Origin of the sequence: Actinophytocola xanthii, assembly GCF_001921205.1 — a bacterium.
GTDB classification, from domain to species: domain Bacteria; phylum Actinomycetota; class Actinomycetes; order Mycobacteriales; family Pseudonocardiaceae; genus Actinophytocola; species Actinophytocola xanthii.
The window spans coordinates 1-54,748 of sequence record NZ_MSIE01000063.1 but is presented as its reverse complement, the minus strand read 5'-3'; the positions used below and the strand labels follow the sequence as shown (position 1 = coordinate 54,748).

Genomic DNA, 54,748 nt, shown 5'->3' with positions numbered 1-54,748 from the left:
CCGGCGGTCAGGCCGGCGAGGATCTGACGTTGGAAGACCAGGAACGCCGCGACCATCGGGATGCTGGCCAGCACCAGGCCTGCCAGCATCAGGTTGATCGGGGTGTCCTGCTCGAAGCGCTGGAGCGCCACGCTCAGCGTCTGCACCGCCGGGTCCTGCAGGACCAGCAGCGGCCAGATGAAGTCCTTCCAGGCCGCGACGATCGCGAAGATCGACACCACGGCGAGGATGGGCCGCGACAGCGGCAGCACGATCCGGACCATCGTCGTGACGTTGCCGGCCCCGTCGATCCTGGCCGCGTCGAGCAGCTCGGTGGGGATCTGGTCGAAGAACCGCTTCAGCAGGTAGATGTTGAAGGCGTTCGCGGCGGCCGGCAACCAGATCGCCGCCGGCGAGTTGACCAGGTTGACCTCGACCAGCGGGACGTCGGTGATCGTCAGATAGGTGGGCACCAGCAGCGCGGAGGCCGGCAGCATGAGCGTGGCGAGCATCAGCGCGAGGATCCACCTGCCGAGGATCGGCCGGAGCTTGGACAGCGCGTACGCGGCCGGGACGCACACCGCCAGCTGGAGCAGCCAGGCCCCGGCGGCCACGACGACCGTGTTGCGGAAGTAGCCGGCCAGCTCCATGAAGTCCCAGGCCTCGCCGTAGGTCCCGAGGTCGAACCGCTCGGGCAGTACGGCCTGGGGGAGCTGGGCGAGCTCGGGCGCGGTCTTCATCGCGCCGAGCACCATCCAGATCAGCGGCGTCACGAACGCCGCCGTGAACAGCACGAAGACCAGCGTGAACACTGCCCAGTAGGCGAGCCTGCCCCGGGTGCGCTCGAGCGTCCACGGCGACAGCAGTGTCCGGACCGGACGGTCCGCTGTGGACCTGCGGATGCGGCCGGCGGTGGGGGCCGGTGGTGGCTGGACGGCCATGTCAGCTCCTGGTCCTGGTGAGGCGCAGGTAGAGCGCGGAGAACGCGCCGAGCACCACGAACAGCAGCAGGCTCATCGCGCTGGCGGTGCCGAAGTCGTTGTAGACGAACGCGTACCGGTAGAGCAGCAGCAGGACGGTGACCGTGGAGTCCTCCGGCCCGCCACCGGTCATGATGTAGGGCTCGGTGAACACCTGCATCGTGGCCACGATCTGCATGAGCATCATCACCAGCAGTACGAACCTCGTCTGCGGCACCGTGACGTGCCGCAGCCGCTGCCAGAGGTTCGCCCCGTCCAGCTCGGCCGCCTCGTACAGCTCGCCGGGGATGGTCTGCAGCGCCGCCAGGTAGATCAGGGTGGCCGAGCCCATAGACGCCCAGGTGGCCACGATGACCAGCGACAGCATCGAGGTGCTGGTGTCGTTGAGCCAGGAGGGTCCAGAGATGCCCACCGCGCGCAGGGCGCTGTTGAACAGCCCCGGTCCCGGGTCGTAGAACCACTTCCAGAGGATCGCGACGACCACCGGCGGGAGCATGACCGGGAGGTAGACGACCATCCGGAAGTACGCCTTCACGTGCCGCAGTTCGTTGAGCACGACCGCGACGGCGAACGGAACGGCGAACCCGATCACCAGCGCGAGCCCGGTGAACAGCAGCGTGTTGCGCCAGGCGACACCGAACAGCGGGTCGGCGAAGAGGGTCTCGAAGTTCTGCCAGCCCACCCAGACCGGGTCGGTGACGAAGTTGACCTGCTGGAAGCTCAGCAGCACGCCGCGGATGACCGGATACCAGGAGAACAGCGCGAAGACCACGAGCGCCGCGCAGAGGAACCCGTAGGCGGTGAGGTTGTCGAGGACGCGGCGGCGCAGGCGTCCGGTGGACCGGGCCGGGACGTGGCGCGGCGCCGCCGCGGAGGTGTCCGGCCCGGCCGCGACCGGAGCGGCTGTCGTGGACCTGGTTGTCGTCGACCGTGCGGTGGGTGACATGGTGCTCCGTGTCCTCGGCGGCGCTGGGTGTGGCGGGCGGGCCGGAGTGTTCTCCCGGCCCGCCCGGCCCCGGATTCGTCGGCGCCGTCGCTACCGCACCTGTGCGAGCGCCGTGTTGACCTTCGTCTCCGCATCGGCGAGCAGGGCGTCGATGTCGGCGTTCCGGTTGGTCAGCACGCCCTGCATCACGTTGTCCAGCGCCGCGTAGACCTGCTGGGCGTTGGGCGGCTCGATGTTCTTCTCCAGCTCGCTCAGCCCGTCCACGAAGGACTGGTAGTTCTCCACGGGCACCGTGGCGTACTTCTCCCGCAGCTGTTGCTGCTTCTCCCGCAGGTCACCGACCCAGACGTCGGCGGCCGCGTTGGGCGGAGCGGTGGGCAGCCCGATGGGCTGGTCCTGCTCGGAGTAGGTCTTGAGCGTCTGCTCCATGCGGTCGGGGTTGAGGTACTTCCACTGGACCCAGGTCAGGCCGGCCCTGATCTTCTCCGGCGAGGCCTTGGGGTTGAGCATGTAGCCCTCGCCGCCGATGAGCGTGCCCTCCCCACCGGGCAGCGGCGCCAGGCCGAAGTCGGCGTAGTCGCCCTTGAACTGGTTGACCAGCGGCGGGATGTTGTCCGGTGCGCCGACGAACATGCCCAGCTTGCCCGCGCCGAACATCCGCTGGGCGTCCTCGAACACGAGCAGCTGGCGCTCGCCGAGCGTGTTGTCCTCCCAGCGCATGGCGTGCAGGGTCTCGGCGACCTCGCGGCCCTTGTCGTTGTTGAAGTCCGCGACCCATCGGTCGCCGTCCTTCTTGGCGATCTGGCCGCCGACCGAGTACATCCAGGTGGTGAAGTGCCAGCCACCCTGGTTGTTGCGGGACAGCTCGGCGAGGCCCTGCGTCCCGTCGCCCAGCGCGGTGATCTTCCTGGCCGCCTCCCGGACCTCGGTCCAGGTGGCCGGCGGATCGTCGGGGTCGAGTCCGGCCCTGGTGAACAGCGCGCGGTTGTAGAGCAGGCCCATCGAGTAGTTCGCGGTGGGCAGCCCGTAGACGCGGTCGTTGTCGTCGGTGAAGATCTCGCGCAGCTCGGGCTGGATCTCCTCGTAGTGCGGCACGTCCTTGACGTAGTCGGTGATGTCGGCGGCCTGGCGCCGGGCGATGAGGTTGGCCGGGTCGGTCAGGTAGACGTAGAAGACGTCCTCGAGCTGGCCGCCGGCGAGCTTCGCGGCGAAGGTCTTCGGGTCCATGAAGCCCTCGCGGGGCTGGATGTCGATGTCCGGGTGGGCCCGCTCGAAGTCGGCCACGTCCTGGTCGAACATCTTCCGCTCGAACGGCTGGGTCTTCGCCGGCTGGCCGTTCACGGTGATCGCGACCTTGCCGCCGGACCCGCCGTCACCCTCCTCGTCGCTGCCGCAGGCGGTGCCGGTGACGGCGAGACCGACGGCCAGCACCAGGGCGAGAGAGCTGCGCTGGATCTGTGTGCTCATGTGGGGACACCCTTGCGTGGGGGACCTGGGTGAAAATCTGTGAGCCACACCATAGAACCGATGATCTCCAAACGCAATCCTTTGACAGAGTATTGCAAGATTTCGACTTCAACCGATGCCTGTCTGATGCCTGGGCGAGTCCCAGGCCGAACGCACGAGTCCCCCGTTCGCGCCGCGAACGGGGGACTCGGTGGATACGTGGGTGGGCCGGCTCCCTCAGGCGGTGACCCGGCTCCTGGCCGGCGCGGCGGAGGCGCGGACCACCAGCTCGGGCTCGAACAGGAGCTCCTCCATCGACACCTCGATCCCGGCGATCTGGTTCACCAGGAGCTCGACCGCCGCCCGGCCCATGGCCTCGATGGGCTGACGGACGGTGGTGAGCGGCGGGTCGGTGCAGGTCATGAACGCCGAGTCGTCGTAGCCGATCACCGACACGTCGTCCGGGGTGCGCAGGCCGAGCCGGCGGACAGCGCGGATGACGCCCAGCGCGAGCGGGTCGCTCGCGCAGATCAACCCGGTGATGCCGTTCTGCACGAGACGGGTGCCGACCGCCTGTCCACCCTCCACGGAGAACATCGTGTGCCCGACCGTGTGCTCGTCCACGGTCAGCCCGGCCCGCGCGGCGCACCGGCGGAACGCGGTGAGCTTGCGCTGGGAGGGGATGTGGTCGCGGGGGCCCAGCACGAGCCCGATGCGGTGGTGGCCGAGCGCGACCAGGTGCGCGAACGCCTGCTCGACGGCGACCGCGTCGTCGCAGGACACCACGGGGTAGTCGAGGTCGATGGAGGCGTTGACCAGGACGACCGGCAGCTTGCGCTGGGCCAGCTGGTAGTGGTGGTCGTGCGGCGCGTCCGCCTCGGCGTGGCTGCCGCCGGCGAAGACCACCCCGGACACCTGCTGGGCGAGCAGCAGCTCGACGTAGTCGGGCTCGGACACGCCCCCGGTGCAGGTGCACAGCACCGGCGTGAACCCCTGCTGGGCCAGCGCGCTGCCCACCACGTCGGCCAACGCCGGGAAGATAGGGTTCTGCAGCTCGGGCAGCACGAGACCGACGAGCCTGGCCCGCTCGCCGCGCAGCTGGGTCGGCCGTTCGTAACCGAGCACGTCGAGCGCGGTCAGCACGGCCTGGCGGGTCGCCTCCGAGACGCCCGGCTTGCCGTTGAGGACGCGGCTCACCGTCGCCTCGCTGACACCGACCTTCTGGGCCACCTCGGACAGCCGTCTTTGCGCCATGGTCGCAACTCTACGACAAACCCTGCAAGTTCTTGCGCTGACTTGCGGTACGCCACTCCTCGCGGTCGATCGCGTACCGCACCTCGCCGTGCTCGAACCCGGGGATCGGCGCGAACGGCGGGAAGTAGCTGACTTCGAAGCGCATGCCGACCTTCTCCATCACCCGGCGGGAGGGGGTGTTCACGGCCATCGTCTCGGCGAAGACGCGGCGCAGGCCCAGCTCCTCGAACCCGTAGCGGAGCAGCTCGCGGGAGCCCTCGGTGCCCAAGCCCCGGCCCCAGGCCGCCCGTCTCAGCCGGTAGCCCAACTCGGCCTCGTCCGGCGGCGAGTCGACGTCCGGCAACAGCATGAACCAGCCGACGAACTCGCCGTCGTCCCTGGTGTGCGCGGCGAACGCGCCGAAGCCGGGATGGCGGGTGTAGTCCCGGATGATCGCCGGGGCCACCGCGGTCTCGACCCGGATGCGCGGTGTGATGCGGCCGCCGGTCAGGTAGCGCATGACCTCGGGGTCGCTGTCGAGCTCGACGAGGAGCTCGGAGTCGTCCCTGGTGAACTGACGCAGGGTGAGGCGTTCGGTCTCCAGCCGGAAGTCCATGGCCGGTGATGCTGCCAGCCCGTGCGCGCGCGGGGAGGCGAATATCGTCCGGTGTGTCGGCACGGTCCGAACGCGGGCTGATGGCAGCATGACCGCGTGGCGGTGATCCTTCCGGCGTCCGTGCTGACGGCCCACCTGGAGTCGTGCGCCGCGGAGCTGGCCTCGTCGATGCCGCCCGACGACCTGGAGCGGGTGGTCGCGCAGCTGGTGTCCGGACAGCGGCATATCGCGGCGACCCTCGAGCGTCTCGCCGGCTTCCAGACGGGTCCGCTGGCGGAGGTTCTGAGCGCCGCCGCGCGGGCCGCGGGACACGCCGCGGCGGCTCTCGCCGAGGGTGAACATTTGTTCGAATAGATCACCCGAATGGGCCTGTGACCAGGGTATCTATCGGGATAACCTGCACTTGTTGCCCATCGGGGAGGATCATCCATGCGAAGTGTCTGGAACGGCACGATCAGGATCGGCGCGGCGAGCATCCCGGTCCGCGCGTACGGCGCCACCGAGGAGCAGGCGACTGGTCTGCACCAGCTGCACCTGGCTGATGGGGGTCGCATCCGGCATCGCAAGGTCTGTGAGGTCGACGGTAGGACGGTGGACGGGGCCGAGGTCGCGCGCGGCTACGTCATGCCAAGTGGGGAGACCGTCGTACTCACCGACGAGGACATCGCGAAGTTACCCCTGTCCACCTCCAAGTCGATCGAGGTCCAGGCGTTCGCGCCGCTGTCGGAGATCGACCCGATCTACTTCGCCCGCAGCTACCACCTCGAGCCCGAACCGGTCGGCACCAAGCCGTACGTGCTGTTCAGCGAGGCGCTCCAGCAGTCCGGTCGGGTCGCGGTGGTGAAGGTGGCGCTGCGGCAGCGCGAGTCGCTGGGGGTGCTGCGCATCCGCGACCAGGTCATCGTGCTCGAGACGATGTTGTGGCCGGACGAGATCCGGTCGCCGGAGTTCCCGTTCCTGCACCAGGACGTGGAGATCGCGGAGACGGAGCTGGCCGAGGCCGTGGGCCTGATCGACGCCCTGAGCGAGAAGTTCACCCCGTCCCGCTACACCGACCGCTACCGTGAGGCGCTCCAGGCGCTGGTGCAGGCCAAGATCGAGGGGAACGAGGTCGTCCAGCCGACCGCCGCCAAGCAGGAGGCCGGGGCCGCGGACCTGCTGACCGCCCTGCGCACCAGCCTCGCCGAGAAGGCCGACCGCGAGTCGGGCGGCGCGGTGGCCAAGGCGCAGGCCGCGGAGGTCGAGGCCGCCAGGGCGAGGACCGAGGCGGAGCGGGCCGCGTCCCGCACTCGCACGCCCAGCGGTCGTTGATCTCCGACCGGTGCCGGTCGCGCGGGAGCGGCCGGCACCGGTCGGCTGGTTGGGTCTAAGCGGGCCCGGCCGTGCTCTGGTCGAACAGGTGGACGGCGTTGCCGGTCGGGTCCAGGAAGGTCGCGCCCTTGCCACCCGGCATCTCGATCTCGCCCTGCCAGTCGAGGTCCGGGTGTGACTCCCGGAAGGCGTCCACGCTGTCGACGGCGTAGAAGGCGCCAGCTCCCCAGCGCGGCCCGGTGTCCGGTGGTACGTCGAGCATCAGCTCGACCTCGGTGCCCGGGAGCGTGAACGCGGCGGTCGTCTCGCCCTCCCGCCAGGACTCCTCGAACCCGAGCGTGTCGCGGTAGAAGGAGACCGACTCCTTCAGGTCCTTCACCGGTTGGTACACGAACGTCAGCTTCATGGCCGGGGAGCGTAAACGGGTTACGGTCCTCCGTCAACGCGTTATGATCACGCCATGCGCGAATGGGTACCGGTCCCGGGCTCGGCCAAGGCCCGGCTCGTCGAGGCGGCCATCCACCAGTTCGAGCTCGCCGGCTACGAGGCCGTCAACGTCGTGGAGCTGGCCGGAAAGGCGAGCGTCACCACCGGTTCGCTGTACCACCACTTCGGCTCGAAGCTCGGCCTGTACCTGATCGTCCGCGAGGAGATGGAGAAGCGCGTCGTCGAGCGCATGGAGGGTGCCGCCGCGGCGGTCGAGGGCCGGGGGCACGCCGCGGTGCGGGCCGCGCTGCTGGTGGCCTTCGACGCCGCGGTCCGGTTCACCGTGTGCCGGATCCTCGGTGAGCAGCCGCCGGTGGAGCGCGACGACCCGGTCGCCGCGGCCCTGCGACCGTTGCTGGCCAAGCACAAGGCGCCCACCGCCGACGTGCTGGCCGCGGCCTGGCGAGCGGCGCTGCTGACCGTGGCCGCGGGCACACCCGCGTCGGCGGCCAGAGCGGCCCTGGGTTACGTCCTTGGCCCGGACCGGTGAGCACGCCACTGGCTTTACGGGGCGGGCGCCGCGTCGGGCCTGTGCGAGGTGCACGGCACCCGCGACGCGGTCGACCAGTGCGAGCGGGACGCCGTCTGGGCGCTCGTGCGCGGGGCGCTCTCCGCCTCGTTCGCCGTCTGCGCGATCCTCGTCGCGGTCAAGGCCGAGACGGCGGAGATGGCGTGGAAGGGCGGCGTCGCACTGCTGATCGGCGCCGCAGTCGCCTCGCCGGCCCTGGACCTGCTCGGGAGCTGGAAACTCAGTCGGGCTCGTCGCCGAGCATGCCCTGGCGCAGGGTCTCCAGCGTCCGGGCCAGCAGGCGGGACACGTGCATCTGCGAGATGCCGATCCGCTCCGCGATCTGCGTCTGGGTCATGTGGCGGAAGAACCGCAGGGTCAGGATCTGCCGCTCCCGCTCCGGCAGCCGCTCGATCAGCGGGCGCAGCGACTCGTAGTCCTCGACGCCGGCCAGTGCCTGGTCCGGCTCGCCCAGCGTCTCACCGAGGGAGTCCGAGTCGGCGCTGGGGGACAGTGCCTCGTCCAGCGACATGGAGTGGTAGGCGTTGCCGGCCTCCAGGCCCTCGTACACCTGCTCCTGGCTCAGGTTCAGGTGCTTGGCCAGCTCCGAGGGGGTCGGGGCGCGGCCGAGGCGCTGGGACAGTTCCGCGCTGGCCGAGTTGATCGCGAGGTTGAGCTCCTTGAGCCGTCTGGGTACGTGCATCGACCAGCTGGCGTCGCGGAAGTGCCGCCGAACCTCGCCCATCACCGTCGGTACGGCGAAGGACAGGAAGTCGGTCCCGCGGTCGGGCTGGAAACGGTCGACCGCGTTGATCAGCCCCAGCGTCGCGACCTGCACGAGGTCCTCGCGCGGTACGCCGCGGTTGCTGAAGCGCGCCGCGATGTGCTCGGCCAGCGGCAGGTGTCCGGTCACCAGCTCGTTGCGGATCTCACCGCGACGGGGGTCGTCCTGCTGCAGCTTCGCCATCTCGGCGAACATCGGAGCCAGATGTTCGTAACCGGTGTCGGAGTTGCGGTTCCCGGTCTGCGAACTCTGTGTGTTCGTCACGCCGGTCCTTCCGCACGCCGCTTGGCAAGCTCGATGTGGACCAGGTGCTCGGGCTGTCCGCCCTGCCCGTTGCGCTCCACCCAGCTGTTGGCGTGGTCGGTGAGCGTGGTGAGGACCCGCCACCCGAAGCTGTCGCTGCTGGGCACCACGTCGCTCGTGGACCTGATCTTCACCAGGAACCGGATCTCGTCCTTGCTGACCGTGAACGAGCAGTGCAGCGTGGCGTTCACGTCGGCTCTGGTGATGAGGGTCGAGCACGCCTCGTCGACCGCCAGCTTGAGGTCGGCGATCGAGTCCAGGTCGTAGTCCGCGCGCATCGCGATGCTCGAGGCCAGGGACCGGATGATGGGTAGGTTGGTGAGTTCGGCTCCGATCTTGAGCTCGACCTCTTCAGGACGCCCGTCCCCGCTTCCCACGCTCATGAAGTTCTTCTACCCACAATCTTGAGTCAGGAAACCTGCCGTGACCGGCGAAGTCGCCGGTCACGGCACACCGTAGCCGTCCAACGCGGCGGCGTCGCGCTGACCCGCCAGCAGCACGGGTCAGGCGGGTACGGCCTCCCGCTCCGGCTCGCGCTCCGGCTCCGCCGTCGCGCCCGGCTCGGTGAGGATGCCGGTCGAACCGGCCACCAGCACGGGGACCGCGATCTGGCCGCCGACGTTGGTCGCCGTCCGCATCATGTCGAGGATCGGGTTGATCGCGAACACGATCGCCACGCCGGTCGCGATCACCTCGGCCGGCAGGTTCACCGCGGCCAGGGTGAGCGTCAGCATCGTGAACCAGCCGGTCGTGCCGGCCGTGGCCAGCGAGCCGAACACCGCGACCAGCACGATCAGCACGTAGTCGCCGAAGCCGAGCGAGATGCCGAACATGTTCGCGATGAAGATCGTCGTGATGGCCGGGAAGACCGCGGCGCACCCGTCCATCTTGGTGGTGGTGCCCAGCGGCACCGCGAAGTTCGCGTAGCCCTCCGGCACGCCGAGGTTCACCGCGGCCTGGCGCGAGAGCGGCAGGGTGGCGCCCGAGGACTGCGAGACGAACGCGAACTGCAGCGCCGCCCAGGACTCCCGGAAGAACCGCAGCGGGCTGGTGTGCCCGACCAGCCGCAGCAGGACCGGGTAGACCACGAACAGCACCAGCGCGCAGCCGAGGTAGACGGCGACCACGAGCGAGACCAGCGGGGCGAAGAACTCGTTGCCGTAGCTGGCGAAGGCGTTCCCCAGCAGGCCGAGCACGCCCAGCGGAGCGAGCAGGACGATCCAGCCGAGCACCTTCTGGATGATGTCGAACGCGGCCCGGTTGAACACCACGAAGGGCTCCGCGCGCTCCCCGAGCGCGTAGGCACCCGCGCCGACGAGCAGCGCGACGAACACGACCTGGAGGATCTCGCCCTCGGCGAAGGCGCTGAACAGGTTGGTGGGCACGATGTTCTGCACGAAGGCCCACCAGTCGCCCTGGGACCGTTCGGCGATGTTGGCGACGGCCTCCTCCGACGGTGTGACGGTCACGCCGCTGCCCAGGTTGCCGACCGCGGCGATGACGATGCCGATCACCACGGCGATCAGCGAGGTGATGGCGAACCACAGCAGGGTCCGCCCGCCGAGCCGGGCGGCGGTGCGGGCGCCGCCGAGGGCGCGGAGGCTGGTGATGCCGACCACGATCGCGGTGAACACCAGCGGGACGACGGTGAACTGCACCAGGGCGACGAAGGTCTCACCGATCCTGGCCAGGGTGGTCGCGAGCCATGACACCTCGCCCTGCTTGGCGATGAAGCCGAGCAGGGCGCCGAGCAGCAGCCCGGCCAGCACGGCGATGCCGAAGATCGCGGTGCGCCTGCTCCGCCGTGGCGCGGGCGCTGTCTGCGTTGTGGTCATTCCCCTACTCCTGCGACGAGTCGACGACTGTCACGACCCCGGGGTGGGGCCGCCAGCGTCGACAACGACGGCGGTCAGGAGCTTCTTCCGTGTCCCAGGATGTGGAAGACGGAACGAAACCGGGACGCCGCGGTGGGGGGAACCGCGGCGTCCCGGCGGGTCAGCGGGGTCGGCCGTTGCTGGCGGTGCGGACCTTGCGCAGGGCGTTGTCGATCTGGTGGTGGTACTTGCCCTTGGTGCGCTTGTCCACGAAGCTCGCCGCCTTGGTGGCCATCCGGTTGACCTTGTCCGGGTTCTTCCGCATGTAGCTGCGAGCGGCCGCGGCGGTCCCGGCCAGCGCGGTCAACTTCTTGATCAGAGGCATGGGCCCGTCCTTTCGTCGTGTCCTGCTTGCCCAACGTTGTACCCACCCATCGCGGTTCCTAAGCAAACATGTCGGAGATCCTTGACATGTCGGAAATCTCCGACATATCTTTGCGTCCATGTCCGACGACCTCCTGTTCGCCGCGGTCGCCAACCCGGTCCGCCGCCGGCTCCTGGAGCTGCTGCGCGGCGGGGCGATGACCGCCGGTGCCCTGGCGGCCCGGTTCGACCTCAGCCGGCCGGCGGTGTCCGAGCACCTGCGGATCCTGCGTCAGGCCGAACTGGTCCGCGAGGAGGTCCGCGGGCGGGAGCGGCACTACCACCTCACCGCGGAGCCGTTGGCCGCGGTGAGCGACTGGCTCCATCCCTTCGAGCGCTACTGGCGTGACCGGTTGCGCACTTTGGCCGACGTTCTCGAGGAGGACCCCGAATGACCGAAAACAACCAGCTCAGGACCATCAACGTGGACCAGTTCGTGGCGAGGCCGCCGGAGGTCGTGTGGCGCTCGCTGACCGAGCCGGAACTGCTCGCCCGCTGGTGGGCCAGCGGGGACATCGCGCCCGTCGTCGGCCACCGCTTCACGCTCGACATGGGCCGCCGCTGGGGCCACGTGCCGTGCACGGTGACCGAGGTCGAGCCCACCCGACGCCTGAGCTACACCTTCGCCGACTGGACGCTCACCTGGCGGCTGGTCGCCGAGGGGGCCGGGACCCGCCTGTTCCTCGAGCACAGCGGGTTCGACCTGGACGACCAGCAGCACGCGTTCGCGTTCCGCAACATGTCCTCGGGGTGGACCGACGTCCTGGGCAAGCTGGAGCGTGACCTGGAGCCGGTCGGCGGGCGCTGAGCCGGCCGGCTGCCGTCAGGGCCGCCCCTGCAGGTAGGTGAGGACGGCGAGCACCCGGCGGTGGCCGGTGTCGCCGGGCGGCAGGCCGAGCTTGGCGAAGATGTTGCGGATGTGCTTGCTCACGGCGGTCTCGGTGACCACGAGCAGCTCGGCGATCGCCGTGTTCGCGTGGCCCTCCGCCATCAGCGCGAGCACCTCCCGCTCCCGCGGGGTGAGGGTGCTCATCGGGTCGTCGGAGCGGCGGCGGACCATCAGCTGCGAGACCACCTCGGGGTCGAGCACGGTCCCGCCGTCGACCACGCGGTGCAGCGCGTCGAGGAACGTGGCGACCTTGCCCACCCGTTCCTTGAGCAGGTAGCCGATCCCCTGGGCGCCCCCGGCCAGCAGGTCGCCGGCGTAGCTGTCCTCGACGTAGGCCGACAGCACCAGGATCGGCAGCCCCGGAAGCCGGCGGCGCGCCTCCACCGCGGCACGCAGGCCCTCGTCGGTGAACGTCGGTGGCAGCCGCACGTCGAGCACCGCGGCGTCCGGCCGCTCCGCGTCCACCGCGGCGAGCAGGTCGTCGGGGTTGTCCACGGCCGCGGCGACCTCGATTCCCTCGCCGCCGAGCAGCAGCACGAGGCCCTCGCGCAGCAGGGCGTCGTCCTCGGCGATCACGACCCGCATGGCAGCTCCACGCGCAGCAGCGTAGGGCCGCCCGGCGGGCTCGTGATCGTCGCGGTGCCGTCCAGGGCGGCGACTCGCCGGCGGATGCCGGCGAGGCCGGTACCCGACTCCTCGTCGGCTCCGCCGTGGCCGTCGTCGTGGACCTCGATGACCAGGTCGTCCTCCCGGCTCAGCACCACCGAGGCGCGGGTGGCGCCGCTGTGCTTGGCGATGTTCGTCAGCGCCTCGGCCACGACGAAGTAGGCCGCGGACTCGACGGCGGCCGGCGCTCGCAGCGGGCCGACCGCGGTCAGCGAGCAGGGCACCGGGCAGCGCGCGATCAGCCCGGCCACCGCGCCGTCGAGGCCGCGTTCGGCCAGCACCGGCGGGTAGATGCTGCGCACCACGTCGCGCAGGCCGGCGAGCGCGTCGGCCGCCGCGTCCTGGGCCCGCAGCACCATCGGCAGCGCCTCCGCCGGGTCCCGGCGCAACGCCCGCTCGACCAGGCCGAGGTGCATGGCGACCGCGACGAGCCGGTTCTGCGTGCCGTCGTGCAGGTCCCGTTCGATCCGGCGCAGCTCGGCGCCGTGCGCCTCCAGGGCGGCCGCGCGGCTGGCCGTCAGCTCGGCGACCCGCTGCGCGAGCCGGTTGTCCGCCGGCATGATCAGCACCCGCCGGGACAGCGCCCGGTACCAGCGGGCCAGCGGGGGTAGCGCGTACAGCGACAGCGCCGCGTAGATCAGCCCCACCAGGGGGTTGAGCAGCGCCAGGCCCCAGGAGGTGACCGGGTAGGTCGCGACGACCGGGTCGTTCTCGGGCACGACCCACCAGTACGTCGGCACCATGGCGGCGTTGACCGCGGACAGCGGCAGCACCACGGCGAGCAGCCCGACGGCCATGCCGAGCGTGGCGTGCATGCCGAACCAGGCCAGGTCGCGGCGGACGACCGGGTCGCGCAGCGAGGTGTCGGGCGAGACGGGGACCGGCCCGTCGAGCCGGTCGCGTTCGGTGTCCGCCCACGCCCGCAGCGCTGTCGCGCCCGGCAGCCGGCGCCCCGGGGCCACCAGCGCGAGCACGACGGTGAGCACGACGAGCGGCGACACCAGCAGCGACGCGAACCCGGTCAGCGCCGTCGGCGCGAGCAGGCGGAGCGCCTGCCACATGTCCCGCCACTTGCTCTCGAGTCGCCGCCGCATGCTGCCCAGCATGCCGGAGGTGGTGCTGGCTGTACCCCCAACCCGGTACTCAGCGGGATCGTGCGCGGCCGGCGCCGGTCATAGCGTCGATCTCGTGACTGGAGCAACTCTTTCGGCGGGGACAGCCGCCATCACGATGTCGTCGGTGTCCAAGGTGTACGGGTCCGGACCAGGCGCGGTGACCGCGTTGGACGGGGTCTCGATCTCGCTGTCGCCGGGCACGTTCACCGCGGTCATGGGACCGTCGGGCTCGGGGAAGAGCACCTTCCTCCAGTGCGCCGCCGGCCTGGACCGGCCGACCTCGGGGAGCGTCCGGCTGGGCGAGACCGAGCTGTCCTCGCTGCGCGAGCGCGAGCTGACCGAGGTGCGCCGCTCGCGGGTCGGCTTCGTCTTCCAGGCCTACAACCTGGTCCCGTCGCTGACCGTGCGGCAGAACATCGAGCTGCCGCTGCTGCTCGGCGCGGGGGCGACCGACCCGGGGTGGCTCGAGCACGTGGTGGCGACGGTCGGCCTCGCCGACCGCCTGGACAGCAGGCCGAGTGAGCTGTCCGGTGGCCAGCAGCAGCGGGTGGCGATCGCCCGGGCGCTGATCACGCGGCCGGACGCGGTGTTCGCCGACGAGCCGACCGGTGCGCTCGACACCCGCACCGCCCGCCAGGTGCTCGGGCTGCTGCGATCGGTGGTCGACTCGACGCGGCAGACCGTGCTCATGGTGACCCACGACCCGCTGGCCGCGTCCTTCGCCGACCGGGTCGTCTTCCTCGCCGACGGCCGGCTCGCCGGCGCGCTGGAGGCACCGTCGCCGGCGGTCGTCGCCGAGCGGATGACCCGGCTGGGGGAGTGGTGAGCATGCGGCAGCTGGCACTGGCGTCCATCCGCCACCGGCGGGGGAGCTACGTCGCGGTGTTCGTCGCGGTGCTCTGCGCGGCGGCCCTGCTCACCGCGCTCGGGGTGCTGTTCGAGTCCGGACTTCGGGCGGGGGTGGAGCCGCAGCGCTACGCGGGTGCGTCGGTCGTGGTCGGCGGCCAGCAGACGATGGACGTCCCGGAGGACCTCGACCCGTCGTTCGCCGAGCGGGTCCCGCTCCCGGCCGAGGTGGTCGAGCAGGTCGCGGCGGTGGACGGCGTCGCCCGGGTCGTCGGGGAGAGCTCGGTGCCGATCTCGGTGGAGGGGGTGAGCGGGGCGAGGGGGTTCGGCTGGAGCTCCGCCTCGCTCACGCCGCTGTCGCTGCGGGACGGTGTCGAGCCCCGGGGTGCGGGGGAGGTCGTGCTCGACGCGGAGCTCGCGAACCGGGCCGGGCTCTCGGTCGGCGACCAGGTGCCGCTGGCGATCGGTGGGGTGCCGGGGAGCTACCGGGTCACCGGGGTCGCCGCGCCCGAGGGGGGCGCGGCGACCGGGCGGGTGCCCGCGGTGTTCTTCACCGACGAGTTGGCTCGAGAGCTGTCCGGCCGCCCGGACCAGGTCGACGTGGTGGGCGTGGTCGCGCGGGACGGGGTGGCACCGGAGGTGCTGGCCGAGCGGATCTCTGCCCAGGTGGACGGGGTGGTGACCTACACCGGGAGCGCCAGGGGGGACGTGGAGTTCCTCGACGTCGGCGCGGTGCGGGCGCAGCTGGTCGTGCTCTCGCTGGCGTTCGCCGGCTCGGCGATGATGATCGCGATGCTGGTGGTGGCCGGCACGCTGGGGCTCGCGGTCCAGCAGCGACGGCGGGAGATGGCACTGCTGCGGGCGGTGGCGGCGACGCCCCGCCAGATCCACCGGCTGGTGGGGACCGAGATCCTCTGGGTCGCGGCCGCCGCGGCGGTGCCCGGCGCCGCCGCGGGCATCGGTGTGGCGTTCCTGCTGCGTGCGGTGTTCGTGCGGACCGGGTTGCTGCCCGAGGACTTCGGCCTCGCCGTCGGGCCGGTCCCGCCGGTGGCCGCGCTGCTGCTCGTGGTCGGGACCGCACGGCTGGCCGGCTGGGTCGCCGCCCGGCGGGCCGCGCGGATCGACCCGGTCTCGGCACTGCGCGAGGCCGCGGTGGAGCCGCGGGGCCTGGGCCGGTGGCGGGTTCGCGCGGGCGTGCTCGCGGCGGTCGGCTGGCTCGCGACGTCCGCGCTGCCGGCGTTCCTGCCCGGGGAGGGGGCCGTCGCGGGCGCCGCGTCCTCGGCGATGCTCGGGGTGGTCAGCGTCGCCCTGCTCGGCCCGCTGGTCGTCGCCGCGGCGGCCCGGTTCGCCGGGCGGTGGGTCCGCTCGCTGGCGCCGGTCGCCGGTTCCCTCGCCGTGGCCGGGGTGGCGGCGAGCACCCGGCGGCTGGCGGCGGTGGTCACACCGCTGGTGCTCGCCGTGGCCATGGCCTCGGTGCAGATCTTCACCCAGACGACCATTGCCGCCGCGGCCGCCGAGCAGGCCGACGACGGGGTCGTGGCCGACTACGTGGTGATCGGCGAGGCCGGTCTCGCACCGGCCGTCGCCGACGTCGTCCGCGGGCTCCGGGGCGTCGAGACGGTCACGCCGGTGTCCCGCAGCCAGGTGTTCGTGGCCCACCAGCAGCTGGGGGCGCCGGCCGTCACCTCGTTCGCCGCGCAGGGGGTTCCGGCCGACGGGCTGGAGCGGACCCTCGACCTCGACCCCCGTGCCGGGGACCTCTCCCGGCTGCGCGGCGAGACCGTCGCCCTGGGGGCGTCGGCCGCCGAGACGCTGGGGGTGGGCGTCGGCGACCGGATCGACCTGCGACTGGGCGACGGGACCCGCCTCGACGCCGAGGTGGTGGCGACGTACGGGCGCGGTCTCGGCTTCGGCGAGGTGACGCTGCCGCACGACCTGCTCGCCGCGCACACCACCAACCGCCTCGACGAGTCGCTGCTGGTTCGGGCGGAGGGGCCGGTCGAGATCACGGGTTTTCCCGGGGTCACGGTGCTGGACCGCGCCGCGCTCGCCGCGGCCGGGCAGGAGCAACGGGACACCGAGTCGTGGACGAGCCTTGTGGCGCTGGTGGTGATCCTGGCGTACCTGGCGATCGCGGTGGTGAACACGCTGGTGATGGCGACCGCCGCGCGGTCGCGGGAGTTCGCGCTGCTGCGGATGGTCGGTGCGCGCCGGCGGCAGGTGCTGTCGATGACCCGGATCGAGGCACTGCTCGTGGTGGCGATCGCGGCGGTGGTCGGCACGCTGGCGGCGGCACCGGCGCTGCTGGGGGTGAGCTTCGCGCTCACCGGGTCGGTGGTGCCGGCGGTGCCACCACTGGTCTACCTGGCCATCGTCGGGGTGACGGCGCTGCTCGGGCTGGTGGCGATCGGGATCCCGACCCGGGTGGCCCTCCGAACCCGGCCGATGGAGGCGATGGGTCTGCGGGAGTGAGCCGGGCTTGGACGTGGTCTCGGGGCTGGTAGGGGGCTGGGTCGGGTGGTGCCTCGGGCGCCACCCGGTCCGCGGGCCGGTGGGGATCAGTCCGCGGGTGGGTCCTTCTCGGGCTGGGGTGGGGTGGGGGGTTCCGCTCCGATCGCCCGGCGGAGGTGGGTCAGGGCGCGGTGCTGGGCCAGGCGCACGGCGGCCGGTGCCATGCCCAGGCGGTCCGCGGTCTCCTCGGTCGACAGGCCGACGACGAGGCGTAGGCGGATGATCTCCCGTTGCCGCGGCGGTAGGTCGTCGATCAGCGCCGCGCGTCGGTCCCGTCCGCATCCGCTGGTCGTCCTGTCCGCGTTCATCACCCGACGCTCCTCCCGCTCAGCCCGCCGGCTCGTGGCGCCCGGCCTGTGATCCTTGCTGGAGGAACTCCGCAACCGGCCTGCGATGACGACGCGGAGCGAGGCTTTTCCGTTGTGAGACAAGAAAAGTACGGTCCGTATCGGTTCGGGTGTGACGCGTTACACGTAACCGCAGGTCATTCCTCCGAACGGCTGACCGGTACGTTGGTCGAGGTGGACAGCGGCGAGCGGACGACCTCGTTGCGACTGTTGCAGGCGACGGCGTTCACCAGTTCCTTCGACCGGTTGATGATCGCGCCGATGCTGGTGGTGATCTCCGCCGAACTCGGCGGCTCGGTCGAGGCGGTCAGCCAGGCCGCCGCGGCGTACTTCCTCTGCTACGGCATCGCCCAGATCTGCTGGGCGGCGGTCTCCGACCGCCTCGGTCGGGTTCGGACGATGCGGCTGGCCCTCGCGTGCGCCGCGGTGTTCGGGTTGGTCTCCGCGCTCGCCCAGGGTGTCGGGTGGCTGGTGGTCGCCCGCGGGCTGACCGGCGCCTGCTTCGCCGCGGCCATCCCGAGCGCACTGGTCTACATCGGGGACACGGTCCCGGTGCGGGTGCGCCAGGCACCGCTGACCGACCTGATGACCAGCACGGCCGTCGGCATGTCGCTGGCCACCGCCGGTGCGGGTGCCCTCGCCGACTTCACCAGCTGGCGGGTGGCGTTCGCGGTCACCGCCGTGGCCGCGGCCGTGCTGGCGGTGGTCATGCGGCGGCTGCCCGAACCGGACGGAAACCGCGATGCGGCGCCGATCTGGTCCTCGTTGCGCACCGTGCTGGTCAACCGGCCGGCGCTGCTGGTGCTCGTGCTCGCGCTCACCGAGGGCCTGGTGCTGCTCGGGCCGCTGACCTTCTTTCCCGTGGTGCTGCACGCGAGCGGGCTCTCGGTGACCGTGGCCGGGCTGCTCACCACCGCCTACGGCGCCGCGGTGCTGGTGTTCGCGCGGGTGGTCAAGGCGTTCACCCGCCGGCTCACCCCGGCGCGGCTGATTCTGGTCGGCGGTTCGCTCGCGGTCCTCGCCTACGTCCTGCTCACGCTGTCCCATGCCGCGGTGCCGGTAGTCGTGGGCACCGTGCTGCTCGGCGCTGGGTGGGCGTTCATGCACTCGACGATGCAGACCTGGGCCACCGACGTCGCCCCGGAGTCCCGGGCGACCGCGGTCTCGTTGTTCGCGACGATGCTGTTCACCGGCAGCGCGGTCGGCGCGGCGATCTTCGGACCGATGGTCGACGTGGGGGACTTCCGCCAGGTCTTCCTGATCACCCTCGCGGCGGCGGTTCCGCTCGCGGTCGTCGCGACGGTCGGCCGCGGCCGGTACGCGACCAAGGGGCACTGAGCCCCCGGTGCCGGGCGGCGCCGCTGGCGTCCGGGGCAGAATCGGCGCGTGATTATCGCCCTGGCGGCCAACCGCCTCTCCGGCAGCGGCCGAACCGATGCCGACCACATCCAGCGGCTGCTGACCGGTCACGGCGCCGAGGTGACCCCGGTCGAGCTGGAGGAGCTCGACAAGCCCCTGCCCGAGGGCGTGGAGCGGGTGGTGGTCGCCGGCGGGGACGGGTCGATCGGTGTCGCCGCCCGGGCGGCCAACGCCGCGGGGGTGCCGCTCGCGGTCCTGCCGACCGGAACCGCGAACGACTTCGCCAACGCCGCCGACCTGCCGGTGGCGCTGGAAGCCGCGTGCCGCCTGGCCGCGGATCCGGACGCGCGCCTGCGCCACCACGAGGTCGGCCTGGTCGGCGACCGCCCGTTCGTCAACGCGGCCGCCGCCGGCCTCTCCGCGGTGGCGAGCCGGGTGGCCAAGCCGCACAAGGCGCGCCTGGGCGCGCTCGCCTACGCGGTGGGGGCGATCCGGGCGGGGGTGAGCGCGCCCCACATCGCCTGCACCGTGCGCTGCGACGGCGAACCCGTGTTCGCCGGGGATGCCTGGCAGGTCGTGGTCGCGGTCACCGGCGCGTTCGGCGGCGGCTCCAACATCGGTGGCACCCGCCGCGACGACAACCGGTTGGACGTCGCGGTGGTGCCCGCGGGGTCGCGGCTCAAGCTCGTCCGGACCGGTTACCACATGCGCCGGGGGAAGCTGAGCCACCAGGAGGACGTGCCCCACCACCGGGGCCAGGTGATCGAGATCGACCTGACCGCCGGCACCGAGTTCAACGTGGACGGCGACCTCCGCGTGCTCGACCCCGCCCGGTTCACCCTGCTCGAGGGTGGAGTCGACGTGGTGGTGCCCTGAGGCCTCGCCTGACGGCCGTGGGCGCGGCGGTGCGATCAGGCGCCGGTCAGGTGCGCGCGGATGGCGGCGGCACCGGATTCGGTGAGCCAGTCGCTGAGCGTGCGCAGGCCGGGGTGGACCACCCGTAGCGTTTCGATGTCGGCGTGCCAGCGGTGGCCGGCCAGCCAGCGGGTCCTGGTCCTGGCGGTCTCCGGGCTGATCGCGCGTGCCTCGACGTCGCTGAGCTGCTCATAGCGAACCCGGACGCCGACGGCGTCGCTGATCAGGGCCGCGGCCTCGGTAGGGGTCGGTTCGTCGCCGGCCAGTTCCAGTGTCCGTCCGGCGAACCGGGCTGGATCGGCAAAGGCGAGCGCGGCGAACTCGGCGATGTCCTCCAGCGCGATGACCTGCATGGGCTCGTGTGGCGGGAACAGGTGCCGGTGTAGGCCGTTGCTGATGCCGTCGATGCCGGTCACTCCGGCGCCCAGATAGTTGGTCATGAACCTGACCGGACGCAGCACGGTGGGCAGCGCGACGTGGTCGTGCAGGTACTGCTCGATGAGCGCCTTTCCCGTCGCACCCCGCGAGGCCCCCGACGTCGTGGCGACGGTGCTGAACACGACCTGGTCGATTCCCGCCGCGACCGCCGCGTCGATCAGCGTCCTGCCGCGGCTCGCTTCGAGTTCGGTGTCGGGTCCGCTGGGCCCGAAGGCCACGGGGGGTACGGCGAAGATGGCGCCGGCGCCGTCGAGGGCGGGTGGCAGGCTCGCTGGATCGTCGAAGTCGCCGGGCACGAGTTGGGCGCCGGCGGCCGCCAGCGCGGAGGCGGCGGGGGTGGTCGTGTCGCGGACCAGGGCCCGCACCGGCCGTCCCGCGGCCAGCAGTCGCCGCGCGGTGGCCCCGCCCTGTTTGCCGGTGGCGCCGGTGACGACGATCGGGGAGTAGGGGGCGACGGGGGTCGGAGTGGTCATGGGGTCCGTTCCGGAGAGGGGGATACTGGCACGATGCGGGATGATCACCCCGGTTGTCCCTCGCGGACAAGAATTGCGTGACAGTGACGGCTCCAGGCGCCGGTGTGGGGCGCGCCGATGCCCGCCAGAACCGGGAAGCCGTGCTGCGCGCGGCGGCGAAGCTGTTCGCCGAGGACGGGCCGGAGGTGTCGCTGGCGCGGATCGCACAGCGCGCCGGGGTCGGTGCGGGGACCGTCTACCGGCACTTTCCCAGCAAGGAGATCCTGATCGAGGCGTTGCTGGCCAGGCACCTGGATGGCCTGGTGGACCTGTCCGACCAGTGGGCGGCCCGCGCCGCACCCGGAGACGCGCTGTTCGGGTTCCTGCTCGAGGTGATCGAGAAGTGGGTCGGCCGCCGCCACGTCTGCGATGCGCTCACAGCGGACCGGAGCTGGCCGCACGCGATGCTCGCCGCCGCTGCGGAGCGGTTCGGCGAAGCGCTGGAACGCTTGCTGCGCAATGCCGAGCAGGCGGGTGCGGTACGTCCCGACGTCCGACCCGAGGACCTGACCGCGTTGGCCGTCGGTGCCGCCGCGCTGTCCTCGGCGCATCCGAACCGCGCCCGTGGCATGCGGCTGACGCGGCTCCTGCTGGACGGTCTCCGCGCCCCGAGTGTCACGGAAGTGGCTCCGTTTCGTGACGTGTCCCGACCGGTTGGTCACGAATCCGCCGGCCGGGGCAGGCAGCACTGTCGGGAGTGCGGTGCCGCGCTGCGTGTTCGAGGCACAGGACGGCCGGCCCGCTACTGCGGGCCAACCTGCCGCCAGCGCGCTCGCCGCCGCCGAATCGCCGACTGACGCCGTTCCCCGACCACGCGGGTCCCGCGGCACGACCAGCGGTAGAGACCGCGCGCGGGCGGTTCGAGCACCGGGCCGAGAACCGCGCACCGGACGGCGATCCCGAGCGTCGACTCGGGGAGCGTCACTGCGATCCCGCGGCCACCAGCGTCGCGGTGATGGGTTCGAGCTCGGCGACCTCGGGCGGGATCGTCTCCCACGCGCTCGGGATGTGCCGTGCGACCTCCCCGTCGGCGAAGCTGTAGAAGGCAGCGTGCACGACCTGCGCCGGCACCCGCCCCAGCGGCGCGGCGCGGCTGGCGAAGTAGCCGTCCCAGTAGTTGCGGTGACCGAGTGCGGCCAGCTCCTGGTTGCACTCGTCGGCGAGGAAGGTGACCAGGCAGATCGGCTCCAGGAGCTCGAACATGCGACGCGCGGTGCCAATCATGGCCCACATCGTGCCAGCGGTCGCCTGGCCGAACGTCCGACGCCCGGCAATCCGGCTCAGGTCCGCGGGCGGCGGCGGGCCTGGACCTCCTCTCGGAGTGCCTGGGCGTTGGCCAGCGGGCCCAGGTGCTCGAGCTTGTCGGGGTTGATGACCGAGCGGATGGTCTGGATCCGGCCGTCCAGGACGTCGAGGGCGAGGATGGCGAGGACCTTGCCGTGCTGGTCCTGGAGGACGGCGCCCGGCTGGCCGTTCACCTCGCGTGGTTCGACCAGGACGATCCCGCGCAGCATTTCGGCGGTCGCGGCCAGCAGGCGGGCGACGTTCTTCGCGCCGACGACCGGCCGCAGGAGGCCCAGGCCCTTGTCGCCGCCGTCGGTGACCGTGTGGACGTCGGCGGCGAGCAGTTCCGTGAGGCCGTCGAGGTCGCCCTCGCGGAAGGCGTCGAAGAAGCGGGCGGCCAGCTCCTCGCGCTCCCGGCGGTCGGCGGCGAACCGCGGCCGGCCCTTCTCCATGTGCCGGCGGGAGCGCACCGCGAGCTGCCGGCACGCCGACTCCGAGCGCCCCACCGCGGCCGCGATCTCCGGGAAGCCGAAGCCGAACACCTCCCGCAGGACGAAGACCGCGCGTTCCAGTGGGCTCAGGCGCTCCAGCAGGAGCAGCGCCGCCATCGACACCGAGTCCGCCAGCTCCGCCGACCGCGCCGGGTCCTGGTACGGGTCGGTCAGCAGCGGCTCGGGGAACCACGGCCCGACATAGGTCTCCCGTCTGACCCGCGCCGAGCGCAGGACGTCGATCGAGATACGGGTGACCACGGCCGACAGGAACGACCGCGCGGACGTCGGTTCGGCCGTAGAGGACTCGTAGCGCAACCAGGTCTCCTGGACGGCGTCCTCCGCCTCGCTCACGCTGCCCAGGATCCGGTAGGCGATGGCGAACAGCAGCGGCCTCAGCTCGGTGAACTCCTTGGTGCGGTTCATGGTGGGTCCATGTCATCAGATGGTGGGGTCGGTCGGAGTGGGTGGGCGGCGTCGCGCCAAGCCGGCCCGCGCCGGCGGGTTTCCTACTGGCGCGGGTCGGGGCCGGACCGCTGTTCGTCGGTTGTGGACAGTGGAGGACCGTCAGCCCGGGAGGGGTTGGGCGGCGGGGCGGGTGGCCGGGTCGGCGTGGGGCCAGCCGATGACACCGGGGATGCGGCGTTCGACGGCGATGTTGGTTACCACGCCTCGGACCTGGATCGCCTTGACGAGGCGGGCTGTTCTGCCCGTCCATGCTCTTCCCGTTGCCACATCGTCGTGGTCGGTCTTCTGGAGTACGGCGTTGTGGCCGCCCAGGCTCACGCAGCGGGCGGTGAAGCTGAGGTTGAAGGCGCTGCGCCCTGGGCGGGGCTCGAGGTCCAGTGCCTCGGCGCGGAGCAGGTTGGCCGCGTGCATGGCCGACGGGAACGCGAACTGGCACGACATGCTGTACCGGTCACCACCCGGACCGGGGGTGTGGCCGGAGTCGCCGACCGCGAGCACCGTCGGGTGGGAGAGCGAGCGGAGGGTGGCGTCGGTGATCACCGCACCCTGGGCGTCCACGGCGATTCCGGACTCGCGGGCCAGGGGCGGGGCGGCGAAGCCGCCACACCACACGGTCAGCGCCGAGGGCAGCTCCGCGCCGTCGGCGAGGAGCAGGCGGTCCGGCTCGACGGCCAGGACGTGGGTGTCGCCCAGGGTCTCCACGTTCAGGCCGGCGAGCGTTCGACGCACGTAGTCGGCGGCGCGGGGGGTGAACCAGGCGGCGACCTCCCCGGCCGTCACCAACCGGACCCGCACGTCCGGGCGGGTCTCGGCCAGCTCACCGACGGTCTCCAGGCCGGTGAGGCCACCGCCCACGACGGCCGCGTCCGCGCCCTCGGGCAGCGCGGCGAACGCGGCCCGCAGGCGGTGGGCGGACTCCAGGTCGCCCACGGCGTGGACGTGGTCGCCGCCGGGCACCGGGACGGGTTCGGTGGTGCTTCCGGTGGCCAGGACGACCCGGTCGAACGACACCTCGCGCATGCCGTCGGGGCCGGAGATCCTGGCCCGGCCCGCGTCGGGGTCGAGGTCGGTCACGTACCCCTCGACGAACGTGACGCCCCTGCCCAACAGCTCGGCCAGGTCGGGGGCGGGGACCCGGCGACCGACCGCGAGGTGGTGCAGGCGTAACCGGTTGACGAAGGTGGGCCGTGGGTTCACCACGGTCACCTCGACACGTCCTCGGGACCGACCGGCCAGCCGGACCGCCGCCGTGGCGCCGGCGTATCCGGCGCCCACGACCAGAACCCGCATTCTGTTCTTCGGTGATGTGCTCATGCCCCTATGACGAAGCGGGTGCCGCCCGCTGTGACATGGGGGGGCGTCAGTGGTCGGACAGGTCGCTCGGGCGCAGGCGGAAGACCTGCAGGCGCAGGTTGTAGTACTTGTCGGTCTCGCCGACCCAGGCCATGCCGAGCCGCTTGGCGGTGGCGATCGCCCTGGTGTTGGAGGGGCGGGCGACGGCGAACAGCTCGTCGATCTCCTGGGTGAAGGCCCAGCGCACCAGCGCCTCGCCGGCCTCGACCGCGTACCCGTGCCCCCACGCCTCGGGCCGCAGCTGCCAGCTCAGCTCCAGGTCCTCCTCGTAGGGCGGGAGCAGTCGGATCCCCAACCCTCCGATGACCTCGCCGGTGTCGCGCCGCTCGATCGCCCACCGGCCCCGCGGAGGCAGCATGTTCGGCTGGTCCTCCACCCACGCCTGCAGGACCAGGCGCATCGACGCCTCGTCGGCGACCTCGCCCATGGCCGGGGTCAGCCATCGGGCGACCTTCTCGACGCCGTAGATCGCCAGCGCGGCCGCCGCGTCGTCGACCTCCCATTCACGCACCAGGAGACGGGCGGTGATCAGCTGCTTCATGCCATCGAGCGTACCTACGCCGAAAGAGTGGTATCGTCGATAACGAGAAATCGATAACAACGGAAACGAGGAGTGGGTATGGAGACGCGCCAGCTGGGGAGCACCGGGCCGACCGTGTCGGCGATCGGGCTCGGCCTGATGGGCATGTCCGACCTGTACGGGCCGGCCGACGAGAAGGAGTCGCTGGCCACCATCCACGCCGCGGTCGACGCGGGGATCACCCTGTTGGACACCGGCGACTTCTACGGCATGGGACACAACGAGCTGCTGCTGCGCGACGCCCTGCGTGAGCTCGACCGCGAGCGCGTGGCGATCAGCGTCAAGTTCGGCGCCCTGCGCGGCCCGGACGGGAGCTGGCTCGGCTACGACGCCCGGCCGGCCGCGGTGAAGAACTTCGTCACCTACAGCCTGCGCCGCCTGGGCACCGACCACATCGACGTCTACCGCCCGGCCCGCCTCGACCCGGACGTCCCGATCGAGGAGACCGTCGGCGCGATCGGGGAGCTCATCGAGGCCGGGTACGTCCGCCACGTCGGGCTCTCCGAGGTCGGCGCGCAGACCCTGCGCCGGGCCGCCGCCGTCCACCCGGTGGTCGACCTGCAGATCGAGTACTCCCTGCTCTCCCGCGGAATCGAGGACGAGATCCTGCCGGCCGCACGGGAGCTGGGAATCGGGATCACCGCCTACGGCGTGCTCTCCCGCGGTCTGCTCGGCGGGCACTGGCGGCCCGACCGTCAGCTGGCCGAGCGCGACTTCCGCGGCGTCAGCCCCCGGTTCCAGGGCGAGAACCTCGAGCGCAACCTCGCGCTGGTCGAGTCGCTGCGGACGGTGGCCGAGGCCAAGGGTGTGACCGTGGCGCAGGTCGCCGTGGCCTGGGTGGCCCAGCAGGGCGAGGACATCGTGCCGCTGGTCGGGGCGCGCCGCCGGGAGCGGTTGGCCGAGTCCCTGGGCGCCACCGAGGTCCGGCTCACCGACGAGGAGCTGGCCGCGATCGAGCGAGTGATCCCGGCGGGGGCGGCGGCCGGCGACCGGTACGCGGCCGCGCAGCTCGCCCACCTCGACAGCGAGCGGTCTTGACTCGACCCTACGTCCCCTGTATACAACCGCTAGGTTATTCAACTAATTGGTTATGGAGGCGTGGGTGGACTGGACGCTCGAGGTCGTCGTGGTGCCGGTGTCCGATCTGGACAAGGCGAAGGAGTTCTACGCGGAACGCATGGGATTCGGGGTGGACTTCGACGTCACCCCGGGCCCGGGGAACCGGATCGTGCAGCTGACGCCCCCGGGCTCCGGCTGTTCGATCGTCATCGGGACCGCCGTCGGCACCATGGAGCCGGGCACGCTGAGCGGGGTGCAGCTGGTGGTCCGCGACGTCCGGGCGGCGCGGGAGGAGCTCCTCGGGCGCGGTGTCGAGGTCGGTGAGGTCCAGGTGGCCGGCCCGGACGGCTTCCGGCCGGCCACCGAGGACGACGACCTGAACAACCAGGGCTTCCTGTTCCTGCAGGACCCGGACGGCAACCGGTGGACGGTCCAGCAGATCACCGACCGTCGCTGAGCGGGCACCCCGGGGGTCGGACAGCTGCGTCAACGGGCGCCGGAAACCGTGTGAACTGGTATTTTCGGACCACCGAAACCCGTGCGTGGATGAGGATCATGGACCCCTACCGAAGTACCGGCAGCGTCCCACCCCACGCGGGTGGGCGCTGTGCCCCAGATCCGGATGTGCCCTGCCCCGCCGCCCCCGAGCCCACCTGCCGCCGTGACCGCGAGGTGGGGCGCACGTGATCACCGCTCTGATCGGTGTGCTGGTCGGAGTCGTCGTCATCGTCGCGTTGTCCGCGCTGACGGGGTACTTCGTCGCGCAGGAGTTCGGCTACATGGCGGTGGACCGGTCGCGGCTGCGCGCGAGGGCCGCGGCCGGTGACCCCGCGGCCGCCCGGGCGCTGACCATCACCCGGCGCACCTCGTTCATGCTCTCCGGAGCCCAGCTCGGCATCACGGTCACCGGGCTGCTGGTCGGCTACGTGGCCGAGCCCCTGGTCGGCGCCGGCATCGGCGGCATCTTCGGGGCGGCCGGCATGCCAGCCGGTCTCGGCGTGGCCGTCGGCACGCTGTTCGCGCTGCTGCTCTCGACCGTGGTGCAGATGGTCTTCGGCGAGCTGTTCCCGAAGAACCTCGCGCTGGCCCGGCCCGAGCCGGTGGCGCTGCGGCTGGCCTGGTCGACCGGCCTGTACCTGAGCCTGTTCGGTTGGCTGGTCCGGCTGTTCGACCGGACCGCCGAGCTGCTGCTGCGCCTGGTGCGGATCCAGCCGGTGCACGACGTCGAGCACGCCGCCACCCCCCGCGACCTCGAGCACATCGTCGCCCGCTCACGGGCCCGCGGCGACCTGCCGCCGGAGCTGTCGGCCCTGCTGGACCGAGTGCTGGACTTCGAGGAGAGCACCGCCGAGCACGCGATGATCCCGCGCCCGCGGGTCACCACGATCGCCGCCGACGACCCGGTGCGGCGGGCTGTCGCCCTGATGGCCTCCGGTCACTCGCGGCTGCCGGTCCTCGGCGGCGATGTCGACGACGTCGTCGGCGTGGTCTGCCTGCGCGAGGTGCTCGCACTGGGCGAGGACCGCTGGGACACGGCGATGGTCCGCGAGATCGCCCGGCGTCCGGTGATGGTGCCCGCGTCGCTCCCGCTCGGCGCCGTGCTGGAGCAGCTGCGTGCCAACGGCGACGAGTTCGCCTGCGTCGTCGACGAGTACGGCGGCCTCGCCGGCGTCGTCACCGCCGAGGACATCGCCGAGGAACTGGTCGGCGAGATCACCGACGAGCACGACCCGCTGGGCACCGACCGCGCGAGCCCCGGGGAGGGCGGCGGCTGGCTCGTGCCCGGCACCATGCACATCGACGAGGCCGAGCGCCTGCTCGGCCACGACCTGCCCAGCGGGGACTACCAGACCCTCGCCGGCCTCGTGCTCACCGAGCTCCAGCGACTGCCCCACCCCGGCGACACGGTCACCGTCGAGCTGCCCACCCAACCCGGCGCGCCCAGACCGGCCGCCCGGCTCACCGTCGAGGTCCGCACGGTCGTCCGCCGCGTCCCCGACACCGTCCGCCTCCTCCACCACGAGACGGGCGTGACCACATGAGCGGCTTGAGCCCCCTGTGGGCACTGGCGGTCACGGTGCTCGTGGTCGCGCTCAGCGCGTTCTTCGTGGCCATCGAGTTCGCCCTGGTCGCCGCGCGTGGCCACCGGCTGGCCGAGGCCGCCGACCGCAGTGCCGCCGCGCGCGCCGCGCTGCGCAGCTCCCGGGACATGTCGATGCTGCTCGCCGGCTCGCAGCTGGGCATCACCCTGTGCACGCTCGTGCTCGGCGCGGTGACCAAGCCGAGCGTGCACCTCGCGATGATGCCGCTGCTCAAGGCGTGGGGCCTGCCCGAGGCGACGGCCGACGTCATCGCGTTCGTGCTCTCGCTGGTCGTGGTGACGTTCCTCCACCTCGTCGTCGGCGAGATGGCGCCCAAGTCCTGGGCGCTGGCCCACCCCGAGCGCTCGGCGACGCTGCTCGCGCTGCCGATGCGTGCCTTCATGTGGCTCACCCGTCCCGCGCTGGTCGCGCTCAACGGGCTGGCGAACAAGTGCCTGCGGGCGGTCGGCGTGCGGCCGGTGGACGAGCTCGACAGCGGACACACCCCCGAGGACCTGCGCCAGCTCGTGGACCACTCGACGGAGGTGGGTGCGCTCGACGCGCGCCGGCACGATCGGCTCGCGACCGCGCTCGACCTGCACACCAGGCCGGTCGGGGAGGTCATGCGGCCGCGGGCGGAGCTGGTGACCGTCGCCCCGAGCGCTGCCGCCGCCGCTGTCCGCGACGCGGCCAGGACCAGCGGGCACCTGCGGTTCGTGGTCTGGGACGGGGAGCGGCCGCTGGGCGTGGTGCACGTGCGCGACGCGCTGACCGACACCGGCACCGCGGTGGAGCTGATGCACTCGGTGCTGACCCTGCCCGACGAGACGCCCGCCCACACGGCGCTGACGACCATGCGCGACAGCAGTACCCACCTCGCGCTGGTGTACCGGGACGGTGAGCTGGCCGGCCTGGTCACCCTGCACGACCTGCTCGACCAGCTGCTGCCCGCCGCCCGCTGAGCCCCTCAGGCCTCCCGCAGCGGCACGGCCTCCGGGCGCGGGCAGCTGCTCGCGATCTCCTCGGCCCGCCCGGAGCCGGCGGTGCGCAGCAGCGACTCCATCACGTCCAGCACGTGGTAGCCCAGCTCGCCGGAGGCCCGGTGCGGGGTGCCGGCGGCGAGTGCCTCGGCGAGGTCGCCGACGCCGATGCCCCGCCCACCCCCGCGGTGGCCGCCGGACTCCGGCACCGGTGTCCACTCGGGGCTGTCGCGGTGGAACAGGCGGACCTCGCCGCCGAACCCGTTGGGGTCGGGTACCGACACCGAGCCCTCGGTTCCGTACACCTCGATCCGCGGCAGGTGCGCCGCCCACACGTCGAAGCTCATCACCAGCGTGGACAGGGCGCCGTCGGCGTGCTCGAGCAGCCCGGTCACGTGGGTGGCGACCTCGACCGGGACCTCGCTGCCCTGCGCCGGACCGCTGCCGACGGTGCGGGTCGCCCGGGGGGTCGCGGTCATGCCGCTCACCCGGCGAACCGGCCCGAGCATGCTGACCAGCGCGGTGAGGTAGTAGGGCCCCATGTCCATCAGCGGCCCGCCGCCGGTTCGGTAGAAGAAGCTCGGCGAGGGGTGCCAGCGCTCCGGGCCCGGCGAGGTCATGAAGGCGGTGGCGGCGACCGGGGTGCCGATCGAGCCTTCGTCGACACAGCGGCGTGCGGTCTGGGTCCCGGTGCCGAGCACGGTGTCCGGCGCGCACCCGACGCGCACGCCCGCCTCCCGCGCGGCGTCGAGGACCCGCCGACCGTCCGCGGTGGTCAGCGCCAGGGGCTTCTCGGTGTACACGTGCTTGCCGCCGGCGATCGCGGCGAGCGACACGTCCACGTGCGCGGCCGGCACGGTCAGGTTGAGCACCAGGTCGACGTCCTCGGCGCGGCACAGCTCGGCCGGGTCGAGCGCCCGCACACCCTCGTGCTCGGCGGCCACGGCCTCGGCCCGGGCCGACTCGAGGTCGGCGACCGCGCTGACCCGCACCCCCGGCAGCCGGGGGAGCGTGGCCAGGTACTGGACGATGATGTTGCCCGCGCCGACGATGCCAACGTTGACGGCGCGGTTCAGCGGGTCGCCCACGCCATCCCCCGGGTGATCATGCTGTCGACCTCGGGGACCTCGAGGTCGGCCAGGCGGTGTCCGATCGTGGTGACGAAGACGCGGCCGGCGCCGTGCCGGCGGACCCAGGTCACCGGCATCACCGGGTTGCCGACCCAGGGCAGGTCGGGGTCGTCGAGGTAGTTCGTGACGGCGAGCACCTGGTTGCCCGGGTCGGCGTGCACGTAGTACTGCTCGGTGAAGACCTCGAACGCCCCGAGCCCGGCCACCGCCGGGTGGTCGGCGACGACCCGGACCTCGTAGCGCACGAACTCCTTGGGGTGGTGGACGAACTGGCCACCGGTGAGCAGGTGGTAGGCGGGCCGGTCGCGGAAGGAGTCGACGACCCCGCCGTGCCACCCGGCGAACCCGGTGCCCGCGCGCACCGCCGCGCTGAGGCCGGCCACCTGCTCCTCGGTGGCCTGGCCCATCGTCCAGCACTGCACGATCAGGTCGACCTCGGAGAGGTCGTCGAGGTAGGCGTCCAGGGTCTGCGACGTGGTCACCGAGTACCCGGAGCCGCGCAGGAACGCGGCGTACCGGTCGGTGGCCGCGACGGGCTCGTGGCCCGCCCACCCGCCGCGCACGAACAGCGCGCGTTTGGACAATCCGTTCACCGCCAACCGTGCGCTCGTCGAGCAGGTCCACGTTCGATCATGGACGCCGGCCCGTGGGCGCGCAACACGTTTGGCAGGTGTTTCGGAAGAACCTCGCGCTACCCGAGCGGGGCGAACAGCTCGACGTGGTTGCCGTCCGGGTCGACCACGACGGCGTAACGCTGGCCCCAGAAGGCGTCCCACGGCGCCTTGTGGCTGGGGTGCCCGGCGGCCACCAGCTCGTCGTGCAATGCGTTGACCTCGGCCGGGGAGTCGCAGCGGAAGGCGAGGCCGATCGCCGGGCCGCCCCGGGGCGGCGACCAGGACTGGTCGAAGGAGCGGACGGTGTCGACCGTGTCCCAGCCCAGACGTAGACCGCCCGGCAGTTGGGCCTCCACGTGTGGCTCGGCGTCGGCCTCGGCCGGGAGGTCCAGGCCGAGCCGCCGGTAGAACGCGAGTGCGGCCGCCATGTCCGCGACCACCATGCCGATCATGTCGAAACGAGCTGTCATGCGGCACACGCTAGAGCCGTGCGCCGCACCCCGTCTTGAACGGACCGGACACAGGACCGGACGGGGCGTCAGTCGGGCAGCGTCGCTCCCGGTGCGAGGTGAGGTGGCTCGGGAGAGCCCGCCGGCGGCGGGTACTTCAGGCCGCTGCCGGTGTTGAGCACGACGACCTCCTCCTCGCCGGTGAGCCAGCCGCTTTCGCGCAGCCGGGCGACGGCGGCCAGCGTCGCCGCGCCCTCGGGGCAGGTCACCAGGCCCTCGGCGGCGGCGCAGGCGGCCTGCGCGGCGAGGATGTCCTCGTCGGCGACCGCGACGGCGGTGCCCCCGGTCGAGCGCACCGCGTCCAGCACGAGGAAGTCGCCCAGCGTGCTGGCGACGTTGACGCCGTAGGCGAACGTCCGCGGGTCCGGCCAGGGCGGCGCGGTCGAGCTGCCGGCCTCGAACGCGCGCACGAGCGGCGCGCAGCCCGCCGCCTGCACGACGACCAGGCGGGGTGCAGGTCCGGTGAGCCAGCCCAGGGCCCGCAGCTCCTCGAGCGCCTTGTGGATGCCGATCAGGCCGACCCCGCCGCCGGTCGGGTACACGATCACGTCCGGTGCGCGCCAGCCGAGCTGCTCGACGATCTCCAGGCCCATGGTCTTCTTGCCCTCGACCCGGTAGGGCTCGCGCAGGGTCGCCGTGCTGAACCAGCCGTCGGCCACCGCCTGGGCGGCGATCGCCCCGGCGTCGCCGATCAGGCCGTCCACGACGTACAGCCGGGCACCGGCCAGGGCCGACTCCATGCGGGTGATGCGCGGGGCGTCCTCCGGCATCACCACGAGCGAGCGCAGGCCGGCCCGGGCCGCGTAGGCGGCCCAGGCGGCGCCGGCGTTGCCGTTGGTCGGCATGGTGATCGCCTCGATACCCAGCTCGCGGGCCCGGGAGACGCCGACGGCCGCGCCGCGTGCCTTGAAGCTGCCGGTCGGCAGCAGCCCCTCGTCCTTGACCAGCAGACCGGGTACGCCGATCCCGTGCCCGTAGCGGGCCAGCGGCAGGATCGGCGTCATGCCCTCGCCGAGGGTGATGGCGTTCTCCCGGCCAGCCACCGGCAGCAGCTCGCGGTAGCGCCACAGGTCCTGGCCCCGCTCGGCGAGGTCGGCTGGCGCGACCGTGGCACCCACCCGCTCCAGGTCGTACCGGGCGAGCAGCGGCGAGCCGCAGGCACACAGGTTCTGCGGGACGGAGGCGTCGTGCCGGATGCCGCAGCGGGCACATTCCAGGTGGGTGAGCGCGCTGTGCCAGGGCTCGGGCATGCGGGGAGTCTAGGGGCGCGTCCCTCAGGTGTTGCGCCGCGTGATCGCGTCGCGCACCCGGTCGACCAGGCCGAGTCCGGTAGAGACGATCTTGTTCGCCGGTGCCGTGCCGGGTACCAGCGGGTGCGGGCGGGTGGGCGCGACCTTCTTGCTCTGCTCGTACCCGTGCCCGAGCTCGCGCAGCTCCTCCGGCGGGCACGCCTCGCGCAGCCGCGACAGCATGTCCGCCTCGGTCCGCAGGTGGCCGCGCACCGCGTCGACGAGGCCGGTGACGAGCTCGTCGAACCGGGGCGTTGCCGCGTCGACGTGCTGGAGCTCGTTCATCACCCGCTCGCCGTCGGCGTGCTCGGCCAGGCGCTGGTCGGCGAGCTCGTCCCCGCCGGGCAGCACCCGGCGCACGGTCGGGTAGAGGAACTGCTCCTCGGCCGTCCAGTGCCGCGAGAGCTCGGCGATCGCCCGCTCGAGCAGCTCCCGCCGGTTGCGCGCGTCGCCGCTCGCCGCGACGTCGTCGAGCATGCGGCCGACGACGCGGTGGTCGTCGAGGACTGCGTCAACGAGGTCCGTCATGTGTCCTGTGTACCCCAATCGCGTCACCGTGATTCATCGCCTCGTTCCGGGGTAGCTCTGCGCGTATGCGGCTGCGGCGAAGCAACGTGTGGGGCAAGGGCATCCGGCGGCAGCGTCGTGGGCGGGGCTTCAGCTTCACCGACCACGAGGGCGCACCGCTGGACGCCGAGGCACTCGAGCGCGTCCGGGGGCTGGCCATTCCGCCGGCCTGGCGCGACGTGTGGATCTGCCCGTACCCGAACGGGCACATTCAGGCAGTCGGTGTCGACGACGCCGGTCGGCGCCAGTACCTCTACCACGAGGCGTGGCGCGAGCGCCGGGACGAGGAGAAGCACCGGCGGGTCGTCGAGCTCGGCCGCCGCCTGCCCGACCTGCGCACCAGGATCGACGCCGACCTGTCCCGGCCGGGTCTCGGCCGGGACCGGGTGATCGCCGGGGCGCTGCGCATGCTCGACCGCGGGGTGTTCCGCACCGGCGGCGAGGAGTACGCCAACGACAACGGCACCCGCGGGGTGGCGACCCTGCTGCGCGGCGACGTCGAGGTCAGCAAGGGCGTGCTGAACTTCAACTTCACCGCCAAGGGCGGTATCGAGCGCCGGCTGCGGATCCGGGACTCCGAGCTCGCCACGCTCGTGACGGCGCTGCGCCGCGGCCGGGCCGACGACGACCGGTTGCTGTCCTACAAGGATCGGACAGGGCGGCACGACGTACGCGCGGAGGACGTGAACGACCAGCTCCGGTCGATCGTGGGCGAGGAGTTCACCGCGAAGGACCTCCGCACCTGGCACGCGACGGTGCTGGCGGCGGTGGCGTTCGCCGGTGTGGAGCCGCCGTCCTCGGCGCGTGGGCGCCGGCGGGTGGAGGCCGCGGTGATGAAGGAGGTCTCCGAGCAGCTGGGCAACACCCCCGCGGTGGCCCGTCGCTCCTACGTCGATCCACGGGTGGTGTCGGCCTGGGAGCGCGGCCAGACCCTGACCGGTCTGCCGGAGCGGCTGTCCGGGCTGGCCGACGACGAGCTTCGCCTGGCCGTCGAGAAGGCCGTGATCCGCCTGCTCGACGAGTAGGGCCGGCGGCCCCGCGGGTCGGGTGTCGAGTGAAGTTGTCGTGGGCGAGGGTGCGTCCGGAGTGGGCTCGGACGCACCCCCGTCAGCTGAGGACGTTCTCGCGCTGCTCCGACCGCGGGTCGGCCTGGGCGGGCTGCTGCTGGTTGTCCTGACCAGGCTGCTCCGTGATGAGCGACTCCTCATCCTGGGCGACCATTCGTTCACGGCAGATACGGGCGAGCTGGCGAGCGTGGACAGTCATGGCATCTCTCCCTTTCCCGGCAGGTGATTACCCCGATATGCCGGTCACCACACCCCTACTGTCGCGCGTTTGGCCCACCACCGTTACGGCTAACCGCAGCCATGACGACCAACCGGGCGTCCGGCTGGTCCGTCGGCGTCGAGGAGGAGTTCCTGCTCGCCGACCCGGCGACGGCCCGTACGGTGCCGGCCGCCGAACGGGTGATCGCGGCCGCGCGTGCGCTGCCGATGGCCGGGCCCGGTGCCAGCCTGCAACCCGAGCTGCTCGCCACGCAGGTGGAGGCCGCCTCGGGGGTGTGCGAGTCGCTCGCCGAACTCGGCGCGCAGCTTTACCACGCCCGGCACCAGCTGGCCACCGCCGCCCGTGACCTGCTTGTGGTGCCCTCCGGTACGCCCGTGCTCGGCGGCGAGACGCGGACCACCCCGGGAGAGCGGTTCGAGCGGATCGCCACGAGGTATGCCGGGGTCGTCGCCGACTACCAGGCCTGCGGTTGCCACGTCCACGTCGGCGTGGCGGACCCGGAGACCGCCGTCGCCGTCGTCGACCACGTTCGGCCCTGGCTGCCCACGTTGCTGGCGCTCTCGGTGAACTCCCCGGTGCACGAGGGCAGGCGGACCGGTTTCGCGAGCTGGCGGATGGTGAGCCAGTCCCGGTTCCCCGGCTCGGGCGTGCCGCCCCGGTTCGGCTCGCTGCGTGCCTACACCGCCCGGCTGGCGCGCCTGGTGTCGGCCGGCGTGCTGCTCGACGAGGCCATGACGTTTTGGCTCGTCCGTCCCTCGCCGCGGCTGCCGACGGTCGAGTTCCGGGTCGCGGACGTCTCGGCGGACGTCGACGGCGCGCTGCTGCAGGCGGCCCTGTGCCGAGCCCTGGTCCGAACCGCGCTCCGCGACATCGGCCGCGGTCGGCCCGCGCCGGAGCTGGACGACCAGGTGGCGGCGGCCGCGGTCTGGTCGGCCGCCCGCTACGGGCTCGACGGGCCGGCGGTGCACCCGCTGCTGGCGCGCCAGGTACCGGCCGGGGAGTTGGTCGCCGACCTCGTCGAGACGGTCCGGCCGGCGCTGGCCGAGACCGGCGACGAGCACCTCGTGGAGTCCCTACTTCGGCGGCTCCTCGTCTCCGGTACCGGTGCGCGCCGGCAGCTCGCCTTCGCCGACCCGGTCCAAATCGTGCGGATGCTCGCGAAGTCCGCGTTCAGCATGGGAGAAGAGAATGTTGACTGTTGACATCGGACGGTTGCCCAAGCCGAGAGGCCCGCTCTCGGAGGCGGTTGTCGAGGCACTGGCTTCGGCGCCGGGGCGCGTCCGGCTCCCCGTGCACGACGCAGACCCGTTCGGCGCGGACCTCGCGGTCGCCCTGCACACCTGTTACGAGCTGCACTACCGCGGGTTCGAGGGTGTCGACCCCGCCTGGGAGTGGGAGCCGGGGCTGCTGTCCGCACGCCGGGAGCTGGAGCGACCGTTCCTGGCCGCGCTGCGCGACGCGGTGCCCGCGGGGGACGACGTCGCGGGGGTGCTCGACGAGCTGCTGGTCGAGCGGATCCCCGGTTCGGGGGTCTCGCACTTCCTCCGGGACAAGGGCGAGTGGTGGCACCTGCGGGAGTACCTGACCCACCGGTCGATCTACCACCTCAAGGAGGCCGACCCGCACGCCTGGCTGATCCCGCGGCTGACCGGGCGGGCGAAGGCCGCGCTGGTGGCCGTGGAGTTCGACGAGTACGGCGGCGGCCACGCAGACCGCGTGCACGCCAAGCTCTACGCGGACCTGCTCGAGGCCTCCGGCTTGGACGCCGGCTACCTGCACTACTTCGACGACGTGCCGGCCCCGCAGATCGCGATCGTCAACCTGATGTCGATGCTGGGCCTGCACCGGGCCCTGCGCGGGGCGATGGTCGGGCACTTCGCCGCCGCCGAGATCACCACGGCGCCCAGCGCGCAGCGGTTGGCCCAGGCCCTCGAGCGGCTGGGCGGCACCGAGCGCACGACGCACTTCTTCACCGAGCACATCGAGGCGGACGCGGTACACGAGCAGGTGCTGCGCCACGACGTCATCGGCGACCTGCTGGAGCGCGAGCCGGAGCTGGCCGGCGACGTCGTGTTCGGGGTGCAGGCCACGGAGTACCTGGAGGGCCGGCTCGCCGAGCACCTGCTCGGGTCCTGGCGGGAGGGGCGCTGCTCGCTGCTGACCGAGCTGCCGGAGCACCCGGGGCCGGCCTGAGCCGTGGCGGACCGACCCCCGGGGCTCCAGCCTCAGGTGTCGGTCCGCACCCGCTTGCGGTGGCTGGTGTCGCAGAGGGGATAACGCTTGCTGCGGCGGCAGGTGCAGACCGCGACCAGGAAGCGGTCGGCGGTCACCGTGGTCCCGTCGTCGCCGGTCAGCTCGACGGGACCCTCGACGAGGACCGGCCCGCCGGTCTCGATCCGCACCCGGCGACGCTCAGCTGGCGAGCCGGTCACCGCGCACCACCACCAGCTCCTCGACCCGCTGGTCCGGGTCGATCAGGCCCAGTTCCCGCAGCTTGTCGACCCGATCGCGCATGACCGGACCGAACGGTTCGTCGGCCCGTGCCACGACCGACGCCTTGAGGCCGCCGCCGCGCAGCTGGGCCAACGTCCGGTCCACGTCGCAGAGAGCGGAGTGGACGGTCAGCAGCACACCGCCGGGCGCCAGCAGGATCGGGGCCATGGCGCAGATCCGGTCGAGCATCGCCCGGCCGTCCGAGCCGGCGTCCCACGCCCGGCGGGGACCGCGGCTGGGCAGGTCGGCCACTCCGGGCACGTAGGGCGGGTTGGCCAGGACCAGGTCGAACTGCTCGCCCGCCGCCTCTTCCAGTGCGTCGCCGCGCCGCACGCGCACGTTCAGGCCACGCACCGCGGTGTTGAACCGCGCCGCGGCCACCGCGCGTCTGGAGAGGTCGAACGCGGTCATCGAGCGGGGTGAGGTCCGCGCCGCGGCGATCGAGAGCGCTCCCGTGCCACACCCGATGTCGAGTACCGCACCGCCCGGTGGTACGCCCGCGTCCCGCAGGGCCCGGGCCAGCAACCAAGTGTCACCCTGGGGGCGGTAGACCCCGGGCGGTCGTAGAAGCCACATGCGACGGTCTACCTCCCTTCGCCGCACTCAAACCCGCCGGCGACGGCGCCGCAGGTCGCCTGGCGGCTGACGGCGGCCGGAAGAACAAGACTTTTTCTTCCGGTGGTGTCCCGGCAACCTCGACGCCACTGGTCGCCGAGGAAGTGGGAGGGTGGCGTGGGCGGGGAGCTGGACCTCGAGCAGGAGTACCTGGCGGGGCTGTACGCCCGGGTGGACCGGCTGCGTGCGGAGGCCGCGCGGCGCCTGGCCGCCGCGCGACGGGAGGGCACCGACCCGGCACGCATGGACCTCTGGCGGGCCGAGCTCGCCCGGCTGGAGGCCGCCGAGCAGGGGTTGTGCTTCGGCAGGCTCGACATGTCCGACGGCGAGCGGGTCTACCTCGGGCGGCTGAGCCTGTTCGGGAGCGGGGCCGCGACGCTGCTGCTGGACTGGCGGGCGCCGGCGGCCAGGGCGTTCTACACGGCCACCGCGGCGGCTCCCCAGGGTGTCCGGCGCCGGCGGCACATCACCACCCGCGGGCGCAGGGTCGTCGCCCTGGACGACGAGCTGCTCGACTCGGCCGGCGGCGAGCCGGACGGGCTGGTCGGCGAGGCGGCCCTGCTGGCGGCGGTGAGTGCCCAGCGGACCGGGCGGATGCGCGACATCGTGACCACGCTGCGGGCCGAGCAGGACGCGGTGGTCCGGGACGAGCACCGCGGCGTGCTGGTGGTGACCGGCGGGCCCGGCACCGGCAAGACCGCCGTCGCCCTGCACCGGGTCGCCTACCTGCTCTACACCCAGCCGCACCTGCGCACCCGCGGCGTGCTGGTGGTGGGGCCCAGCCGCGTCTTCCTCGACTTCATCGGCCAGGTGCTGCCGGGCCTGGGGGAGAACAGCGTCGTCACCGCCACCATCGCCGACCTCGTCCTCGACCGCTGTCCCGGCGTCCGGGTCGGCCGCGTCGATCCGCCCCGAACCGCCGAGGAGAAGGGGCGCGCGGACATGGCCGAGCGGGTGGCGGCGCAGGTGCGCTCCCGGGTGCGGACGCCCACGGAGCCGGTGGACGTCGAGTTCGAGCGGCAGGTGCTGCGGCTGGACCAGGGCGCCTACGCCCGCGCGGTGCGCCGGGCCAGGCGCACCGGCCTCCCACACAACGAGGCCGGCCTGGTCTTCCAGCGCGACGTCGTGGAGGCGCTGGCCGGGGACCTCGTGGAACGCATGGAGGCGGTCGTGCTCACCGAGACCGGCGAGGCCATCGACGGGGGCAGCGCGGACGGCCGGCTGAGCGCGGCCGATCTGCGCGCGCTCGCCGCCGCGGGGGTCGTCGTGGACGACGCCCGCGACGAGGACGAGGGGCCGAGGACCATCCTGGACGAGACCGACCGGGCCGCTCTGCGGAACGCGCTGCTGGCCGACGACGGGGTACGGGCCGCGCTCGAGGAGCTGTGGCCGACGCTGACCGCCGAGGGCGTGGTGGCGGAGCTGCTCGGCGTGTCCGGCGGGGAGTGGAGCCCGGCGGATCTCCCGCTGCTGGACGAGGCGGCGGCCCTGGTCGGTGCGGACGGGGTCGCGGCCCGTGCCACCTTCGGCCACGTGGTCGTCGACGAGGCGCAGGAGCTGTCCGAGATGGCCTGGCGGATGGTCATGCGGCGGTGCCCGACCAGGTCGATGACCGTCGTCGGGGACCTCGCGCAGACCGGCGACCCCGGTGGGGCGGGCTCCTGGGAGCGGGCGCTGGCCCCGCACGTGCGGGACCGCTGGCGGCTGGCGCCGCTCACGGTGAACTACCGGACGCCGACGGAGATCATGGACGCGACGGCCGACCTGCTCGCCGCCCACCACCCCGGAGCCCGGCCGCCCCGGTCGGTCCGCTCGGCCGGTGAGACGCCCTGGCGGGTACGGACGACCGAGGCCGAACTGCCCAATGTGGTCGCCGAGGTCGCCGCCGACCTCCTGGCCGGCGGCGGCCGGCTGGCGGTGGTCGCCCCGGCCGCGCGGCTGGACGCCCTGGCGGTGGTGCTGTCGCTGACCGGGCCACCGGACCCGACCGAGCCGGTGGTTCTGCTCACCCCGGGACAGGCCAAGGGCCTGGAGTTCGACTCGGTGCTGGTCGTCGACCCGGCCGGGATGCTCGGCGAGCCACTGGGGCACAACGACCTCTACGTCGCGATGACCAGGGCCACCCAACGGCTCGGCCTCGTGCACCCCGGGCCGCCGCCGGCCGAGCTGGCCGCGGTGCGCGAGCGGTGAGCGCCGGCCTCACGGTTCACCGGGTCCGCGGGCCATCGCGGCCTCCACGCCGTCCAGGATCGTGGCGAGCCCGACCCTGAAGGTCTCCGCGGCCTGGCTCTCCAGGTAGGGCACGCCCTCCTCGGGCCGGAACGTGTCGGCCTGCCCCAGGGCGACGATCGTCGGGTAGCGCCGGGCGAAGTCCGGGACGACCTCCGGGACCACCGCCGAGCGGACCGCCCACCAGTCCTCGTTGGACAGCCCGGTGGCCGCGGCGGCCTGGCGGGACTCGGCCACCGTCTGGGCCGCGCCGCGGACGAAGTGGAACAGCGTCCCCACCACCCGCAGCAGGGTCCTGGCCGGCAGGCTGGTTTCGGTGAGGATGCGGGCCACGGTCTCCACCACGGCGTACTCGTTGGGCCCCAGTACCGGCCGTACCTGGGAGACCTGCAGCAGCCAGGGATGGCGCTGGTAGAACGACCAGAGGTCGCCGGCCCAGGCGCGTACGGCCGGCCGCCAGCCCTGGTCGAGCCCGTAGTCGCCGTTCAGCTCGCCGTGCACGTGGTCGTACATCAGGTCGACCAGCTCGCTCTTGTTCGGCACGTAGGTGTAGAGGGACATCCCGCTGCGCCCGAGCCGCTGGCCGACCGCCCGCATCGACAGCGCCGGCATGCCCTCCTCGTCGGCAATCGCCACCGCCGCGTCCACGATTTCGTCGATCGTCAGCGCCGGCTTCGGTCCTGGCCGCTTCTCCCTGGTCACGGGGGTGCGCCAGAGCAGCTCCAGCGCCCGGCGGGCATCGCCCTGGCCGGCGAAGAGAACCACCTCGACATCTCCTTACGCCGTAAAGTATTGTCACCGTACACCCCAAGGAGAACAAATGGCCTCAGTGCATGCCGCCGACACCCATGGCCTCATCGAGGTCCGCGGTGCTCGCGAGAACAACCTGGCCGACGTCTCGGTCGACCTCCCGAAGCGGAGGCTCACGGTCTTCACCGGCGTGTCCGGGTCAGGCAAGTCCTCGCTCGTGTTCGGCACGATCGCGGCCGAGTCCCAGCGGTTGATCAACGAGACCTACACGGCCTTCCTGCAGTCGTTCATGCCGAGCATCGGCCGGCCGGACGTCGACGCGCTGCGCAACCTGAGCGCCGCGATCGTGGTCGACCAGGAACGCATGGGCGCCAACGCCAGGTCCACAGTGGGCACCGCGACCGACGCGCACACGATGCTGCGGATCATCTTCAGCCGGATCGGCGAACCCCACGTCGGCACGTCCGGCGCGTTCAGCTTCAACCTCGCCGAGGGTATGTGCCAACGGTGCGAGGGCCTGGGCAAGGTGTCCGATGTAGACATCAACGGTCTGGTCGATCGGGACCGCTCGCTCAACGAGGGCGCGATCACCGTTCCCAGCTTCTCGGTCGGCTCCTGGTACTGGAAGTCGATGGCCGACTCCGGGTTCTACGACCCGGACAAGAAGCTCCGCGACTTCACCGAGCAGGAGTGGGCGGACTTCCTGTACCGGCCCGCGACCAAGGTCCGGATGGCCGACATGAACACGACCTACGAGGGGCTCGTGGTCAAGGTCCGCCGGTTGTTGCTGAGCAAGGACCGGGAGTCCATGCAGCCCCACATCCGGGCGTTCGTCGACCGCGCGGTGACCTTCGCCGTCTGCGGGGAGTGCGGCGGCGCCCGGCTCAACCAGGCGGCGCTCTCGGCGAAGATCGCCGGCCGCAACATCGCCGAGTGCTCGGCCATGCAGATCAGCGACCTCGCCGTGTTCGTCCGGGAGATCACCGACGAGTCGGTGGCGCCCCTGGTGGCGACGTTGAGCGAGACGCTGGACTCGCTGGTGGAGATCGGGCTCGGGTACCTGAGCCTGGACCGCGAGTCCGCCACGCTCTCCGGTGGCGAGGCACAGCGGGTGAAGATGGTGCGCCACCTCGGGTCCAGCCTCACCGACGTGACCTACGTGTTCGACGAGCCGACGGTCGGGCTGCACCCACACGACATCGCCAGGATGAACTCGCTGCTGCTCCGGTTGCGGGACAAGGGGAACACGGTCCTCGTCGTGGAGCACAAGCCCGAGGCGATCGAGATCGCCGACCACGTCGTCGACCTCGGTCCCGGTGCCGGCTCCAATGGGGGGCGGATCTGCTTTACCGGTGACGTGGCCGGCCTGCGCGCCTCCGACACGTTGACCGGGCGGCACCTGGACCACCGGGTGGGGCTGCGCCGGGAGGTCCGCCGGCCGACCGGGCACGTCTCGATCACCGGCGCGAACCGGCACAACCTCAGGAACGTCGACGTCGACATCCCACTGGGCGTGCTGACCGTGGTCACCGGCGTCGCCGGCTCGGGCAAGAGCTCGCTCATCCACGGCTCGCTCGCCGGTCGGGACGGCGTGGTGGTCGTCGACCAGTCGGCGATCCGCGGCTCCCGGCGCAGCAACCCGGCGACCTACAGCGGCCTGCTCGACCCGATCCGCACCGCGTTCGCCAAGGCCAACGGCGTGAAGCCGGCCCTGTTCAGCGCCAACTCGGAGGGCGCCTGCCCGACCTGCAAGGGAATCGGCCTAGTGTACACCGACCTCGCGATGATGGCCGGTGTCGCCTCGGTCTGCGAGGAGTGCGAGGGCAGGCGGTACACCGCCGAGGTGCTCGGGCACACGCTGCGGGGTAAGAACATCTCCGAGGTGCTGGCCATGTCCGTGGCGGAGGCGCGGGAGTTCTTCCCCTCCGGCCCGGCCCGGGTGGTCCTGGACCGGCTGGCCGCCGTCGGCCTCGGGTACGTGACCCTGGGCCAGCCGCTGACCACGCTCTCCGGCGGCGAGCGCCAGCGGCTCAAGCTCGCGATCAACATGGCCGAGAAGGCCTCGGTGTACGTGCTCGACGAGCCGACGACCGGCCTGCACCTGGCCGACGTCGACCAGCTGCTGGCGCTGCTCGACCGGCTCATCGACACCGGCAACACGGTCGTCGTCATCGAGCACCACCAGGCCGTGATGGCGCACGCGGACTGGGTGGTCGACCTCGGTCCCGGCGCCGGCCACGACGGCGGCCGGGTGGTGTTCACCGGTACGCCGGCCGAGCTGGTCGAGCGGGGGGACTCGCTGACCGCACGGCACCTGCGAACCTACGTGGGGGTGTGATGGAAGCCGTCGGCCTGCTCGAGGTGACCGCGGTCCGCCGGGTGACCCCGCGCCTGGTGCGGGTGAGCTTCCGCGCGCCCGAGGGCTTCACCGCCTGGCCCGACCAGCAGCTGAAGCTGTTGTTCCCGCGCGAGGGCCAGACCAAGCCCCGGCTGCCGCCGGCCGACGACGACCAGATGCGCTGGTACACGGCGTTCCTGGCCATTCCCGAGGCGGAGCGACCGGTCATGCGCAGCTTCACCGTGCGTGGCCACGACCCCGGGCGCGGGGAGATCGACGTCGACTTCGTCCTGCACGGTGACCACGGCCCGGCGGCGCGCTGGGCGGCCGCCGTCGAGCCGGGCCAGGTGCTCGGCCGGTACGGCCCGTCCGAGGTCTACCGGCGTCCGCTGCCCGCGGCGTCGCGGTACCTGTTCGCCGGCGACGAGACGGCGCTGGCGGCGATCGCGTCGTTGCTGGCCTCGCTGCCGGCCGGGGCATCGGCCGAGGTGGTCGTGGAGGTCGCGTCGGCGGCCGAGGAACAGGGGCTGACCTCCCCGGCGCGGATCACCTCGCACTGGCTGCACCGCGACGGTCGCCCGCCCGGCGGCGACCTGCTGTTGTCGGCCGTCACGGCGCTGGAGGTGCCGCCAACCGCGGTCGCCTGGCTGGCCGGCGAGGCAGCGGTGGTGCGGGCACTGCGGCGGCATCTGGTGGGGCGCGGGGTGCCCAAGGCCCGGATCGAGTTCGCCGGCTACTGGCGGCGCGGGCTCACCGAGGACGACCCGCCGACGCCCGAGGACCTCGCCCAGGCCCAGGAGCGCCTGGCTCAGTCGGACGGCTGACCCTCCTCGGCGGGCGATCGGGGTAGCTCGTCGTTCCCGCTGCCGTGGCGGCGGATCGGTGGTTGCCTGGACGCAGGGACACCTCGCGACAACAGAAGGAGAACACCGTGCGTGGCGTTGTGCTGCACGCTCCCGGCGACGTCCGGGTGGAGGAGCGGGCCGACCCGGCCATCCTCGCCCCGACCGACGCGGTCATCCGCCTGTCCGCGACCTGCGTCTGCGGGTCCGACCTGTGGCCCTACCGGGGAATCGAGCGGGTCGAGCGGCCCTCCCCGATGGGGCACGAGTACGTCGGCGTCGTGGCGGCGGTCGGCGACGAGGTGCGGACGGTCCGGCCCGGCCAGTTCGTGGTCGGGTCCTTCTTCGCCTCGGACAACACCTGCGAGATCTGCCGGGCCGGCTACCAGAGCTCCTGCGTCGACCGGGAGCCCATCGGCGCCTTCGGCTCCCAGGCCGAGCTGCTGCGGGTGCCGCTGGCCGACGGCACCCTCGTGGCGACCCCGGACGTACCGCCCGACGACCTGGTCCCGAGCTTCCTGGCCGCCTCCGACGTGCTGGGCACCGGCTGGTTCGGCGCGGTGGCCGCCGAGGTCGGGCCGAGCAAGACCGTCGCCGTGGTCGGCGACGGCGCGGTCGGACTGCTCGGGGTGCTGGCGGCGAGGCAGCTCGGCGCCGACCGGATCATCGCGATGAGCAGGCACGAACCCCGCCAGAAGCTCGCCACCGAGTATGGGGCGACCGACATCGTGACCGAGCGCGGCGACGAGGGCGTGGCCCGGGTCAAGGACCTCACCGACGGCCTCGGCGCCCACTCGGTGATCGAGGCGGTGGGCACCCAGGAGGCCATGATGCAGGCCGTGCGCTCCACCCGCCCCGGCGGGCACGTCGGCTTCGTCGGCGTCTCCCACGGCGTCGAGCTGCCCGGCCAGGAGCTGTTCTTCTCCCACGTGCACCTGCACGGCGGGCCCGCACCGGTACGCCGCTTCCTGCCCGAGCTCATCGACCTGATCTGGAACCGCCGGATCGACCCCGGGCGGGTCTTCGACCTCGAACTGCCGCTCGACCGCGCCGCCGAGGGCTACGCGGCCATGGACGACCGCAGCGCGATCAAGACCCTGCTCACCGTCTGAGCCTGCCCGCTCGGGGCCCTTCAGGCCGAGTGGCGGTGGACCAGCGTCGGGGTGAACAGGGTTCGCGCGGGCGGGCTGTCGGGGTGGTCGATGTGGTGCAGGAGCAGTCGGGCCAGCTCGGCCGCCATCTCCTCGACGGGCTCGCGGACCGTGGTCAGCGGGGGGTCGCAGGCGAGGGCGACGCCGCTGTCGTCGAAGCCGACGACGGCGACGTCCGCCGGGACCGCCCGGCCTCGCGCGCGCAGCACGGACAGGGCGCCCTGGGCCATCAGGTCCGACGCGGCGAACACCGCGTCCAGGTCGGGGTGGGCCTCGACCAGGTGTGTCATGCCGACGGCCCCGCTCTCCCGGCTGAAGTCGCCCTCCACCCAGGCCAGGTCCGGGTCGGCGAGCGTGTCGCGGAAGCCGGCGAGGCGGTCGTGGCCGACCGCGGTGTGCAGCGGGCCGGTGATCGTCACGATGCGCCGGCGGCGCAGCGACCGCAGGTGGTCCGCGGCCAGCGCCGCGCCGGCACGCTGGTCGGCCTCGACGTGGGTGACCGCGAGGGGCTCGGCCGGCCGCGCCGACAGGACCACGGGGAAACGGCTCTCGACCAGCCGCCGGGGGAGTGGGTCCCGCTCGCCGGGGTGGACGAGGATCACGCCGTCCAGCCGGCCGCGGTGCAGGTCGGCGGCCACCTGGTCGCGGGTGTTCGCGTCCATCGTCATCAGGACCAGGTGCACGCCGTGGTCCCCGGTCACTCTGCTCGTCCCGCGCAGCAGCCGGCCCAGGAACGGGTCGCCGGGCAGCCGGGCCCGCTCGGGCAGCACCAGCGCGACGGCCTCCGCCCGCCGGGTCACCAGTGAGCGGGCGGCCGGGTTCGGCACGTAGCCGGTGTCCGCGATCGCTCGCTGGACCGCCGACCTGATCGCCTCGTCCACTGTCGTCACGCCATTCACTACGCGTGATGCCGTCGCCCGGGACACGCCCGCCGCCCTCGCCACCTCCTCGAGGGTGACGCGCTTGAGCGGGGCGCGGCGCGGGGTGGGCACCGCCTCTTTATACCGTCGGGCTACGCCGGGGTTCCCCAGCTCAGTTCAGGCTCGCCAGCCGGGTCAGTGCCGCGGCCCGCTCCGTGGCCATAGCCGCCGCGACGGCCTTGGTCGGCTCGTGGGTCACCTGGGTGGCTGCGGACCGGGCGACCGTGGCCGACTCGGTCAGGTGCGCCCGGACCAGCCGGGTGAGCTCGGTGTCGAACGCCGCCGAGGAGGCCAACCCGGTCAGCTCGGCGTCGGTCGGCATACCCGGCATGTCATGGCCCTCGTGCAGGTTCTGGTAGGGGACAGACGCCGCGTCGAGCAGGCCGTGCAGCGACTCGAGCTCCGCGCGGCGGGTGGTGGCCAGCTCACCCGCGAACGCCCGCAGTGCCGGGTTCGCCGCCCGCCGTGCACCCAGGTCGAGCAACCGCACCGCCTGGTCGTCGGTGGAGATCGCGAGCTGAGTGAACGCCTGCTCGGTCGGACCGAAACCGCCGGGCGGAACCGATGGTTCCGCGGCTGCCGGGGGCGGCGCCGGCGGGCTGGCGGAGGGCGGCGTGGCGGGGTCCTGCTGGCCACAGGCGGTGAGGCCGGTGGCCAGCAGGACGGCGAGGAGCCGACACCTCACAGAGGACGTCCGTCGTGCCCGCACTTGACCACCGGGCGGATGCAGTCCCGGACCCGGCGCTCCATCTCGGCGGCCGGCCAGACGTTGAAGAAGTCGCCGTGCATGGTGCGACCGTCGCCGGAGGCCAGCCGGAACTGCGCCGGGTCGCCGTTGACCGGGTAGCGCAGCACCATTCGCAGCTTCGGCACCTGGACCGGGTGCGAGGACGGGCAGTTGCCGCCGACCGGGTAGGACATGTGGCTCTTGTGGTCGGCGGAGTCCAGGCTCGTGCCGTTCCAGCACTGCGGGAAGTCCAGGTAGGTCTCCAGCTGGGTACCCGCCGGACAGTTCACGAAGTTCTTCGACGGGGCAACGTGCCCGGCGTGCAGGCAGGACCACCTGGCGATGCTGTCGCCGTCGCCGGTCGCCCGCGCGTTGCCGGCGACGATCTTGAGACCGACCGGGGTCGGCTGGGTCGCCGCCGGGTTGTTCACGCCCTCGCCCAGGTAGTAGAACGTGATGCCGGTCGGCACGACCACCTGGTTGTTCCGGTACAGCGTCGGCACCCAGTACGAGGAGATGTCCGAGGCCGGGTTGCAGTTGCCGGTCGCGCCGGCGAGCTGGTTGTAGTTGGAGTGCGCGTTGGTGGCGCGGTTGCCGAAGAAGTCGTGCGAGTGCGAGCCACCGGGGAGGCCCGGAGCCACGATCGGGTCGTCCGGCAGGCGGTGGCTGAACTGGCAGTCGGCCGGGAACTCGGCGACTCGGATCACGGCGTCGGCCCGCTGCGGCTCGCCGGTGACGCCGCCGCCGACGACCGCGCCGGCGACGAGGGCGAACACCAGGCCGACCTTGGTGAGGGGGCGCCATCCTGTCATTTTCTTCACCATTGAAGACAAACTCCCTCGAGCTCTCAGGATTTGCAGGGCATCGAGAGAGCGCTCTCACAGCAAATCATGACGTGGCTCACAGGCCAGGTCAACGATTTTGTTCCGACCGGGAACAAATCGCGTCCGTTTGGCGGCGTCAGCTGGGTCGATCGGCTCTAGCTCGCCCGCAGTCTTGACAGCAGGTAGTCCGAAAGGCACTCTCTGTCCGGAGAGAGCGCTCTCACGCCCTGCCTCTCCCTTTCCTGTCGCGCTGCCGACCCTGTCCGCGGCGCGCGAAGGAGCACGCATGAAACCCGCCTCGTTCCCGCCGCGGGCCCGCCGCTGGCTCTCGCTGGGCGTGACCGCCGCGCTCGCGGTCACCCTGACCCAGGCATTCGGACCCGCCACCCCGGCCACCGCGGCCGGCGCCCTGCTCTCCCAGAACCGCCCGGTCACCGTCTCCTCCAGCGAGTCGGCCGCGTTCCCCGGCTCGGCCGCGGTCGACGGCGACACCGGCACCCGGTGGTCGAGCCAGTTCTCCGACCCCCAGTGGATCCAGGTGGACCTCGGCCAGACCGCGACTCTGGACGAGGTCCGGCTCACCTGGGAGGCCGCCCATGCCCGGGCGTTCTCCGTCCAGGTCTCCGGCGACGCCTCCTCGTGGTCCACTGTGTACTCCGCCGCCGCTGCCAGCGGCGGCGAGCAGGTGCTCCCGGTCTCCGGCAGTGGCCGGTACGTGCGCCTACAGCTCACCACCCGGGCAACCCAGTACGGCTACTCCCTCTGGGAGTTCCAGGTCTTCGGCACCACCGGCGGTTCCCAGCCCGGCCCGGAGGGCCTGCTCTCCTACCGCAAGCCCGCCACGGCCTCGACCTACCAGGACGACGGCGCCTGCCGCGCCTGCACCCCGTCGAAGGCGACCGACCTCGACCCGGCCACGCGCTGGGCGACCAGCGCCACCAACGGCTGGGTCGACCCGGGCTGGATCGCCATCGACCTCGGTGCGACGGCGACGATCAACAAGGTCGTGCTGCAGTGGGACCCCGCCTACGCCGTCGACTACCAGCTCCAGGTCTCCGGTGACGGTTCCACCTGGACCACGATCTACTCCACGACCTCCGGCCGCGGCTTCAAGGAGACGATCACCGTCGCCGGAACCGGCCGGTACGTGCGGATGTACGGCACGGAGCGCTCCAACGGCTACGGCTACTCGCTCTGGGAGTTCCAGGTGTACGGCACCGGCGGCAACCCGACACCGCCACCGCCCGCCCCGCCGGCACCGGACTTCGACCGTCTGGTGTGGAGCGACGAGTTCAACGGTCCGAACGGCGCCACGCCCGACCCTGCCAAGTGGACACCCGAGGTCGGGCCGGGTGTGAACAACGAGCTCCAGTACTACACCAACAACGCCAACGCCAGGATGGACGGCGCGGGCAACCTGGTCATCCAGGCCAGGCGCGAGGTGACTCCCGGCTCCTCGTGCCCGCCCGACCCGAACAGCGGCGGTTCGACCACCTGCCAGTACACCTCCGGCCGGCTCAACACGGCCGGCAAGTTCGAGACGACCTACGGCCGGATCGAGGCGCGGATCAGGGTGTCGAGCACGCAGGGGCTCTGGCCGGCGTTCTGGATGCTGGGCGGCAACTTCTTCAACGGCGTGCCGTGGCCGGCGAGCGGCGAGATCGACATCCTCGAGCACATCGGGCGCGAGCCGAACCGGGTGTACTCGACGCTGCACGCGCCGGCCTACTTCGGCGCCGGCGGGTATGGGGCGCCGCTGGACCTCGGTACCAACGCGAGCGCGGCCTTCCACGTGTTCGCCGTCGAGTGGGAGGCCACCCGGATGCGGTTCTTCGTGGACGACAACCCGTTCTTCACCGTCGACCGGGAGACCCTTGAGCAGACGAGGGGGCCGTGGGTGTTCGACCACCCCTTCTTCCTGATCCTGAACAACGCGGTCGGCGGTGACTGGCCGGGACCCCCCGGGCCGGGCACGGTCCTGCCGCAGAACATGACGATCGACTACGTTCGGGTGTACCGCTAGGGCGCGTCTGGCGGATCTTGGTCGATGCGGTTCGTGATCCGGGTGGTCGCTGGCAAGGCGGAGCATCGGCCTCGTACCGGGTCGTACTCGGCCGGTGCGACAACGCCGCCAGGGGCCGCCCGGGCGCGGACCGCGCGGGCGAAGATCCGTCAGACGTGCCCTAGGGCGTGTCTGACGGATCTTGATGTTGGGGTCCGGCAGGGTGGGTTTTGTGGGTAGGGAGTTGGTGTCGGACGCGGCGTGGGCGGTGTTGGAGCCGTTGTTGCCGGATCGGTCGCCGCGTCGGGGTGGTCGGTGGCGTGATCACCGTCAGGTGATCGAGGGCATCGCCTACAAGTATCGGGTTGGTGTGCCGTGGCGGGAGGTGCCGGAGCGGTTCGGGCCGTGGCAGACGCTGTATGAGCGGTTGTCGCGGTGGAGCGCGGAGGGCACCTGGGCTGGGCTTGTCGCGGCTGTTCAGGCGCGGGCGGATCTGGCTGGGGAGCTGGACTGGGTGGTGTCGATCGACTCCACCCTGGTCCGGGTGCACCAGCACGGCGCGGCCATGCCACGAGGCACGGCACGAGGCACGGCACGAGGCACAGGACGGGACACAGGGGGCTTGGTCGAATCACAGGAATCCGACCAGCGAGCCGGCTGACCACGCCATCGGGCGTTCCCGCGGCGGTCTGACCACCAAGATCCACCTTGCCGTCGACGGTCGTGGCAGGCCTCTGTCGATCGTGCTCACGGCGGGCAACGTCAACGACACCACCCTGTTCCACGATGTACTCGCCGGCATCCGTGTCCCCCGCCCGGCCGGACGCCCACGCACCCGACCGCAGCGGGTGATCGCGGACAAGGCCTACTCCAGCCGCGCCAACCGCACCCACCTGGCCCAGCGTGGAATCAAGGCCACGATTCCGGAGAAGGACGACCAGATCGGCAACCGGCTACGCCGAGGCTCAGCCGGCGGCCGCCCCTACGCCTTCGACAAGCAGCACTACAAACGACGCAACGTGATCGAACGCCGCTTCAACAGGCTCAAGGACTACCGCGGCGTCGCCACCCGCTACGACCGACTCGCCCGCAACTACCTCGGAGCACTCAACCTGATCAGCCTGCTCGACTGGCTCAAAGATCCACCAGACACGCCCTAGGGCGCGTCCGCCTCACGGCCCGCGCAGGCCGTCGAGGACACGCTCCATCAGGTCGTAGGGGGGCCCGTCCTCCCCGGCCGTCTGGTGCACGACGACCAACCCGTCGGAGGCGAGGTCGCTGACCAGCTCACGCGCCACCCCCAGGGGCACGCTGAGCCTGGCGGCCACCTCCGCCACCGCACGGGACTCGTGGCACAGCCCGCAGATCGCCCGCTGCTCGGCGGGTAGCGAGTCCGCCGCCGCGTGCCCCTGCTCGCTGGTGATCACGAGCGCCTCGATCGCGAGGCGCTCGTGGTCCACCGGCGGCGCCGGCGGCGGCTCGCGCAGGGCGTGCCGCGCGTGCCGGCCCCGGCTGGGCAACCGCAGGTGGCCGAGCACCGCGACGAAGCGGTCCGCGGCGTCCTCGAAGTCGTAGGCGGTGGCCCGCTGGAAGCACAGGGCCGCCCCGCGCAGGTCACCCCGCTGCTCGCTGACCAGCCCGAGCGCGTAGTCGCTCTCCGGGTCGTCGTCCGGGGCCGGCGGAGCGGGCGTCGCCAGGTTCTCGTAGGCGGTGTGCAGCAGCTCCACCCCCAGGTCGACCTCCACCGACTCCTCGGGGGCCAGGGCGAAGCCCTCGGCGTGGTCCGGGTCGCCGTGGGCGAGCGCGAGGTGCATGCTCACGACGTTCTCGCTGGTCCGCTGGATCGCGGCGATCTCGTCGACCGGCAGCTCGAGCAGGTCGTGCAGGACCAGCGCGGCCGTCCGGTGCGGGGTCGCGGTGAGCTCCTGGACGTGGGGCTCCAGGTGCGCCAGCACGATCCTGAACAGCTCGAGGTGGGCGAGGTCCGGGTCGTCGAGGGTGGCCCAGCGCCGCCGGTGCTCGAGCAGGCTCTCCCGCAGTACCGCCTCGGCCAGGTCGGGCTCGGGAGCGCAGAGCGTGGTCAGGAACGCGCGCAGCCGCGGCCGCCAGGTGGCGTGGAACTCCAGCCAAGCCGCGTCCCAGGCCTCACCTGCTTCGGGATGGTCCCCCGGAGCGTTCACGGGAGGCAACCTACAACGTCCTGCCCGGTTTCCGGGCGGTAACCACCCGACCTTCGACCCGATTCGCGCCCCCGGCGAGAAACTCCTTGCCTTTTGCGTGAGCTGGGGAAGGATTTTCCCCAGCTGCTCATACGTGTGGGAGGCATCGATGTTCAAGCCCAGGTGGGGGAGCGTGGCCGCCGCGGTCACCCTGGTGTGCACGGCGACGCTGGGGGCCGGGGTCGTTCCGGCCGGCGCCGCACCGCCGGGTGGGACGGCCACCGCCGGCATCACGGTGGGCGCGGACGAGCTGGCGCTCGTGCGCTTCGAGCTACCCGACCAGACCCTGCTGCACCAGCTGGTGGCCGACGGCGCCGACGTCGCGGCGCACGGCCGGGACGCCGAGGGCAGGGTGATCGCCGACCTCGTGCTCGACGGCCGGCGGTTCGACCAGCTGGTGGCGCGGGGTGCCGTTCCGCTCCAGCTGGTCCAGCGCGAGCAGGACGCCGCTCGGCACTACCAGCAGAGCGTCGCGACCGCCCGGGCGAAGACCGGCGCCGGCCAGCGGGCCGCGGCCGACACCCTGCAGTTCCTGTCGGCCTACTGGTGGGTCACCGACGGGCGGACCTTCCTCGAGACCAGGGTCGCCACCACGGCCGTGTTCGACCCGGAGGTCGAGATCACGGTCACCTGGCGGACCGCCGACGGCACCACCGGCTCGTTCCCGTTGCAGCGTTTCGAGGACGCCGGCGAGTACCAGTACCACGTCGCCGAGCCGGTCGCCCTGCCCGCACGCCCGGTGCAGGTGACCGCGGCCTCCAGCCTCGGCGGCACGACCCGACCGGTCACCCCCGCCGCCTGGCCGGGTGCGAGCCCGCCCGAGCTGCCCGAGGGCTACCAGCGGGACTTCGTGGACGCCTACATGACGCCGATCGACGTCAAGGCGCGCATCGCCCGGCTGGCTCGGCAGTACCCCGAGCTGGTGGAGGTCATCGACCTGCCGCACCGCACCCAGGGCTACCGCCGCACCGCGACCGCCTACCTCGGGGACCCGGCGTCGGCCGCGGTGGTCGTCGAGTCGGTGGCGTTCGGCGACCAGGGACCGAACGGCTGGCAGATCCGCACCGTGGACCCGGGCGCGCCGAACCGGCCCGCGCAGGCCACCTGGCGGGACCGGGTGCTGACCGTGTCGCTGGCGACCGACGCCACCGGGGCCGTGGTGAGCACGACCGACGAGGTCGCCGCGCTCATCGAAGCCCGCTTCCCCCAGCGGTTCTCGGCCTTCGTCGAGGACGGCTCCGCCGGCCGGCCCATGCCGGTCGCCGGCCCGGTCCGGATGTCGGACGGGCTCGACGCGCCAGCCGGCGTCCCGCACCGCCCCTGGACGGTGCAGGCGCTGCGGATCGGCGTGCACCGGGACGGCTCCCGGGTCGGGGTGTTGGCCTACTCGCAGGAGCACGCCCGGGAGTGGGCGACGCCGCTGGTGACCCTCGAGTTCGCCGAGCGGCTGCTGGCCAACCACGCGACGGATCCGGAGACCCGCTCGCTGCTCGAGAACGTCGACGTGTTCGTGATCCCCGTGGTCAACCCGGACGGGGCGAACTACGCGTTCAACGACGCGAGCTTCCAGCGCAAGAACCTGGTCAACCACTGCACGGGTATCCAGCGCGACCCGCGCTACGCCGACTCCTGGGGTGTGGACGTCAACCGCAACTACACGGTCGGCTCCGTGTTCGACGGCTATGTCGGCGCGAGCGCGACCAACTGCCTGTCCAACACCTACGCGGGCACCGGCGAGCTCTCCGAGGCCGAGTCGGGCAACGTCGTCGCGCTGGCGAAGGCACACCCGAACATCCGGTTCGGGATGAACGTGCACAGCTACGGCGGGTACTTCATGTGGCCGCCGGGGGCGTACGCGATGCCGGGGCGGATCACGCTGCCGCGTCCCTCACCCGAGGAGACGGCGATGTTCCAGGCCTCGGCCAAGCGGATCGTCGGGGCCATCGCGTCCAGCCGCGGCACGGTGACCTGGCCCTCGCGCACCGGCCCGGTGGCCGACGTGCTGTACTCCGCCGCCGGCAACTCCGCCGACCAGCTGTACTACGACCTGGGCATCTACGCCTGGAACTTCGAGGTCGGCAACGACCGGTGGAACGCGGAGACCGGGCAGTGGGAGGCCGTCGGCTTCCAGCCCCCGTTCCCCGAGGCGCACGCCGAGTCCCAGGAGTACGCCGCGGGTCTGGTCGAGCTGCTCCGGGTGGCCCGCGACCACCAGGCCGCCGCGCGTTGATCCCGGTCGCACGGCGGCGGGCCTCGCGCCCGTCGCCGTGCGGTGGGTCAGCGGGCCGTGCCCGGTGCGGAGATGCGTCGCTGGATCGCCGTGAGGACGCGGTCGGGGACCACCCGGCCCATGACCGTCTGCACCTTGTTGCGCAGCGAGCCGGGGACCACGTGGTCCTTGCCGGCGAGCATGGCCTCCACGGCCTGCGCCGCGACCTCCGCGGCGCTGTCCTTGGGGCCGGCGCCGAGCTTGGTGTTGGTCATCCGGGCGCGCCCGAAGAACTGGGTGGCGGTGGGGCCGGGCATCACCGAGGTCACCGTGACCCCCGAGCCGCGCAGCTCCTCCCGGATACCCTGGGCGAAGGACTGCAGGAACGCCTTGGACCCGTGGTACACGGCCTGGAAGGGCCCCGGCGCCGCGGCCGCGACCGAGGACGTGAACAACACCCGCCCCGAGCCGCGGTCGACCATCGCCGGCAGCAGCCGCTTCGCCAGCTGCACAGCCGACCGCACATTGAGGTCGACGACGGTGAGCTGGGCCTCGAGCGAGGTCTCCCGCACGAAGTCGCCACTCACCCCAACCCCGGCGTTGATCGCCAACACGTCGACCGGCCGCCCCAACGCCGTGATCTTCTCGGCGAGCCCGTCCACCTCCTCGGCCCGCGTCAGGTCGGCGCGGATGCCGGTCACCTGAACACCGGGACGCTCCAACTTCCCCGGGACGGCGGTGATCCCCTCATCCTCGGCGACCACCAGCAGGTCATAGTCCCGCTCGGCGAGCTCCCGGGACAGTTCGTACCCGATCCCGCTGGACGCCCCCGTCACCACGGCCAACGGCCGTTCACTCACTCCAGTCATGCTCTCGGGCTACCCGCTCCGAGACCCCCGACACGTCACCCGCGAGCGTGCTCCCTCGGCCGACAATGGTCTGACGCCACCTCGTCGGCTTCAAGAGCGCGGGAGTTCGGGGGAGTGTAGGGAGGCTTCCTTGCTCGGTTGGGGCTGCCTACTCCTGCGAGCGTGCTCCCTCGGCCGGTGATGGTCTAACGCCACATCGTCGGCTTCAAGAGCGCCTGCGGCGTCGCTGCGCGATGGCTTCGCCACTCTTGACCCCGACGCTGTGGCGCTAGAGACGGCCTGTGCGAGGGAGCCGGGGGAGTGCAGGGAGCTTTCCTTGTTCGGTTGGGGCTGCCTACTCCTGCGAGCGTGCTCCCTCGGCCGGTGATGGTCTAACGCCACATCGTCGGCTTCAAGAGCGCCTGCGGCGTCGCTGCGCGATGGCTTCGCCACTCTTGACCC

55 protein-coding genes and 1 pseudogene (1 of these 56 cut by a window edge) are annotated in these 54,748 nt (G+C 72.3%); 24 read left to right on the top strand and 32 right to left on the bottom strand.

Annotated features, from left to right (window positions below; translation table 11 throughout):
• From BU204_RS29655 to BU204_RS29635, 5 genes are all read right to left on the bottom strand, one after another.
• On the bottom strand, positions 1-920 hold the 5' portion of the coding sequence (locus BU204_RS29655; protein WP_083661750.1) for a carbohydrate ABC transporter permease. 16 nt of this gene lie to the left of the window's left edge; the window shows 920 of its 936 coding nt (coding positions 1-920); its start codon is at positions 918-920; the stop codon falls past the left edge of the window.
• A 1-nt stretch (position 921) separates the two neighbouring features.
• Positions 922-1,905, bottom strand: coding sequence for a carbohydrate ABC transporter permease (locus BU204_RS29650; protein WP_075129082.1), 984 nt, complete (start codon positions 1,903-1,905; stop codon positions 922-924).
• Positions 1,906-1,995: 90 nt separating this feature from the next.
• The gene (locus tag BU204_RS29645; RefSeq protein ID WP_075129081.1) at positions 1,996-3,372 is read right to left on the bottom strand and encodes an ABC transporter substrate-binding protein; all 1,377 of its coding nucleotides are present in this window, start codon (positions 3,370-3,372) and stop codon (positions 1,996-1,998) included.
• Between the two features lie 216 nt (positions 3,373-3,588).
• The gene (locus tag BU204_RS29640) at positions 3,589-4,605 is read right to left on the bottom strand and encodes a LacI family DNA-binding transcriptional regulator (protein ID WP_075129080.1); all 1,017 of its coding nucleotides are present in this window, start codon (positions 4,603-4,605) and stop codon (positions 3,589-3,591) included.
• A gap of 10 nt (positions 4,606-4,615) precedes the next feature.
• Positions 4,616-5,200: a GNAT family N-acetyltransferase gene (locus BU204_RS29635; protein ID WP_075129079.1), complete on the bottom strand. Its 585-nt coding sequence runs from the start codon at positions 5,198-5,200 to the stop codon at positions 4,616-4,618.
• A 96-nt stretch (positions 5,201-5,296) separates the two neighbouring features.
• Here BU204_RS29635 and BU204_RS29630 point away from each other — a divergent pair, with 96 nt between their 5' ends.
• Positions 5,297-5,554 carry a hypothetical protein gene (locus tag BU204_RS29630; RefSeq protein ID WP_075129078.1) on the top strand — a complete coding sequence of 86 codons (258 nt, stop codon included), beginning with the start codon at positions 5,297-5,299 and terminating at the stop codon, positions 5,552-5,554.
• A 75-nt stretch (positions 5,555-5,629) separates the two neighbouring features.
• Positions 5,630-6,511 (top strand): non-homologous end joining protein Ku, encoded by an 882-nt coding sequence (gene ku / locus BU204_RS29625; protein WP_075129077.1) that lies wholly within the window; start codon positions 5,630-5,632, stop codon positions 6,509-6,511.
• A 55-nt stretch (positions 6,512-6,566) separates the two neighbouring features.
• Here the strand turns inward: ku and BU204_RS29620 are convergent, their stop codons facing one another.
• The gene (locus BU204_RS29620) at positions 6,567-6,917 is read right to left on the bottom strand and encodes a VOC family protein (protein ID WP_075129076.1); all 351 of its coding nucleotides are present in this window, start codon (positions 6,915-6,917) and stop codon (positions 6,567-6,569) included.
• Positions 6,918-6,971: 54 nt separating this feature from the next.
• Between BU204_RS29620 and BU204_RS29615 the strand changes: the two genes are divergently transcribed.
• Positions 6,972-7,487, top strand: coding sequence for a TetR/AcrR family transcriptional regulator (locus tag BU204_RS29615; protein ID WP_075129075.1), 516 nt, complete (start codon positions 6,972-6,974; stop codon positions 7,485-7,487).
• Positions 7,488-7,746: 259 nt separating this feature from the next.
• Here BU204_RS29615 and BU204_RS29610 read toward each other — a convergent pair whose 3' ends face one another.
• The 4 genes from BU204_RS29610 to BU204_RS29595 form a co-directional block, all read right to left on the bottom strand.
• Positions 7,747-8,484, bottom strand: a complete 738-nt coding sequence (locus tag BU204_RS29610) for an RNA polymerase sigma factor SigF (RefSeq protein ID WP_083661753.1) — start codon at positions 8,482-8,484, stop codon at positions 7,747-7,749.
• A 65-nt stretch (positions 8,485-8,549) separates the two neighbouring features.
• Positions 8,550-8,975 (bottom strand): ATP-binding protein, encoded by a 426-nt coding sequence (locus BU204_RS29605; protein ID WP_075129073.1) that lies wholly within the window; start codon positions 8,973-8,975, stop codon positions 8,550-8,552.
• A 120-nt stretch (positions 8,976-9,095) separates the two neighbouring features.
• Positions 9,096-10,427: a dicarboxylate/amino acid:cation symporter gene (locus BU204_RS29600; RefSeq protein ID WP_075129072.1), complete on the bottom strand. Its 1,332-nt coding sequence runs from the start codon at positions 10,425-10,427 to the stop codon at positions 9,096-9,098.
• Between the two features lie 160 nt (positions 10,428-10,587).
• A complete protein-coding gene (locus BU204_RS29595) occupies positions 10,588-10,791 on the bottom strand; it encodes an antitoxin (RefSeq protein ID WP_075129071.1) in 204 nt (67 codons plus the stop codon).
• Between the two features lie 118 nt (positions 10,792-10,909).
• Here BU204_RS29595 and BU204_RS29590 point away from each other — a divergent pair, with 118 nt between their 5' ends.
• Positions 10,910-11,224, top strand: coding sequence for an ArsR/SmtB family transcription factor (locus BU204_RS29590; protein ID WP_075129070.1), 315 nt, complete (start codon positions 10,910-10,912; stop codon positions 11,222-11,224).
• Positions 11,221-11,637 (top strand): SRPBCC family protein, encoded by a 417-nt coding sequence (locus BU204_RS29585; RefSeq protein WP_075129069.1) that lies wholly within the window; start codon positions 11,221-11,223, stop codon positions 11,635-11,637. Before BU204_RS29590 ends, BU204_RS29585 begins: the two co-directional genes overlap by 4 nt.
• A gap of 15 nt (positions 11,638-11,652) precedes the next feature.
• Here BU204_RS29585 and BU204_RS29580 read toward each other — a convergent pair whose 3' ends face one another.
• Entirely contained in the window at positions 11,653-12,303 is a 651-nt protein-coding gene (locus tag BU204_RS29580) for a response regulator (protein ID WP_075129068.1), read from the bottom strand.
• Entirely contained in the window at positions 12,291-13,478 is a 1,188-nt protein-coding gene (locus BU204_RS29575) for a sensor histidine kinase (RefSeq protein WP_143229841.1), read from the bottom strand. The genes BU204_RS29580 and BU204_RS29575 overlap by 13 nt, the downstream gene beginning before the upstream one ends.
• A 136-nt stretch (positions 13,479-13,614) precedes the next feature.
• Between BU204_RS29575 and BU204_RS29570 the strand changes: the two genes are divergently transcribed.
• Both BU204_RS29570 and BU204_RS29565 read left to right on the top strand, forming a co-directional pair.
• Positions 13,615-14,325, top strand: coding sequence for an ABC transporter ATP-binding protein (locus BU204_RS29570; RefSeq protein ID WP_075129066.1), 711 nt, complete (start codon positions 13,615-13,617; stop codon positions 14,323-14,325).
• 2 nt (positions 14,326-14,327) lie between these two features.
• Complete coding sequence (locus tag BU204_RS29565; protein WP_075129065.1) at positions 14,328-16,817, top strand: FtsX-like permease family protein; 2,490 nt, start codon at positions 14,328-14,330, stop codon at positions 16,815-16,817.
• Positions 16,818-16,903: 86 nt separating this feature from the next.
• Here the strand turns inward: BU204_RS29565 and BU204_RS39510 are convergent, their stop codons facing one another.
• Positions 16,904-17,287, bottom strand: a complete 384-nt coding sequence (locus BU204_RS39510) for a sigma factor-like helix-turn-helix DNA-binding protein (RefSeq protein WP_269844670.1) — start codon at positions 17,285-17,287, stop codon at positions 16,904-16,906.
• A 90-nt stretch (positions 17,288-17,377) separates the two neighbouring features.
• Between BU204_RS39510 and BU204_RS29555 the strand changes: the two genes are divergently transcribed.
• Positions 17,378-18,541 (top strand): MFS transporter, encoded by a 1,164-nt coding sequence (locus tag BU204_RS29555; protein ID WP_075129088.1) that lies wholly within the window; start codon positions 17,378-17,380, stop codon positions 18,539-18,541.
• Between the two features lie 48 nt (positions 18,542-18,589).
• On the top strand, positions 18,590-19,438 hold the full coding sequence (locus tag BU204_RS29550) for a diacylglycerol/lipid kinase family protein (protein WP_075129063.1): 849 nt from the start codon (positions 18,590-18,592) through the stop codon (positions 19,436-19,438).
• 35 nt (positions 19,439-19,473) lie between these two features.
• Here BU204_RS29550 and BU204_RS29545 read toward each other — a convergent pair whose 3' ends face one another.
• Positions 19,474-20,388, bottom strand: coding sequence for an NmrA family NAD(P)-binding protein (locus BU204_RS29545; protein ID WP_075129062.1), 915 nt, complete (start codon positions 20,386-20,388; stop codon positions 19,474-19,476).
• Between the two features lie 83 nt (positions 20,389-20,471).
• Between BU204_RS29545 and BU204_RS29540 the strand changes: the two genes are divergently transcribed.
• Positions 20,472-21,224: a TetR/AcrR family transcriptional regulator gene (locus BU204_RS29540; protein ID WP_075129061.1), complete on the top strand. Its 753-nt coding sequence runs from the start codon at positions 20,472-20,474 to the stop codon at positions 21,222-21,224.
• A 172-nt stretch (positions 21,225-21,396) separates the two neighbouring features.
• Here BU204_RS29540 and BU204_RS29535 read toward each other — a convergent pair.
• The 4 genes and pseudogenes from BU204_RS29535 to BU204_RS29520 form a co-directional block, all read right to left on the bottom strand.
• Positions 21,397-21,651 (bottom strand): annotated as a pseudogene (locus BU204_RS29535) (helix-turn-helix domain-containing protein); the annotation flags it as partial.
• A gap of 56 nt (positions 21,652-21,707) precedes the next feature.
• Positions 21,708-22,628: an RNA polymerase sigma-70 factor gene (locus tag BU204_RS29530; RefSeq protein WP_075129060.1), complete on the bottom strand. Its 921-nt coding sequence runs from the start codon at positions 22,626-22,628 to the stop codon at positions 21,708-21,710.
• A gap of 141 nt (positions 22,629-22,769) precedes the next feature.
• Positions 22,770-23,984, bottom strand: a complete 1,215-nt coding sequence (locus BU204_RS29525; protein ID WP_083661747.1) for an NAD(P)/FAD-dependent oxidoreductase — start codon at positions 23,982-23,984, stop codon at positions 22,770-22,772.
• A gap of 46 nt (positions 23,985-24,030) precedes the next feature.
• Positions 24,031-24,564 (bottom strand): GNAT family N-acetyltransferase, encoded by a 534-nt coding sequence (locus BU204_RS29520; protein ID WP_075129058.1) that lies wholly within the window; start codon positions 24,562-24,564, stop codon positions 24,031-24,033.
• Positions 24,565-24,642: 78 nt separating this feature from the next.
• Here BU204_RS29520 and BU204_RS29515 point away from each other — a divergent pair, with 78 nt between their 5' ends.
• The 4 genes from BU204_RS29515 to BU204_RS29500 all read left to right on the top strand — a co-directional run bounded on the left by BU204_RS29515 (position 24,643) and on the right by BU204_RS29500 (position 28,705).
• Complete coding sequence (locus BU204_RS29515; RefSeq protein ID WP_075129057.1) at positions 24,643-25,641, top strand: aldo/keto reductase; 999 nt, start codon at positions 24,643-24,645, stop codon at positions 25,639-25,641.
• A 64-nt stretch (positions 25,642-25,705) separates the two neighbouring features.
• The gene (locus tag BU204_RS29510) at positions 25,706-26,119 is read left to right on the top strand and encodes a VOC family protein (protein WP_075129087.1); all 414 of its coding nucleotides are present in this window, start codon (positions 25,706-25,708) and stop codon (positions 26,117-26,119) included.
• 226 nt (positions 26,120-26,345) lie between these two features.
• The gene (locus tag BU204_RS29505) at positions 26,346-27,704 is read left to right on the top strand and encodes a hemolysin family protein (protein ID WP_075129056.1); all 1,359 of its coding nucleotides are present in this window, start codon (positions 26,346-26,348) and stop codon (positions 27,702-27,704) included.
• Positions 27,701-28,705 carry a hemolysin family protein gene (locus BU204_RS29500; protein WP_075129055.1) on the top strand — a complete coding sequence of 335 codons (1,005 nt, stop codon included), beginning with the start codon at positions 27,701-27,703 and terminating at the stop codon, positions 28,703-28,705. Before BU204_RS29505 ends, BU204_RS29500 begins: the two co-directional genes overlap by 4 nt.
• A 5-nt stretch (positions 28,706-28,710) precedes the next feature.
• Here BU204_RS29500 and BU204_RS29495 read toward each other — a convergent pair whose 3' ends face one another.
• From BU204_RS29495 to BU204_RS29475, 5 genes are all read right to left on the bottom strand, one after another.
• Positions 28,711-29,811 (bottom strand): Gfo/Idh/MocA family protein, encoded by a 1,101-nt coding sequence (locus tag BU204_RS29495; RefSeq protein ID WP_075129054.1) that lies wholly within the window; start codon positions 29,809-29,811, stop codon positions 28,711-28,713.
• Entirely contained in the window at positions 29,796-30,446 is a 651-nt protein-coding gene (locus BU204_RS29490) for a ThuA domain-containing protein (RefSeq protein WP_143229839.1), read from the bottom strand. Before BU204_RS29490 ends, BU204_RS29495 begins: the two co-directional genes overlap by 16 nt.
• A gap of 98 nt (positions 30,447-30,544) precedes the next feature.
• Positions 30,545-30,937, bottom strand: a complete 393-nt coding sequence (locus tag BU204_RS29485) for a VOC family protein (protein WP_075129052.1) — start codon at positions 30,935-30,937, stop codon at positions 30,545-30,547.
• 68 nt (positions 30,938-31,005) lie between these two features.
• Positions 31,006-32,226 carry a threonine synthase gene (locus BU204_RS29480; RefSeq protein ID WP_075129051.1) on the bottom strand — a complete coding sequence of 407 codons (1,221 nt, stop codon included), beginning with the start codon at positions 32,224-32,226 and terminating at the stop codon, positions 31,006-31,008.
• Between the two features lie 24 nt (positions 32,227-32,250).
• On the bottom strand, positions 32,251-32,793 hold the full coding sequence (locus BU204_RS29475) for a hemerythrin domain-containing protein (protein WP_075129050.1): 543 nt from the start codon (positions 32,791-32,793) through the stop codon (positions 32,251-32,253).
• Between the two features lie 65 nt (positions 32,794-32,858).
• Here BU204_RS29475 and BU204_RS29470 point away from each other — a divergent pair, with 65 nt between their 5' ends.
• Positions 32,859-33,857, top strand: a complete 999-nt coding sequence (locus BU204_RS29470) for a DNA topoisomerase IB (RefSeq protein ID WP_075129049.1) — start codon at positions 32,859-32,861, stop codon at positions 33,855-33,857.
• A gap of 82 nt (positions 33,858-33,939) precedes the next feature.
• Here BU204_RS29470 and BU204_RS40310 read toward each other — a convergent pair whose 3' ends face one another.
• Entirely contained in the window at positions 33,940-34,098 is a 159-nt protein-coding gene (locus BU204_RS40310; protein ID WP_158073530.1) for a hypothetical protein, read from the bottom strand.
• Between the two features lie 101 nt (positions 34,099-34,199).
• Between BU204_RS40310 and BU204_RS29465 the strand changes: the two genes are divergently transcribed.
• Together BU204_RS29465 and BU204_RS29460 are read left to right on the top strand one after the other, a co-directional pair.
• Positions 34,200-35,321 carry a carboxylate-amine ligase gene (locus BU204_RS29465; protein WP_075129048.1) on the top strand — a complete coding sequence of 374 codons (1,122 nt, stop codon included), beginning with the start codon at positions 34,200-34,202 and terminating at the stop codon, positions 35,319-35,321.
• The gene (locus BU204_RS29460; protein ID WP_075129047.1) at positions 35,308-36,312 is read left to right on the top strand and encodes an iron-containing redox enzyme family protein; all 1,005 of its coding nucleotides are present in this window, start codon (positions 35,308-35,310) and stop codon (positions 36,310-36,312) included. Before BU204_RS29465 ends, BU204_RS29460 begins: the two co-directional genes overlap by 14 nt.
• 32 nt (positions 36,313-36,344) lie before the next feature.
• On the opposite strand, the gene BU204_RS29455 is transcribed toward BU204_RS29460, so the two are convergent.
• Positions 36,345-36,521, bottom strand: a complete 177-nt coding sequence (locus tag BU204_RS29455; RefSeq protein WP_233160735.1) for a CDGSH iron-sulfur domain-containing protein — start codon at positions 36,519-36,521, stop codon at positions 36,345-36,347.
• Positions 36,522-36,531: 10 nt separating this feature from the next.
• Positions 36,532-37,188, bottom strand: a complete 657-nt coding sequence (locus BU204_RS29450; RefSeq protein WP_075129045.1) for a HemK2/MTQ2 family protein methyltransferase — start codon at positions 37,186-37,188, stop codon at positions 36,532-36,534.
• Between the two features lie 282 nt (positions 37,189-37,470).
• On the opposite strand from BU204_RS29450, the gene BU204_RS29445 reads away from it, so the two are divergent.
• Entirely contained in the window at positions 37,471-39,417 is a 1,947-nt protein-coding gene (locus BU204_RS29445; RefSeq protein WP_233160736.1) for a HelD family protein, read from the top strand.
• Positions 39,418-39,426: 9 nt separating this feature from the next.
• On the opposite strand, the gene BU204_RS29440 is transcribed toward BU204_RS29445, so the two are convergent.
• Positions 39,427-40,221 carry a TetR/AcrR family transcriptional regulator gene (locus tag BU204_RS29440; protein WP_075129043.1) on the bottom strand — a complete coding sequence of 265 codons (795 nt, stop codon included), beginning with the start codon at positions 40,219-40,221 and terminating at the stop codon, positions 39,427-39,429.
• A 55-nt stretch (positions 40,222-40,276) separates the two neighbouring features.
• Between BU204_RS29440 and BU204_RS29435 the strand changes: the two genes are divergently transcribed.
• The 3 genes from BU204_RS29435 (at position 40,277) to BU204_RS29425 (ending at position 44,498) form a co-directional block, all read left to right on the top strand.
• Complete coding sequence (locus BU204_RS29435; protein ID WP_075129042.1) at positions 40,277-42,544, top strand: ATP-binding cassette domain-containing protein; 2,268 nt, start codon at positions 40,277-40,279, stop codon at positions 42,542-42,544.
• Positions 42,544-43,368 (top strand): siderophore-interacting protein, encoded by an 825-nt coding sequence (locus BU204_RS29430; RefSeq protein WP_075129041.1) that lies wholly within the window; start codon positions 42,544-42,546, stop codon positions 43,366-43,368. Before BU204_RS29435 ends, BU204_RS29430 begins: the two co-directional genes overlap by 1 nt.
• A gap of 107 nt (positions 43,369-43,475) precedes the next feature.
• Positions 43,476-44,498, top strand: a complete 1,023-nt coding sequence (locus BU204_RS29425) for a zinc-dependent alcohol dehydrogenase family protein (RefSeq protein ID WP_075129040.1) — start codon at positions 43,476-43,478, stop codon at positions 44,496-44,498.
• Between the two features lie 20 nt (positions 44,499-44,518).
• Here the strand turns inward: BU204_RS29425 and BU204_RS29420 are convergent, their stop codons facing one another.
• Genes BU204_RS29420 through BU204_RS29410 form a run of 3 tightly spaced genes read right to left on the bottom strand, consistent with a single transcriptional unit; the run spans position 44,519 to position 46,996 of the window.
• Positions 44,519-45,529 (bottom strand): LacI family DNA-binding transcriptional regulator, encoded by a 1,011-nt coding sequence (locus tag BU204_RS29420; protein WP_075129039.1) that lies wholly within the window; start codon positions 45,527-45,529, stop codon positions 44,519-44,521.
• Positions 45,530-45,569: 40 nt separating this feature from the next.
• Positions 45,570-46,142 carry a DUF305 domain-containing protein gene (locus BU204_RS40305; RefSeq protein ID WP_075129038.1) on the bottom strand — a complete coding sequence of 191 codons (573 nt, stop codon included), beginning with the start codon at positions 46,140-46,142 and terminating at the stop codon, positions 45,570-45,572.
• Positions 46,139-46,996: a DUF1996 domain-containing protein gene (locus BU204_RS29410; RefSeq protein ID WP_083661745.1), complete on the bottom strand. Its 858-nt coding sequence runs from the start codon at positions 46,994-46,996 to the stop codon at positions 46,139-46,141. Before BU204_RS29410 ends, BU204_RS40305 begins: the two co-directional genes overlap by 4 nt.
• A gap of 298 nt (positions 46,997-47,294) precedes the next feature.
• Between BU204_RS29410 and BU204_RS29405 the strand changes: the two genes are divergently transcribed.
• Entirely contained in the window at positions 47,295-49,031 is a 1,737-nt protein-coding gene (locus BU204_RS29405) for a discoidin domain-containing protein (RefSeq protein WP_075129036.1), read from the top strand.
• 211 nt (positions 49,032-49,242) lie between these two features.
• Positions 49,243-50,170, top strand: a protein-coding gene (locus tag BU204_RS29400; protein ID WP_408608058.1) for an IS5 family transposase whose coding sequence is annotated in 2 segments (ribosomal slippage) — positions 49,243-49,575 and positions 49,577-50,170 — 927 coding nt in all. Because the reading frame shifts where the segments join, the coding sequence is not laid out codon by codon here.
• A 12-nt stretch (positions 50,171-50,182) separates the two neighbouring features.
• Here BU204_RS29400 and BU204_RS40940 read toward each other — a convergent pair.
• The gene (locus BU204_RS40940) at positions 50,183-51,190 is read right to left on the bottom strand and encodes a DUF742 domain-containing protein (protein ID WP_198943034.1); all 1,008 of its coding nucleotides are present in this window, start codon (positions 51,188-51,190) and stop codon (positions 50,183-50,185) included.
• Positions 51,191-51,338: 148 nt separating this feature from the next.
• On the opposite strand from BU204_RS40940, the gene BU204_RS29390 reads away from it, so the two are divergent.
• The gene (locus BU204_RS29390; protein WP_075129035.1) at positions 51,339-53,459 is read left to right on the top strand and encodes a M14 family zinc carboxypeptidase; all 2,121 of its coding nucleotides are present in this window, start codon (positions 51,339-51,341) and stop codon (positions 53,457-53,459) included.
• A gap of 47 nt (positions 53,460-53,506) precedes the next feature.
• Here BU204_RS29390 and BU204_RS29385 read toward each other — a convergent pair whose 3' ends face one another.
• Positions 53,507-54,307, bottom strand: a complete 801-nt coding sequence (locus tag BU204_RS29385) for an SDR family NAD(P)-dependent oxidoreductase (RefSeq protein ID WP_075129034.1) — start codon at positions 54,305-54,307, stop codon at positions 53,507-53,509.
• Positions 54,308-54,748: the final 441 nt, after the last annotated feature.

What these genes read in the sequence shown, in the direction of transcription:
- BU204_RS29565 (WP_075129065.1), top strand. Translation starts at nt 14,328, where the DNA reads ATGCGGCAGCTGGCACTGGCGTCCATCCGCCACCGGCGGGGGAGCTAC.
- BU204_RS29465 (WP_075129048.1), top strand. Translation starts at nt 34,200, where the DNA reads ATGACGACCAACCGGGCGTCCGGCTGGTCCGTCGGCGTCGAGGAGGAG.
- BU204_RS29595 (WP_075129071.1), bottom strand. Translation starts at nt 10,791, where the DNA reads ATGCCTCTGATCAAGAAGTTGACCGCGCTGGCCGGGACCGCCGCGGCC.
- BU204_RS29650 (WP_075129082.1), bottom strand. Translation starts at nt 1,905, where the DNA reads ATGTCACCCACCGCACGGTCGACGACAACCAGGTCCACGACAGCCGCT.
- BU204_RS29470 (WP_075129049.1), top strand. Translation starts at nt 32,859, where the DNA reads ATGCGGCTGCGGCGAAGCAACGTGTGGGGCAAGGGCATCCGGCGGCAG.
- BU204_RS29580 (WP_075129068.1), bottom strand. Translation starts at nt 12,303, where the DNA reads ATGCGGGTCGTGATCGCCGAGGACGACGCCCTGCTGCGCGAGGGCCTC.
- BU204_RS29390 (WP_075129035.1), top strand. Translation starts at nt 51,339, where the DNA reads ATGTTCAAGCCCAGGTGGGGGAGCGTGGCCGCCGCGGTCACCCTGGTG.
- BU204_RS29545 (WP_075129062.1), bottom strand. Translation starts at nt 20,388, where the DNA reads ATGACCACTCCGACCCCCGTCGCCCCCTACTCCCCGATCGTCGTCACC.
- BU204_RS29480 (WP_075129051.1), bottom strand. Translation starts at nt 32,226, where the DNA reads ATGCCCGAGCCCTGGCACAGCGCGCTCACCCACCTGGAATGTGCCCGC.
- BU204_RS29485 (WP_075129052.1), bottom strand. Translation starts at nt 30,937, where the DNA reads ATGACAGCTCGTTTCGACATGATCGGCATGGTGGTCGCGGACATGGCG.
- BU204_RS29610 (WP_083661753.1), bottom strand. Translation starts at nt 8,484, where the DNA reads ATGTTCGCCGAGATGGCGAAGCTGCAGCAGGACGACCCCCGTCGCGGT.
- BU204_RS29615 (WP_075129075.1), top strand. Translation starts at nt 6,972, where the DNA reads ATGCGCGAATGGGTACCGGTCCCGGGCTCGGCCAAGGCCCGGCTCGTC.
- BU204_RS29575 (WP_143229841.1), bottom strand. Translation starts at nt 13,478, where the DNA reads ATGCGGCGGCGACTCGAGAGCAAGTGGCGGGACATGTGGCAGGCGCTC.
- BU204_RS29500 (WP_075129055.1), top strand. Translation starts at nt 27,701, where the DNA reads ATGAGCGGCTTGAGCCCCCTGTGGGCACTGGCGGTCACGGTGCTCGTG.
- BU204_RS29450 (WP_075129045.1), bottom strand. Translation starts at nt 37,188, where the DNA reads ATGTGGCTTCTACGACCGCCCGGGGTCTACCGCCCCCAGGGTGACACT.
- BU204_RS29410 (WP_083661745.1), bottom strand. Translation starts at nt 46,996, where the DNA reads ATGACAGGATGGCGCCCCCTCACCAAGGTCGGCCTGGTGTTCGCCCTC.
- BU204_RS29515 (WP_075129057.1), top strand. Translation starts at nt 24,643, where the DNA reads ATGGAGACGCGCCAGCTGGGGAGCACCGGGCCGACCGTGTCGGCGATC.
- BU204_RS29590 (WP_075129070.1), top strand. Translation starts at nt 10,910, where the DNA reads ATGTCCGACGACCTCCTGTTCGCCGCGGTCGCCAACCCGGTCCGCCGC.
- BU204_RS29620 (WP_075129076.1), bottom strand. Translation starts at nt 6,917, where the DNA reads ATGAAGCTGACGTTCGTGTACCAACCGGTGAAGGACCTGAAGGAGTCG.
- BU204_RS29430 (WP_075129041.1), top strand. Translation starts at nt 42,544, where the DNA reads ATGGAAGCCGTCGGCCTGCTCGAGGTGACCGCGGTCCGCCGGGTGACC.
- ku (WP_075129077.1), top strand. Translation starts at nt 5,630, where the DNA reads ATGCGAAGTGTCTGGAACGGCACGATCAGGATCGGCGCGGCGAGCATC.
- BU204_RS29385 (WP_075129034.1), bottom strand. Translation starts at nt 54,307, where the DNA reads ATGACTGGAGTGAGTGAACGGCCGTTGGCCGTGGTGACGGGGGCGTCC.
- BU204_RS29600 (WP_075129072.1), bottom strand. Translation starts at nt 10,427, where the DNA reads ATGACCACAACGCAGACAGCGCCCGCGCCACGGCGGAGCAGGCGCACC.
- BU204_RS29605 (WP_075129073.1), bottom strand. Translation starts at nt 8,975, where the DNA reads ATGAGCGTGGGAAGCGGGGACGGGCGTCCTGAAGAGGTCGAGCTCAAG.
- BU204_RS29570 (WP_075129066.1), top strand. Translation starts at nt 13,615, where the DNA reads ATGTCGTCGGTGTCCAAGGTGTACGGGTCCGGACCAGGCGCGGTGACC.
- BU204_RS29635 (WP_075129079.1), bottom strand. Translation starts at nt 5,200, where the DNA reads ATGGACTTCCGGCTGGAGACCGAACGCCTCACCCTGCGTCAGTTCACC.
- BU204_RS29640 (WP_075129080.1), bottom strand. Translation starts at nt 4,605, where the DNA reads ATGGCGCAAAGACGGCTGTCCGAGGTGGCCCAGAAGGTCGGTGTCAGC.
- BU204_RS40310 (WP_158073530.1), bottom strand. Translation starts at nt 34,098, where the DNA reads ATGACTGTCCACGCTCGCCAGCTCGCCCGTATCTGCCGTGAACGAATG.
- BU204_RS29445 (WP_233160736.1), top strand. Translation starts at nt 37,471, where the DNA reads ATGGACCTCTGGCGGGCCGAGCTCGCCCGGCTGGAGGCCGCCGAGCAG.
- BU204_RS29405 (WP_075129036.1), top strand. Translation starts at nt 47,295, where the DNA reads ATGAAACCCGCCTCGTTCCCGCCGCGGGCCCGCCGCTGGCTCTCGCTG.
- BU204_RS29525 (WP_083661747.1), bottom strand. Translation starts at nt 23,984, where the DNA reads ATGAGCACATCACCGAAGAACAGAATGCGGGTTCTGGTCGTGGGCGCC.
- BU204_RS29475 (WP_075129050.1), bottom strand. Translation starts at nt 32,793, where the DNA reads ATGACGGACCTCGTTGACGCAGTCCTCGACGACCACCGCGTCGTCGGC.
- BU204_RS29585 (WP_075129069.1), top strand. Translation starts at nt 11,221, where the DNA reads ATGACCGAAAACAACCAGCTCAGGACCATCAACGTGGACCAGTTCGTG.
- BU204_RS29520 (WP_075129058.1), bottom strand. Translation starts at nt 24,564, where the DNA reads ATGAAGCAGCTGATCACCGCCCGTCTCCTGGTGCGTGAATGGGAGGTC.
- BU204_RS29645 (WP_075129081.1), bottom strand. Translation starts at nt 3,372, where the DNA reads ATGAGCACACAGATCCAGCGCAGCTCTCTCGCCCTGGTGCTGGCCGTC.
- BU204_RS29460 (WP_075129047.1), top strand. Translation starts at nt 35,308, where the DNA reads ATGTTGACTGTTGACATCGGACGGTTGCCCAAGCCGAGAGGCCCGCTC.
- BU204_RS29530 (WP_075129060.1), bottom strand. Translation starts at nt 22,628, where the DNA reads ATGAACCGCACCAAGGAGTTCACCGAGCTGAGGCCGCTGCTGTTCGCC.
- BU204_RS29435 (WP_075129042.1), top strand. Translation starts at nt 40,277, where the DNA reads ATGGCCTCAGTGCATGCCGCCGACACCCATGGCCTCATCGAGGTCCGC.